Annotated in this window: 54 protein-coding genes and 1 tRNA gene; 28 read left to right on the top strand and 27 right to left on the bottom strand. The window is 43.1% G+C overall.

Annotation, left to right across the window (positions count from 1 at the left end):
- Positions 1–267 precede the first annotated feature (267 nt).
- A complete protein-coding gene (locus tag AAE02nite_RS21835; protein ID WP_146903193.1) occupies positions 268–726 on the top strand; it encodes a DUF1569 domain-containing protein in 459 nt (152 codons plus the stop codon).
- A gap of 20 nt (positions 727–746) precedes the next feature.
- Entirely contained in the window at positions 747–1,280 is a 534-nt protein-coding gene (locus tag AAE02nite_RS21830) for a DUF7149 domain-containing protein (protein ID WP_146903190.1), read from the top strand.
- Positions 1,281–1,418: 138 nt separating this feature from the next.
- Here AAE02nite_RS21830 and AAE02nite_RS21825 read toward each other — a convergent pair whose 3' ends face one another.
- The 3 genes from AAE02nite_RS21825 to AAE02nite_RS21815 form a co-directional block, all read right to left on the bottom strand.
- The gene (locus AAE02nite_RS21825) at positions 1,419–2,129 is read right to left on the bottom strand and encodes a pseudouridine synthase (protein WP_146903187.1); all 711 of its coding nucleotides are present in this window, start codon (positions 2,127–2,129) and stop codon (positions 1,419–1,421) included.
- A 255-nt stretch (positions 2,130–2,384) separates the two neighbouring features.
- On the bottom strand, positions 2,385–2,669 hold the full coding sequence (locus tag AAE02nite_RS21820) for a hypothetical protein (RefSeq protein WP_146903184.1): 285 nt from the start codon (positions 2,667–2,669) through the stop codon (positions 2,385–2,387).
- Between the two features lie 485 nt (positions 2,670–3,154).
- Positions 3,155–3,240, bottom strand: a tRNA-Leu gene (locus AAE02nite_RS21815).
- A gap of 222 nt (positions 3,241–3,462) precedes the next feature.
- On the opposite strand from AAE02nite_RS21815, the gene AAE02nite_RS21810 reads away from it, so the two are divergent.
- The gene (locus AAE02nite_RS21810; protein WP_146903180.1) at positions 3,463–4,044 is read left to right on the top strand and encodes an RNA polymerase sigma factor; all 582 of its coding nucleotides are present in this window, start codon (positions 3,463–3,465) and stop codon (positions 4,042–4,044) included.
- A gap of 60 nt (positions 4,045–4,104) precedes the next feature.
- A complete protein-coding gene (locus tag AAE02nite_RS21805) occupies positions 4,105–5,238 on the top strand; it encodes a S1 family peptidase (protein ID WP_146903177.1) in 1,134 nt (377 codons plus the stop codon).
- Between the two features lie 222 nt (positions 5,239–5,460).
- On the opposite strand, the gene AAE02nite_RS21800 is transcribed toward AAE02nite_RS21805, so the two are convergent.
- Complete coding sequence (locus AAE02nite_RS21800) at positions 5,461–6,627, bottom strand: hypothetical protein (protein WP_146903174.1); 1,167 nt, start codon at positions 6,625–6,627, stop codon at positions 5,461–5,463.
- Positions 6,628–6,972: 345 nt separating this feature from the next.
- On the opposite strand from AAE02nite_RS21800, the gene AAE02nite_RS21795 reads away from it, so the two are divergent.
- From AAE02nite_RS21795 to AAE02nite_RS21785, 3 genes are all read left to right on the top strand, one after another.
- A complete protein-coding gene (locus AAE02nite_RS21795) occupies positions 6,973–7,587 on the top strand; it encodes a hypothetical protein (protein WP_146903171.1) in 615 nt (204 codons plus the stop codon).
- A 14-nt stretch (positions 7,588–7,601) separates the two neighbouring features.
- Complete coding sequence (locus AAE02nite_RS21790; RefSeq protein ID WP_146903168.1) at positions 7,602–8,783, top strand: serine hydrolase domain-containing protein; 1,182 nt, start codon at positions 7,602–7,604, stop codon at positions 8,781–8,783.
- Between the two features lie 380 nt (positions 8,784–9,163).
- Entirely contained in the window at positions 9,164–9,709 is a 546-nt protein-coding gene (locus tag AAE02nite_RS21785) for a DUF4468 domain-containing protein (RefSeq protein ID WP_146903164.1), read from the top strand.
- Between the two features lie 142 nt (positions 9,710–9,851).
- Here AAE02nite_RS21785 and AAE02nite_RS21780 read toward each other — a convergent pair whose 3' ends face one another.
- The gene (locus tag AAE02nite_RS21780; protein ID WP_146903160.1) at positions 9,852–10,061 is read right to left on the bottom strand and encodes a DUF551 domain-containing protein; all 210 of its coding nucleotides are present in this window, start codon (positions 10,059–10,061) and stop codon (positions 9,852–9,854) included.
- 601 nt (positions 10,062–10,662) lie between these two features.
- Between AAE02nite_RS21780 and AAE02nite_RS21775 the strand changes: the two genes are divergently transcribed.
- Complete coding sequence (locus AAE02nite_RS21775) at positions 10,663–11,013, top strand: hypothetical protein (RefSeq protein ID WP_146903157.1); 351 nt, start codon at positions 10,663–10,665, stop codon at positions 11,011–11,013.
- Between the two features lie 99 nt (positions 11,014–11,112).
- Here the strand turns inward: AAE02nite_RS21775 and hrpB are convergent, their stop codons facing one another.
- A complete protein-coding gene (gene hrpB, locus AAE02nite_RS21770) occupies positions 11,113–13,647 on the bottom strand; it encodes an ATP-dependent helicase HrpB (RefSeq protein ID WP_146903154.1) in 2,535 nt (844 codons plus the stop codon).
- A gap of 402 nt (positions 13,648–14,049) precedes the next feature.
- On the opposite strand from hrpB, the gene AAE02nite_RS21765 reads away from it, so the two are divergent.
- Positions 14,050–14,319, top strand: coding sequence for a hypothetical protein (locus tag AAE02nite_RS21765; RefSeq protein ID WP_146903151.1), 270 nt, complete (start codon positions 14,050–14,052; stop codon positions 14,317–14,319).
- A gap of 96 nt (positions 14,320–14,415) precedes the next feature.
- Here the strand turns inward: AAE02nite_RS21765 and AAE02nite_RS21760 are convergent, their stop codons facing one another.
- The 4 genes from AAE02nite_RS21760 to ispG all read right to left on the bottom strand — a co-directional run bounded on the left by AAE02nite_RS21760 (position 14,416) and on the right by ispG (position 17,647).
- Positions 14,416–14,766 (bottom strand): MmcQ/YjbR family DNA-binding protein, encoded by a 351-nt coding sequence (locus AAE02nite_RS21760; RefSeq protein ID WP_146903148.1) that lies wholly within the window; start codon positions 14,764–14,766, stop codon positions 14,416–14,418.
- Complete coding sequence (locus AAE02nite_RS26420; protein ID WP_170252664.1) at positions 14,766–14,933, bottom strand: DUF6728 family protein; 168 nt, start codon at positions 14,931–14,933, stop codon at positions 14,766–14,768. Before AAE02nite_RS26420 ends, AAE02nite_RS21760 begins: the two co-directional genes overlap by 1 nt.
- A 193-nt stretch (positions 14,934–15,126) precedes the next feature.
- Entirely contained in the window at positions 15,127–15,594 is a 468-nt protein-coding gene (locus tag AAE02nite_RS21755; protein WP_146903145.1) for a hypothetical protein, read from the bottom strand.
- A 70-nt stretch (positions 15,595–15,664) separates the two neighbouring features.
- The gene (gene ispG / locus AAE02nite_RS21750) at positions 15,665–17,647 is read right to left on the bottom strand and encodes a (E)-4-hydroxy-3-methylbut-2-enyl-diphosphate synthase (protein ID WP_146903142.1); all 1,983 of its coding nucleotides are present in this window, start codon (positions 17,645–17,647) and stop codon (positions 15,665–15,667) included.
- A gap of 459 nt (positions 17,648–18,106) precedes the next feature.
- On the opposite strand from ispG, the gene AAE02nite_RS21745 reads away from it, so the two are divergent.
- A complete protein-coding gene (locus AAE02nite_RS21745) occupies positions 18,107–18,583 on the top strand; it encodes a hypothetical protein (protein ID WP_146903139.1) in 477 nt (158 codons plus the stop codon).
- A 90-nt stretch (positions 18,584–18,673) separates the two neighbouring features.
- On the opposite strand, the gene AAE02nite_RS21740 is transcribed toward AAE02nite_RS21745, so the two are convergent.
- On the bottom strand, positions 18,674–20,863 hold the full coding sequence (locus tag AAE02nite_RS21740; protein ID WP_146903136.1) for a glutamine synthetase III family protein: 2,190 nt from the start codon (positions 20,861–20,863) through the stop codon (positions 18,674–18,676).
- 250 nt (positions 20,864–21,113) lie between these two features.
- Between AAE02nite_RS21740 and AAE02nite_RS21735 the strand changes: the two genes are divergently transcribed.
- The 6 genes from AAE02nite_RS21735 (at position 21,114) to AAE02nite_RS21710 (ending at position 27,808) form a co-directional block, all read left to right on the top strand.
- Complete coding sequence (locus tag AAE02nite_RS21735; protein ID WP_146903133.1) at positions 21,114–22,952, top strand: LTA synthase family protein; 1,839 nt, start codon at positions 21,114–21,116, stop codon at positions 22,950–22,952.
- Positions 22,953–23,144: 192 nt separating this feature from the next.
- Positions 23,145–24,467, top strand: coding sequence for a tRNA (N(6)-L-threonylcarbamoyladenosine(37)-C(2))-methylthiotransferase MtaB (mtaB, locus tag AAE02nite_RS21730; RefSeq protein ID WP_146903130.1), 1,323 nt, complete (start codon positions 23,145–23,147; stop codon positions 24,465–24,467).
- A 770-nt stretch (positions 24,468–25,237) separates the two neighbouring features.
- Positions 25,238–25,666, top strand: a complete 429-nt coding sequence (locus AAE02nite_RS21725) for a hypothetical protein (RefSeq protein ID WP_146903128.1) — start codon at positions 25,238–25,240, stop codon at positions 25,664–25,666.
- Positions 25,667–26,287: 621 nt separating this feature from the next.
- On the top strand, positions 26,288–26,695 hold the full coding sequence (locus AAE02nite_RS21720; protein ID WP_146903125.1) for a hypothetical protein: 408 nt from the start codon (positions 26,288–26,290) through the stop codon (positions 26,693–26,695).
- Positions 26,696–26,939: 244 nt separating this feature from the next.
- A complete protein-coding gene (locus AAE02nite_RS21715) occupies positions 26,940–27,179 on the top strand; it encodes a hypothetical protein (RefSeq protein WP_146903121.1) in 240 nt (79 codons plus the stop codon).
- Between the two features lie 200 nt (positions 27,180–27,379).
- Complete coding sequence (locus AAE02nite_RS21710) at positions 27,380–27,808, top strand: hypothetical protein (protein WP_146903118.1); 429 nt, start codon at positions 27,380–27,382, stop codon at positions 27,806–27,808.
- Positions 27,809–28,338: 530 nt separating this feature from the next.
- Here the strand turns inward: AAE02nite_RS21710 and AAE02nite_RS21705 are convergent.
- From AAE02nite_RS21705 to AAE02nite_RS21690, 4 genes are all read right to left on the bottom strand, one after another.
- On the bottom strand, positions 28,339–29,109 hold the full coding sequence (locus AAE02nite_RS21705) for a TerC family protein (protein ID WP_146903115.1): 771 nt from the start codon (positions 29,107–29,109) through the stop codon (positions 28,339–28,341).
- Between the two features lie 394 nt (positions 29,110–29,503).
- The gene (locus AAE02nite_RS21700; protein ID WP_146903112.1) at positions 29,504–29,962 is read right to left on the bottom strand and encodes a heme-binding domain-containing protein; all 459 of its coding nucleotides are present in this window, start codon (positions 29,960–29,962) and stop codon (positions 29,504–29,506) included.
- Positions 29,963–30,060: 98 nt separating this feature from the next.
- Complete coding sequence (locus AAE02nite_RS21695; protein WP_146903110.1) at positions 30,061–30,732, bottom strand: YceI family protein; 672 nt, start codon at positions 30,730–30,732, stop codon at positions 30,061–30,063.
- Between the two features lie 278 nt (positions 30,733–31,010).
- Positions 31,011–34,091: a TonB-dependent receptor gene (locus AAE02nite_RS21690; protein ID WP_146903107.1), complete on the bottom strand. Its 3,081-nt coding sequence runs from the start codon at positions 34,089–34,091 to the stop codon at positions 31,011–31,013.
- Between the two features lie 351 nt (positions 34,092–34,442).
- Between AAE02nite_RS21690 and AAE02nite_RS21685 the strand changes: the two genes are divergently transcribed.
- Positions 34,443–35,486 carry a sensor histidine kinase gene (locus AAE02nite_RS21685; protein ID WP_146903104.1) on the top strand — a complete coding sequence of 348 codons (1,044 nt, stop codon included), beginning with the start codon at positions 34,443–34,445 and terminating at the stop codon, positions 35,484–35,486.
- On the top strand, positions 35,483–36,220 hold the full coding sequence (locus tag AAE02nite_RS21680) for a LytR/AlgR family response regulator transcription factor (RefSeq protein WP_146903101.1): 738 nt from the start codon (positions 35,483–35,485) through the stop codon (positions 36,218–36,220). The genes AAE02nite_RS21685 and AAE02nite_RS21680 overlap by 4 nt, the downstream gene beginning before the upstream one ends.
- A 97-nt stretch (positions 36,221–36,317) precedes the next feature.
- Here AAE02nite_RS21680 and AAE02nite_RS21675 read toward each other — a convergent pair whose 3' ends face one another.
- The 6 genes from AAE02nite_RS21675 to AAE02nite_RS21655 all read right to left on the bottom strand — a co-directional run bounded on the left by AAE02nite_RS21675 (position 36,318) and on the right by AAE02nite_RS21655 (position 40,986).
- Positions 36,318–36,512 (bottom strand): hypothetical protein, encoded by a 195-nt coding sequence (locus AAE02nite_RS21675; protein WP_146903098.1) that lies wholly within the window; start codon positions 36,510–36,512, stop codon positions 36,318–36,320.
- 455 nt (positions 36,513–36,967) lie between these two features.
- Positions 36,968–37,183 (bottom strand): exodeoxyribonuclease VII small subunit, encoded by a 216-nt coding sequence (xseB, locus tag AAE02nite_RS21670; protein ID WP_146903095.1) that lies wholly within the window; start codon positions 37,181–37,183, stop codon positions 36,968–36,970.
- On the bottom strand, positions 37,167–38,537 hold the full coding sequence (gene xseA, locus AAE02nite_RS21665; protein WP_146903092.1) for an exodeoxyribonuclease VII large subunit: 1,371 nt from the start codon (positions 38,535–38,537) through the stop codon (positions 37,167–37,169). The genes xseB and xseA overlap by 17 nt, the downstream gene beginning before the upstream one ends.
- 117 nt (positions 38,538–38,654) lie before the next feature.
- The gene (locus AAE02nite_RS26415) at positions 38,655–38,807 is read right to left on the bottom strand and encodes a hypothetical protein (RefSeq protein WP_170252663.1); all 153 of its coding nucleotides are present in this window, start codon (positions 38,805–38,807) and stop codon (positions 38,655–38,657) included.
- Positions 38,808–38,838: 31 nt separating this feature from the next.
- On the bottom strand, positions 38,839–39,207 hold the full coding sequence (locus tag AAE02nite_RS21660; RefSeq protein ID WP_146903089.1) for a hypothetical protein: 369 nt from the start codon (positions 39,205–39,207) through the stop codon (positions 38,839–38,841).
- Between the two features lie 93 nt (positions 39,208–39,300).
- The gene (locus tag AAE02nite_RS21655) at positions 39,301–40,986 is read right to left on the bottom strand and encodes a L,D-transpeptidase family protein (RefSeq protein WP_146903086.1); all 1,686 of its coding nucleotides are present in this window, start codon (positions 40,984–40,986) and stop codon (positions 39,301–39,303) included.
- Between the two features lie 228 nt (positions 40,987–41,214).
- Here AAE02nite_RS21655 and AAE02nite_RS21650 point away from each other — a divergent pair, with 228 nt between their 5' ends.
- A complete protein-coding gene (locus tag AAE02nite_RS21650; protein ID WP_146903083.1) occupies positions 41,215–43,002 on the top strand; it encodes a M1 family metallopeptidase in 1,788 nt (595 codons plus the stop codon).
- A 62-nt stretch (positions 43,003–43,064) separates the two neighbouring features.
- Here AAE02nite_RS21650 and AAE02nite_RS21645 read toward each other — a convergent pair whose 3' ends face one another.
- The gene (locus tag AAE02nite_RS21645) at positions 43,065–43,562 is read right to left on the bottom strand and encodes a YciE/YciF ferroxidase family protein (RefSeq protein WP_146903080.1); all 498 of its coding nucleotides are present in this window, start codon (positions 43,560–43,562) and stop codon (positions 43,065–43,067) included.
- 227 nt (positions 43,563–43,789) lie between these two features.
- Here AAE02nite_RS21645 and AAE02nite_RS21640 point away from each other — a divergent pair, with 227 nt between their 5' ends.
- Entirely contained in the window at positions 43,790–44,680 is an 891-nt protein-coding gene (locus AAE02nite_RS21640; protein WP_146903077.1) for a cyanophycinase, read from the top strand.
- Between the two features lie 490 nt (positions 44,681–45,170).
- Here AAE02nite_RS21640 and AAE02nite_RS21635 read toward each other — a convergent pair whose 3' ends face one another.
- Positions 45,171–46,097: an isoaspartyl peptidase/L-asparaginase family protein gene (locus AAE02nite_RS21635; protein WP_146903074.1), complete on the bottom strand. Its 927-nt coding sequence runs from the start codon at positions 46,095–46,097 to the stop codon at positions 45,171–45,173.
- A 175-nt stretch (positions 46,098–46,272) separates the two neighbouring features.
- Between AAE02nite_RS21635 and AAE02nite_RS21630 the strand changes: the two genes are divergently transcribed.
- The 3 genes from AAE02nite_RS21630 to AAE02nite_RS21620 all read left to right on the top strand — a co-directional run bounded on the left by AAE02nite_RS21630 (position 46,273) and on the right by AAE02nite_RS21620 (position 48,368).
- Positions 46,273–46,665 carry a DUF3127 domain-containing protein gene (locus AAE02nite_RS21630; protein ID WP_146903071.1) on the top strand — a complete coding sequence of 131 codons (393 nt, stop codon included), beginning with the start codon at positions 46,273–46,275 and terminating at the stop codon, positions 46,663–46,665.
- Positions 46,666–46,870: 205 nt separating this feature from the next.
- Positions 46,871–47,740 (top strand): SDR family oxidoreductase, encoded by an 870-nt coding sequence (locus AAE02nite_RS21625; protein WP_146903067.1) that lies wholly within the window; start codon positions 46,871–46,873, stop codon positions 47,738–47,740.
- Positions 47,724–48,368: an AlbA family DNA-binding domain-containing protein gene (locus tag AAE02nite_RS21620; protein WP_246151216.1), complete on the top strand. Its 645-nt coding sequence runs from the start codon at positions 47,724–47,726 to the stop codon at positions 48,366–48,368. The genes AAE02nite_RS21625 and AAE02nite_RS21620 overlap by 17 nt, the downstream gene beginning before the upstream one ends.
- Before the next feature lie 11 nt (positions 48,369–48,379).
- On the opposite strand, the gene AAE02nite_RS21615 is transcribed toward AAE02nite_RS21620, so the two are convergent.
- On the bottom strand, positions 48,380–48,901 hold the full coding sequence (locus tag AAE02nite_RS21615) for a toxin-antitoxin system YwqK family antitoxin (protein ID WP_146903064.1): 522 nt from the start codon (positions 48,899–48,901) through the stop codon (positions 48,380–48,382).
- A 594-nt stretch (positions 48,902–49,495) separates the two neighbouring features.
- Here AAE02nite_RS21615 and AAE02nite_RS21610 point away from each other — a divergent pair.
- Positions 49,496–50,875, top strand: coding sequence for a PhoH family protein (locus AAE02nite_RS21610; protein ID WP_146903061.1), 1,380 nt, complete (start codon positions 49,496–49,498; stop codon positions 50,873–50,875).
- Positions 50,876–50,925: 50 nt separating this feature from the next.
- Here the strand turns inward: AAE02nite_RS21610 and AAE02nite_RS21605 are convergent, their stop codons facing one another.
- Positions 50,926–51,456, bottom strand: a complete 531-nt coding sequence (locus AAE02nite_RS21605; RefSeq protein ID WP_146903058.1) for a DinB family protein — start codon at positions 51,454–51,456, stop codon at positions 50,926–50,928.
- A 95-nt stretch (positions 51,457–51,551) separates the two neighbouring features.
- Here AAE02nite_RS21605 and AAE02nite_RS21600 point away from each other — a divergent pair, with 95 nt between their 5' ends.
- Positions 51,552–51,986: a DUF1232 domain-containing protein gene (locus AAE02nite_RS21600; RefSeq protein ID WP_146903055.1), complete on the top strand. Its 435-nt coding sequence runs from the start codon at positions 51,552–51,554 to the stop codon at positions 51,984–51,986.
- A 562-nt stretch (positions 51,987–52,548) separates the two neighbouring features.
- On the opposite strand, the gene AAE02nite_RS21595 is transcribed toward AAE02nite_RS21600, so the two are convergent.
- Positions 52,549–53,001, bottom strand: coding sequence for a peroxiredoxin (locus AAE02nite_RS21595; RefSeq protein WP_146903052.1), 453 nt, complete (start codon positions 52,999–53,001; stop codon positions 52,549–52,551).
- Positions 53,002–53,274: 273 nt separating this feature from the next.
- Between AAE02nite_RS21595 and AAE02nite_RS21590 the strand changes: the two genes are divergently transcribed.
- The 3 genes from AAE02nite_RS21590 to AAE02nite_RS21580 are packed head-to-tail and all read left to right on the top strand — an operon-like array spanning position 53,275 to position 56,800.
- Positions 53,275–53,967, top strand: a complete 693-nt coding sequence (locus AAE02nite_RS21590) for a glycosyltransferase family 2 protein (RefSeq protein WP_146903049.1) — start codon at positions 53,275–53,277, stop codon at positions 53,965–53,967.
- A gap of 13 nt (positions 53,968–53,980) precedes the next feature.
- Positions 53,981–55,453 (top strand): cellulose synthase family protein, encoded by a 1,473-nt coding sequence (locus AAE02nite_RS21585; protein WP_146903046.1) that lies wholly within the window; start codon positions 53,981–53,983, stop codon positions 55,451–55,453.
- A gap of 6 nt (positions 55,454–55,459) precedes the next feature.
- Positions 55,460–56,800, top strand: coding sequence for an MptA/MptB family glycosyltransferase (locus AAE02nite_RS21580; RefSeq protein WP_146903043.1), 1,341 nt, complete (start codon positions 55,460–55,462; stop codon positions 56,798–56,800).
- 81 nt (positions 56,801–56,881) lie between these two features.
- On the opposite strand, the gene AAE02nite_RS21575 is transcribed toward AAE02nite_RS21580, so the two are convergent.
- Positions 56,882–57,574, bottom strand: coding sequence for a DUF2461 domain-containing protein (locus tag AAE02nite_RS21575; RefSeq protein ID WP_146903040.1), 693 nt, complete (start codon positions 57,572–57,574; stop codon positions 56,882–56,884).
- Positions 57,575–57,671 lie beyond the last annotated feature (97 nt).

The raw sequence follows: 57,671 nt of genomic DNA, 5'->3' as shown, positions 1-57,671 counted from the left end.
GCAAATTGAAGGTGCTTGTCTTGCAATATTTCATCTTTTAAGCAGCGATACTTTAAATTTGATTTGCGTCTAAAAAACCCGCAGTAGGCAAAAAGGTTTAGCTTCGGTAGAAAATTTAAGTACCAACAGTAAAATTATGCGCTGATGTCCTTTAATAATTTGCAATAAGAACAATTCCTAATGTCGGTACCCATAAAAAATTTGCCAATATTTATTTTAAGTCTTAATTTATCCAACCGAAAGTTTAAAAGCCTTTACCTGTAAAAGATGGCACTCCCTAATATTTTCACCACCGAAGTAACCGAGAATATAATCAACCGGCTTAATGCACTGACCCCGGAAACCCGGCCCCAGTGGGGTAAAATGAGCGTCTCGCAAATGCTGGCCCACTGCAATGTACCTTACGAAATGGTATTTACGGATAAACACAAGATGCCGAATTTCCTGCTGCAATGGGTACTTCGCTTGTTTATCAAAGAAACGGTTACCGGCGAAAAGCCTTACAAACGCAATCTGCAAACCGCCCCGGCTTTTGTTATTAAAGACGAGAAAAATTTTGCGGCAGAAAAAGAACGCCTGATTAATTACATCCGGCAAACCCAGCAATTAGGCGAAGGGCACTTTGATGGCAAAAAATCGCATTCGTTTGGCACTTTAAACAAAACCGAGTGGAATAACATGTTTTACAAACACCTGGATCATCATTTAACCCAGTTTGGCGTGTAATCCAAATATTCCTATAACGCATGATTCCTGCCCAGATAACTTCCATTAAACAGAATCTGAATAAAGCTTACGGGCTTTTTAAACCCAAACTTGCGGCCATAGAAAGGTTTAAAACAAATTTGCTTTCCTTAGTAGTTCAGCAAAGCCCAGAAGAAAGTGAAGAGCAGTTAACAGCATATCTTGCGAATATTCTGCAGGGCACTTTCTTGGAATATGCGAACGAAGAAACCCAAAATAGCAGCCCGGTTTGCTATGCTACCATTAGCGGCCTGCGCGAAGGCTTCGAAGATCCATTTTTAACAGATGTGACAACCCCATTTAACCCAGATAACAAAACTTTGCCTGCCAGTGCGCTGCCTTCCGGCAAAACAATTTTACCCCCCTATTTAAAAGAGGCGCTGCACCTGACAAAATTAAGTGTAAGCACAATATTAAGGGCCAAAACAACCGAATCCCCGGCGGAGACAACTATCCTGGAAAACAGAATAAACGAACTGGTTTACCAGCTTTACGAACTTACGCCGGAAGAAATTAAGCTGGTGGAGGCGAGTTAAAAATGAGGAAAGTCTCAAATAATACTAGGCTTCCCTTGAGCTTTGATACCTTTTTTTTGAAGGGTATTAAAACCCGTTTACCAGGAAAATAAATCAGTAAACCGGGGCAGCGGGCAAACAATTACCTTTATTATACACCTAACTAAGCATTAAACCTAGATCCCAGCCAAACTGCCGGCAAAGGCGTTGCATGTTTTCTGGTGCCGGTGCTTTTAAAGAAATAATTTCACCCGTAAACGGATGCTCGAAAGTGAGCGCCGCAGCGTGTAAAAGCAGACTTGGGCTGTTTAACTGCTCCAGAAACATGAGGTTGTGTCGCCAGTCGCCGTGCTTTTTATCGCCAATAATATAATGACGCAAGTGCGCAAAATGCTTGCGAATCTGGTGCATGCGTCCGGTTTCAGGCTTAATCTTAACTAAGCTATAACGGGCTGTCTGGTAACGTCCTACCGGGATGGGCAGTTCTACCGTAGCCAGCCGGGTGTAGTGGGTAACTGCGTCCTGTGCTGGTTTGTGCTGGTGGTCTTTATCCGGACGAATAGGGCTGTCGATGGTACCGGCTTCCGGCGCGTAGCCCCGCACAATGGCAAAATAAGTTTTATCTGGCTGGCGTTCTGTAAAAGCTTGTACCAGTGGTGCCGCCGCTTCGGGCGTTTTGGCGAAGAGCAATACGCCCGAAGTACCCCGGTCGAGGCGATGCAGGGGGTGCAAACGGTAACCGAGCTGGTCGCGCAACAACTGCAGGGCAAATTCTTTTTTTTCTTCGGCTATGCGCGTTCGGTGTACCAGCAACCCATTAGGCTTGTTAATGGCCACATACTGCGCATCGTCATAAATAATCTCCAGCACAATTAACTGCTTAATTCGGCTGCTAATTACCGAAAATTATACCAGAATTATCGAAGTAAAATTCTTTACTCACCGGAGAACAGCCACCTTAAGACTTAACCAGCCGCCATTTATTAAACCGTTACGCAAACAACAATTATTAACCGACCATTATTTATTAGGCAAGCAGGCAAACCGGTACGTAACAGCGCATTGCCAGGCAAAACGAATTTGTAAATCTTAAAATCTTATCCATTACCCGGTAACGGCAATTTATTACCCAACAGACCTGATACCGGGGTTAAAAAATTTATTTTCAAAACCAATGCCGGCTTTTTCCAGGGTGGCTTTCAGGCTGGCTTTAAACGAAGGGCTTTCAACGGGTGCTTTTACCGGCATTACCACTGCCATATCGTTCTGGTAAGATACCTTTAACTCAAAACCAGGTTTATTTCTTTCGCAATAGCGCAGGAAAGCCCCTACTCCCTGTACAGATAATTCAATGGTATATCCCTGGTTTAAGAAATTCAATCCCGCTGATGCTGTAGAAGGTCTTTTCATATTAGTTGGTTTTTGTTTACGGTTGTAAATTAATAAATATTTCTTTACCCCAACACTTCTTGCGTTATTTTTTATATTTTTTTAATTACTTCAGCTACCACAAAGCATATAAGCATCTTTTTATTGAACTTAAACAATATTAAATTTATTTAATATAAGTATTTCATCTGAAGCTAAATCTGGATAAATTTAAATATCTAGAAAATAAGGACAACCATTTTTGCTGCATTATTCAAAAGCCGGTAACTACCCCGGTTGGTTTATTAAATTCGAATACGAAAAAAACAATTTAACCCAATACAAATAAACCTGACAAGCGTTAGATAAAAGAAAAGCAAAACAATTAGGCCGGAGCAAAAGGGTATTGCTGGTTATGTTTATAATAATAGGACTAAGCTTAGCGGAAAGGTACCCTGAAAATTGGCGGGTAAGTGGTAAATAAAAAAGCCTGCTTACCCTTTCAAAAGATTAGGTAAGCAGGCTTCTGGTGCGCGCGGGGAGATTCGAACTCCCACACCCGTAAGGCACCACCCCCTCAAGATGGCGTGTCTACCAGTTTCACCACGTGCGCAGTAGAGCTTGTAAAAGCAATGCCCAAAGGTAATAAGCATTTGGTAAGTGTGCAAGCGGACCGTTGGCTACATTCCTACTTTTTCGTTTTGATTTTGAATTATCTTATCCCAAATTTGATTTTATAATTTTACCAAATGACGCTACTTCCTGATTATTTAAGAAAATATTTAATTTAAATGGGTTACAAAATACAGGCTGGGGTATTAAAAGAGGAGCTTAAATGCCGAATGTAGTTTATTTTTCAGAAGAGGCTTTACTGGCGGGAATTCGAAGAGATGACGGTACGGCAGTGGCTTATCTTTACAAACAACATTACCCCATGGTTTTGCATTTTGTGCTTAGTAATAATGGCACCGAAGACGAAGCCAAGGATATTTATCAGGAAGCGATTATTCTTTTTATTGAAAAAATAAGAGATGAATCGCTGGAACTGAATTGCCTGATTAAAACGTATTTATATTCGGTTTGCCGGCGGCTTTGGCTGAAAAGGCTGGCTCTGAAAAGCAGGTTTGGCGGTGCTGTGTCGGAGTCGGATTCTTTTGTGGATGTGGCCGACGACATAGATGACCTGGTAGAAAGGGAAGCTACCTTTACCAAAATGGCTGAGGCTTTAACGCTGGTAGGCGAGCCGTGTAAAACGTTACTGGAAGATTTTTATATACAGGATTTATCGATGCAGGCCATAACCGAAAAATTTGGTTATACCAACGCCGATAACACTAAAAACCAAAAATATAAATGCCTGCTGCGTCTGAAAAAACTGTTCTTTAACTTGTATAAAACAGAAGTAGAACGCGAGTAAAAAAAAGATAAATAAATTTAAACGGATTAATTCTTCTGGTTAAGAATATCCACCCCAGATATGAAAGAGTTAGAAGCCTTTAAGCAAATAGAAAATTATTTTAACGACCAACTAAGCCCGGAGGAACTAACCCTATTTAAGGAGCGCTTAAAAACCGACCCGGATTTTGCAGAATATTACCGCCAGTACCAGCAAATAGACGGCACGCTACGTTTTTACTCCCGGCGTAAAGCTTTAAAGGAAGAGATCCACACCATTCACCGGCAAATGGAAGCAGTGCCGGAAGAAGCATTATTAACCGAAAGAAAAGTAATTACTCCTTTTGGCGATAAACAAAAACGGAAAATATTCTGGAACCAGCACTATGCAACCATCGCGGTGGCAGCCTCGGTAGCTATTTTAACCGTTTTCGGCACGCTGATGAGTATTGATGTGTGGCGCTCGATGGGCAAACAGCAAAACGCCCGATACACCGCACTTCGCCGCGAAGTAGAGAAAATAAAAAACAGCCAGCGGGCAATTGCCAAAGATATTTCGGGGGTTAGCAATCCAAGAGCAGCCCGGCCGGTGCCGGCTAACTTCAGTGGAACTGGTTTTGCCATTAGTTCGGATGGTTATCTGGTAACAAGTTACCACGTGGTAAAAGATGCCGATTCGGTTTTTATTGAAAACCGGGCCGGGCAGCGCTACCGGGTTAAAAATATTTACCGCGATCAGGCCCATGATTTAGCTATTCTGAAAATCGACGACGCAGGCTTCTCTTCTTTCGGTTCTTTGCCTTATGCATTTAAATCGGAGTTAAGCGATTTAGGCGAACGGGTTTATACGTTAGGCTTTCCGCGGGAAGATATGGTTTTCGGGGAAGGTTCGGTTAGTTCCCGCACCGGTTTCGAGGGCGATACCACTTCTTACCAGATTTCCATTCCGCTTAATCCGGGCAACAGCGGCGGCCCCTTACTCGATAGCCAAGGCAACCTGATTGGGGTCATCAGCGGTCAGCAGCTAGACCAGCAGGGCGCTTCTTTTGCCGTTAAGTCTGACTACCTGAAACAACTAGTAGAGCAGTTATCCCAGGATTCATTGGAAGCGCCAATTAAATTATCCAGAAGAAATTACCTGGCCGGCGCCAGCCGCCCGGAGCAACTGAAAAAGATAAAGGACTACGTATTTATAGTGAAGGTGTATAATAATTAAGCACTTTAAAACAAAAGTAAGCAGACAAGACTAACTAATAAGCATTTAAATGAAAAAAGCGCTTCAGGATTACTTCTGGAGCGCTTTTTTTGCTTTTTTTCCTTAACTAATCTCCGGAACATTTCATTTTAAAATCAATTACATTCATGGCCGAAGCCTTCGCCGGAAAGCTTCTTTTTGTGTATAGGCTGTGGTTTTAATTATTTCTGCCGGCTTCCTTTATTATTGAATAATCTTGGCCCGTTTAAATTCTTTCGTTTCGTCGAATAATTTGCGGTAGGTGATATGGGTTTTATAAATCTTGGCGCCAATCTGCTCTACCACTCGTATCATTTTCGGATTAAAGTCACCAATCCAGTTCATAATATAATCCTCGTAAGGTATTTTGCCATTATGAAAAAAGCCCCTGGCCGATGCTAATACCATGGCAGCCTCTACCCCTTTGCGCTGGTGGTCCGGCGCAATGCCAAAAACAATACCCACGGCTCTGGTAATCGAACCGCGCCATTTATAATATAAAAACTTCAACTTGCCAATTAAATCGAGTTTGCCGTTTACATGCTTAAACAACTGGTTTAATTCCGGAATGGAAATAAAAAACCCCACGGGTTCTTCTTTATAATAAGCAAACCACACTATTTTTTCATCCATAATGGGTTTAAGCTTTTTCATGATTACCAAAGCCTGAGCCGGCGACATTTCTTTTACCCCCTGGTGTTTAGCCCAGGCCTGGTTATACACTACCCGGAAATCTTCAGTATATTTTTGAATATTTTTCTTTTCCATGTGCCGGAAAGTATAATCCGGGTTAGCCAGAATGGCTTCGGCCCTTTCGGTAAACTTCTCCGCAATATCCCCTTTAACTAGCCGGTGATAAGTATACTGATTAAAATAAACCTGAAAGCCGTAATTTTCGAAGAGTTGCCGGTAATAAGGAAAATTGTAGTTGGTGGCGTAGGAAGGCGGTGAAAACTCCTCTACCAGTAAACCCCACCAGCGGTCGCGGTCGCCGAAATTAATGGGCCCATCCATTGCCTCCATGCCGCGCGCCTGCAGCCAGTTTTTACAGGCATCGAACAGCGTGTTAGCGGCCTTCTGGTTATTAATACAATCAAAAAAACCCATGCCACCGGTGGGTTGTTCATTTTTCTGGGCGGTTTGTTCATTCACAAAAGCCGCTACCCGACCAATGGTTTGGTTTTGATTATCTTTTAGCAACCACCGGATACACGCCCCTTTGCGCAGTAATTTATTTTTTTTCGGATCAAAAACACTCTCGATATCGCTGTCTAAAGGCCGGATATAATTAGGATCGGTGCGATACAAACGAACGGGAAACTCTATAAACTCCCGGGCAGTAGTAGCGCTGTTAACTTCGATTAATTGCATGAAAAAGCTTAAGTAATCTTTATATGGCCTGAAAATTAATTAAAATATGTTTAAGCCGGAATTTCTTTGGGTGAGAATGTATAATTTAAAATTAGTCAGGTTATTCAGACCAATATAAAATCATTTTTTAGTGGCTATGACCATTATAATTGTACTGGCTGCTGGGTAACTTCTAAACTACTTTTTTAATCCTTTATATAAAATAAAATAGTTACAATCCTGGGCTTATACTTAGCAGAAAAAAAATGCAAACATAATTTAAATTATAAATAATATAATTATATTACAAAGCGTAGTAATTGTAGTACCTGCTGAAGAGAATTAGATAAAACAAACCCAAATTTTATGAGGAAGTTAAAGATTGCGGCATTGGCTTGGCTGGTGCTATTGGCGGCTCCGGTCTTAAAGGCCCAGCAAGCGCGACCTTTATCAGTGGCGATACTGGCGAATGCTACAGCATTGCCAACCCGAACCGGCGAAATATTCCGGTCGGTTCATCCGGGAATAGCAGTTGGCACATCTTTCCGGTACAACCAAAGTCCGGTAAACCAGCTTTCGCAAACAATAAAATTAGGTTATGTTTTCCACCAGTTTGTGCAGCATTCGGTGCAGCTTTACTCAGAATTAGAATACAAAAGATTTATCGGGCGCCGGATAAGCCTGGCGGGGGCGGCGGGAGCTGGTTATGTACATATTTTTTCTGCAACTCAGGTCTTTAAGCGCGACGAAGATGGCCATTATAAAGAAAAACCGGATTGGGGCCGCCCACAAGTGATGGGCACCTTTGCTTTGGGGGCTGGCTACTTACTAAATCAGAACAGCGAAAGACCTGTTGAAATATTTACCCGCTACCAGTTTTGGGTAGAAGCTCCCTTTGTGCGGCAATACGTACCCGTTTTACCTAACACGGCTTTACACCTGGGCCTGAACTACCCCCTATTTGAAAGAAAAAATAATTAAAAAAGCTTCCTTTTATGGTTAAGTACATATTAAAAGCTTCTGCTTTTCTGTCGCTCTCATTATTACTAAGTTGCCAGGAGCCTGTTATAGAACCCACCGCAGTTTGCACGATTGCTCCTACCACGGCTAATCATCCGAAGGCAACCGTTTACCAAAGTGTTATAGATAAATATATTCAGGCGGGTTTGCCGGGGATAGCCGTGCTGGTGCGCGATAAAAATGGAACCTGGGCCGGAAGTGGCGGTCAGGCCGATATAAAAGAAAATACGCCCATGCGACCCTGTCATATTTCTAAGACGGCCAGTTTAACGAAAATCTTTATTGCAGCGCTCACCTTAAAATTAGTAGAAGAAGGAAAATTAAGGCTGGAAGAAAAATTAACCGAAAGACTGCCCGCCAAGATAACTTCTAATATTCAGAATGCCGAAACGGCCACTTTGGGTAGTTTGCTTAATCATACCAGTGGCATTTTCGATTTTAGCAACAACGATAATTTCTACCTGGCTTTACTAAACCACCCTACCAAAAAGTGGAAGCCCGAAGAATTGCTGAAATTTGCTTACGGCCAGGACGCCAAATTTCCAACCGGCACCTCCTCGGGGTATTCCAACACCAATACCGTACTGGCCACCATGGTTATAGAGGCTGCCACGGGCAAAAGCCACGCGGCTTTACTTCGCGAAAAAATTCTTACGCCACTGGGGCTTTCCGATTCTTATTATTACTGGCAGGAAGCACTCCCGGCCAATGGCGTGGCCCAGGGATATTTTGATTTATATAACAACAATACTTTGGTAAATGTAAGCAGTTATAATACGGGCACCGGCAATGGGCTGAACGGGTTATACTGCAATGTATTTGATTTACAAAAATTCATTGACGCTTTGCTCCGGCACAAAACCTTACTCAGTCAAAGTTCTATCAATACCATGCTTACTTTCGATGATTTAATAGAAAACCGGAAATACCTGGGTCTGGGCTTGTTCAAAGATTATATTGATGGCAATTTCAAAGAAAATGAATTTGGTTACGGGCACCGGGGCCGCGACCTGGGCTACAGCGCCGATATGTTCTATTTTCCGAACCAGGACGTTACAGTTACTTTGCTTGTAAATTATGGCACTAACGCCGAAAGTAATTTGCAGGATACTTTCCTGGACTTCCGATACGAAATAGCCGACAAAGCAATTCATTAGTCTAAAGAATAAATAAATATACTTTTGCCCGGCTTTTAACCGGCAAATTCCTAAAAAAATGCTATGCTTTATTCTGGCTGGTGAGCTTAACCGGCCGGCTACTATATTATTGTTTTTACGGCAGCAAAAACAATATATTTTAATACAAACGTTTTGATATAAGTAAAGGATGGCTAAACTGAAACTCTTACTAGATTTAAGGATTCAGCTTTTTCTATGCAGCGTTATATGTTTGCTAGGTGACACCGCTATAGTTACAAATGTAAAGGAGGTAAACTATTCATCTAAAAAAGATTATTCTACTTTGTCATCAAAATATTTATGTAAAATTTTTATATATTAATTTTTATATATTATATTTGAATGCTTAATCTTAATTTATGAAAAAACTATTATTTCTGCTATTTTTACTGCCTTATGGGTTATACGCCCAGGAATTACCAAGCCTGCCGACCGACGCTACCACCGGAAAATTTTTCGTAACCGAGACGGTAGAAGTACCGGGTTTGTCTCAGAAAGATCTGCACGATAAAGCGCAGGAATACCTCACTAAGTCTTACAAAGCTCCTGCCTCAACTATTCAGGAGGATGCCGCAGAAAAGATTGTGTTTCAGGGTTTCAAGAAGCTAACCATCAAAGATGAGAAAATAAACACCACCTATCCGCTGCATTTTGTGCTAACCGTAACTTTTAACGATGGCTCTTACCAGTACAAAGTCACCGATTTTTCGCCGGATAAAATTAACTACTATACGCCACAATCGTTAAAGCACCCAGACCAGCTTAAGTTTAAAAATAAGAAGGAAAAGCAAGCCTATACCACCGTTTATATTACTTACCTCGAAGGGATGAAAGGAATTGGAAAAGACTTACAAACCGGTATTAAGAGGAGTTTATTAGCCAAAACGCCTGTTAAAAGAAGATAGACAGCTATAAGGGCTATTAATAACTAAAAGAGACCGGACTTGCATCCGGTCTCTTTTTTATTTCCCAAAATAAAATTACGTATTCTAAAGTTTTAAGCTTAAGAGAACCCTACAGGGCTCTTCTGTTTCGCCTCCTGAACTTTTACTCCTGATAAGGCTCCGGAAATGGTTGCCAGGCGCGTACCATCGAGAAACTATACGTCTGGGAGTTGGGTGCATCATTCAATAAAATGCGATTATCTGCGACAAACCAGCAAGGAACAACTGAAGTCTTCCCGTTCATTTCAACGGTAGCCAGAATCCGTTGGTGTTCCTGTGGTATTTTATCTTCTTTTTTTATCCAGCCTAACATAAATAAAAACCTTAAGTAATAAATTGTTTCTCAGGTAAATACTTATTTAAGCATAAAAAGTTTCGGCAAATACTTAGATTCAAGTATAAATACGTAAGCTTCTTTTCTACAAGCCTATTCCAATAAGATAGATATTGCAGAACCTCCTCTTTCAATTTGCAGATTTACGAGCAGGCTACTCAGATGCTGTAAATAACTGGCAATTTTCTTAAGAAAATAATTCAGAGCTTCTCTGTAAATCCAGCTTTCTTTTAAATTGATTTGACGCTTAAAACCAAAAATAAAATACTGGGTGAATAATTTCTCCTTAAACCTAATTAGTAGTTAAAATTTCTTAAGGCGGAGAACACAAAGCTCTTATTCCCTTAAAAAATTTCTATAAATCTGCCTTTCAACCTGTTCTGCTTATAAGCCTGGCTAAATTCTATATAAATAAATTTAATATTTAAATAATACAAAATTTATCAATACTTAAATATTAGTTTTTAATAATGTTTTTATTGTATTTTTATAACATTTTTAGCACTTTTATGGTTTTCACGAAAAATGGTTTTATCTTCGAACTCGTAAATGATTTAAGGGTAAAGTAGAAAAAAGTAATATGATAGAAGTTAATACTTTGAGCTTTAGACTAAGGTTGGAGAGAAAAGCAGCCAAATCAGAAGATTGTTTGGGCAACTACTTTTATGTGTTATTTTGTGAAAGTCCTTTTGATGTGAGTAAAACTTTCTCCGAGGAGTTCTTGGCGGATTTTAATTCTGTACCATTTTACAGTTTGTGCGATGCAGCACGTTTTGCCGAAGAAATGGCCAGCTTTTGGGAAAAACAAATATTAATTAATCCAAAATTAGATATAACCCGTCTGGAAGAGCTTACTGATGTATGGCGGTATCTGTCGCAGAAAATACAACCGAAAGTTAAAGAGTTTGAAGCAGTAGCATTAGAGTGCTAAAATTAGTCTGAGAACGATTAACCGCCCGGGCAGCAATTAGTTGTTACCCCGGCTGAATATTCTTAACCTTATTTGTAAAAAAGGCCGCGGTAAATAATTTTACTGCGGCCTTTTTTTAGTACCCCGTGTTGGTAGGGCCGAAAGCGGATCCTCGGGCCAATGGTGTTTCGGGTATCTGCCCCGTAAATCTTTCCTTACCTCAAAATAGCCGGTATTCCAGAAACTCCGCAAATCCCGGGTAACCTGTACGGGCCGGGATGCCGGCGAAAGCAGATGCATTAACACAGAGACTTTGCCATTCGCAATGCGGGGGGTATCGAGCATGCCGAATATTTCCTGTAACCGTACCGCCAGCACCGGAGTATCCTTTACGGTATAATCCACAGCTATCCGCGAACCACTGGGCACCGACAGATGCGTGGGCGCCAGCCGGTCCATTTCCTGTTGTTTTTCCCAACTCAGTCCGGCTAGTAACAGCTGATTAAAATTTAGCCGCGCTACTTGCTCCAGCGAACGTAAGCCTAGCAGGTGCGGTTTAAGCCATTGATCTAAAGTAGCCGTTAAGGCTTCATCTGAAGCATCCGGCCAGTTATTTGGCTCCAGGTTATGCAGAAAAAGAAGCCGGTTTCGGGTTGTCTGGGCTTCGTCGGACCAAGGTAAACGGTTTACTCCTCTTTCTTTTATGGCTTGGATGAGTACTTCGGCCAATAAATCCGGATCAGGATTTTGCAGCGGGGCTTCTTCGAGGATTAAGGCGCCCAAAGTTTTTAGCTGGCGGGCGGTTATCCTTTCGGTGGCCGTATCCCATTTAACTTCCGGTTGCAGTTTTATTTGCCCGACAAAATACCGGAGAATTTCGGTTTTGGAAATAGCAGCGGCCAGCATAACGCGGGCTTGCGCGCTGTTGTCCAGATGAGCTACCGCATAAAATTCAGCTTCACCAAAAATTTCGGTTGCCAAAGTTGCCCGTTGACCGGTAACCAGCCGTACTCGCCCCGAAGATTCTTTCTGCGCCAGCCGGTCTGGGTAAGCCAGCCCGGTGAGCAAACCGGCCACATCAGTATTTAGAGGCCCATCGGGTTCGCGCAGTCGCTGGCGTAAACTCCGGGCTTGTTCGCGTACCCGTCGCAATCCATTGGTATCGGTTACAAAGCCGGGCGTTGGCGGGTGTTGCCCTGCTAATATTTCCAGGCGCAACGGCAAATCCGGTAATAACTGGTCTCGGGACATGCCATTATTTTTAAGAATATCCCGCTCGGCGAGTAAAGCGGCCAGGGCGCAGGCAGTAGTCCCGAAGCCTAGTTCGTGCCCCCGTCTTACCAAATGGCCCAGCCGCGGTGGTAACCCAAGTGCCGCTAATTCTTTACCGTGTTTCGTAGGGTTGCCGTTTAACCCAATAGCTTCGAGGCGCAATAGCAAATCTCGGGCTAACGCTATGGCCGGCGGCGGCGGTACATCCAGCCATTTTAAGGTAGCCGGATCTTTTATTCCCCAGATAGCCAGTTCTAACATCAATGCGCTCAAATCGGCTTCGCAAATTTCCGGCGCTTGCCGGGGCGGCAATTGCAACTGGTCTGCCGAAGTCCATAAACGATAACAAACGCCCGGTCCGAGACGCCCGGCCCGGCCCCGGCGCTGATCGGCAGCGGCCTGGGAAACCGGTAAAGTCAACAGGGTGGTAAGTCCGGAACGCGGCACAAATTTGGGTACACGGGAGTATCCACCGTCTATTACAATTTTAACGCCTTCAATGGTTAAACTGGTTTCGGCAATACTGGTGGCCAGCACTATCTTGCGCCGGCCTACCAAAGCCGGCCGGATAGCCGCTTGCTGCTGTGCCAGCGAAAGCTCGCCGTGGAGTAAATGTAAATCTATGTTTAAGGGTAATTTCCCTTCCAGCAAATCGCTTATGGCCCGCATTTCGCCTAGTCCCGGCAGAAAGACCAATACATCCCCTTCGACGTACTGAGCCAGCGCCTGGCGGACCACTTTTGGTACCAGATTCTTCAAACGTTCAGCCGGCCGGTTTCCGGCGGCAGCTACATCAGCCGCCGTAGCATAAAAAGTATCTACCGGGTACATGCGTCCTTCGCTCCGGATTACGGGCGCTGCCAGCCAATTGCCAACAGCAGTTGCGTCGAGGGTGGCACTCATTACCAGTAACCGCAAGTCGGGCCGCAATACTGCCTGGGCATCCAGTGCCAGGGCTAAACCTAAATCGGCCTGTAAACTGCGTTCGTGAAATTCATCAAATATAATGGCGGCAATACCTTCCAAGGCCGGATCATCCTGCAATAATCGGGTCAGGATTCCTTCTGTAACTACTTCGATGCGGGTTTTGGCCGATATGGCTCGTTCCAGCCGCACCCGGTACCCGACGGTTTGGCCAACTTCCTCCCCAATTAATTCCGCCATTCGCCCGGCTGCCGCCCGGGCTGCCAACCGGCGCGGTTCCAGCACTATTATTTTGCCATCACTCGCCCAAGTTGTATTTAAAAGCGCCAATGGCACCAGGGTAGTTTTACCGGCTCCGGGCGGCGCCTCCAATACAACCTTAGCATTATTTTCTAAAGCAGATAAAAGGCGCGGCAACGCTTCTTTAACGGGTAATTCCGGTAAATCAAAATTAAACATAGCGGTACAGTTGGCCCGCAAAGTTCCGAAACAATTACGTACCAAAGCAAAATAAATAATTATTGAATATTAAAAAGCAGAGTTGCAGGTAGTAAGCAGAAACTACTGTTATAAAATTTCAGTGGGCAAGAATAGTATTTACTAACTTTATATTACTACAGCTTATCCGCTGTAAGCAAGCTAAGAAACAGCTAATTTGCTAAATCTTAATAATTATCAGAGGAAGCGATTACGTTTGCTTTATCTTTCATTTTTATTAAATGGCCGCACAGGAATTAAATACACCATTGTTTTAAATACTTTATAGCTTATTCATTTACTTAAAATATTCATATTAAATATTTTTAAGAAACAATAATAGTTTAAATTAGCGAAAGAATAATTCTACTATTTTGTGGTTAAATGTTACTCCTGATTGAGGCTGCCTTTATATTTTTGCTGGGCTTAATTTACGTAATGCGTGAAATGAAACGGAAGATTAAAAATTACCGGACAGGTGATATTATTTGGGTACGTGAAAATTTGTTTAAGAAGCAAAAAGCAATCCTATGTAATTGGAATGATTACACCTTTAACTACATACCCGAAGACAGCTTTGAACTAAAAGTTAAGAATTGGTTTTTCCTGATTCGGAATGAGTCTTATCAGCAAAGGAAAGAAAAGGAAGTTTAAAACAGCGATGCACAAACCCGAACAAGCAATGTGAGTTCTTGTTTCTACACTCTATTTTTATCTGTATTTTCAGAAACAGCAAAAGAAATTTTATGCTTACAAGCCCAGGTGGCTTTTTATATTTTTAGGTAAACTGGCTGCTACCAAGGAATACGAATGATCGATTAATTCCCGCAACAACCGGTCGTTAATAGTACCGGCAAGCATTACAGTATTCCAATGCTTTTTATTCATGTGGTAACCGGGTTTAATGGCATCATATCGCTCACGCAATTCCACAGCTTTTTCGGGGTCGCATTTTAGGTTAATACTGGCAAAGGTATTAATATCGGTTAGTGCGAAGATTTTACCGCCTACTTTAAATACCAGCGTATCAATACCAAAAGGGGTTTCCTCCGTAACGCCGGGCTTTACCAAACAATACTCCCGAAACTCCTCTATATTCATTAAAAAACGTGACGGAATATAATAATAAACAAAGCTACCAGAAACATCAGCATAGATAATTTATTTATAAAATGCATGCTGCGTAGGTTAAAGTTTGCTTTTCTGTTGGGGTCTTTTTTCCGGAAGAAATAAGTAGCTACTTCCGAAAAATTAAATAAGCCTTTCATGCCTGAATATTTAAAGATAATACCATACTAACCGATAGAAAATCAACGGCAATGATAACGAATGCCGGCTTTATTAAAACAAGTAATACAGGAAAGAAGTTTGGTAAATTAAACGCTTATTTTCGAAAACTCAAATTTAAACTCAGGCAGAAGTAAAAAGCAGACACTTACTGGTATAATTCAACGCGAAAATCTAATCCGCTTTCCATTGCCAGGATCTCCCATCCCAGAACAGCCAGGGTACCCGTTGCTCTTTCTCCTGCAGAAATAATATAAGAACGTCTCCGGCGGTTTGCACCCCCGACCCGGCCGGCAAAATGGTTTCGGTTTTCCAGGTGCGTAACCAGGCCCAGTCATCGCCCCCGTAACTGCCAACCTGCCCGGCGCCAAATAAACTGGGTTGGGTATGGCCGTTGCGCAAAATAGCCAGACCGGTTTTACCGGATTTTTTCTCTTTTATCAAAATGGCTATATCGGAAATTCCATCTTTATCAAAATCGGCCTGCAAGTAAAACGGGTTAATCCTGAAATTAAATTCGTATTGCTCTTTAAACGTTGTATCCCCTATAACCGGCCAGGTCCACTTGGGTAATTCCTCTAATTTAATCTTGGGCAGTTCAGCAGGCGTATTTACTGGCGAGCAGGAGAAAAATAGCAGCAATCCTAAAAGCTTAAATAAAGATTTAAGAATTGCTACCGGCGCCGCCATCTGTTCAGGTAATATATTTTAGCTATAAGTTAATCTCCTGCTCTAACACCATGGGCTCTACCCACTTTCCATCTTCCCGTATTAGTTCGATCAGCTCGTCTACGGCAGCATCTTCCGGAACTGCTTTTTTGATAACGTTTTGGCCACGGTACAGCGCAATTTTGCCTTTGCCCACGCCCACATACCCGTAATCCGCATCGGCCATTTCGCCGGGGCCATTTACAATGCAGCCCATAATACCAATTTTCACGCCTTTCAGGTGGTCGGTGCGTTTGCGAATCATGGCAGTGGTTTCCTGTAAATCGAACAAAGTACGGCCGCAACTGGGGCAACTGATATATTCGGTTTTGCTCATGCGCGTACGGGCGGCCTGCAATATGCCGAAGCTCAATTTATTCAGGTGATCAATCTGGCGCAGCCATTCGGGTTTACTGCGCTCGGGTAATAATTCGGTGCTTAGTACTACGCCATCGCCCAAACCATCCAGCAGCAAACCACCCACATCGGTAGAAGCATACAACTGCGTTATTTCCAGTCCCAGCTCCGGATACTGGCGGTTGATAATTACCGGATTGGTTACGCCGTTATTCATCAGCCGGAAGAAACCTTTCCGCAGTTCGGCCATGGCGTGCTTATTATTGGTGTAAAGAATAATTACAGCCGTTTTATCGGCTTTTAACTGGGCAATGGTTTCGTCTTTTAAAGAATTTATTTCTTGAAATACAAAGTTTATCTCGGGGTGGCGTTGATTTGGAGCAGCATACTCGGCTTGGGTTAAAACCGGATAATGCTCCGGGCGCTGGCCACCGGCTAACCAGGCAGCATAATCCACAATTTCTTTCAGGCCGTTAGGCAACATAAAAGTTATCGGTTGGCTGCCGGTATAAATATAATCCGCGCCTAAATCGTTCATGTTAAACTTATCCAGCAGCATCGAGTATAAATGGCCTACGCTTTTAAGGTCGGCGTATTGCACATCGGTTAAGCGGCTAAGGTCGGCGATTACCCGCGGCACGTTCTGGCCACCCAGGTTGCCTACCTCTGTGGTTTCGCGGCGGTGGTACTGAAACGGATTAATAGGAACGTTGCAGATTGGTTTAATAAAATCGTGGCTGGCCCGGTCGGTGTAGCGGTCGATGAGCATCCGGGCTACCGGGGCTTCAAACTCCGGCGCTTCGGTCAACGATACCCGCACCGTATCACCTATGCCGTCTTCGAGCAGGGTGCCAATACCCACCGCCGATTTTATACGGCCGTCTTCGCCTTCACCGGCCTCCGTCACGCCCAAATGAAACGGGTAAGGCTGCAAGCCTTCTTCTTCCAGTTTTTGCGCCAGTAGCCGGTAAGCCTGCACCATTACCTGCGTATTGCTGGCCTTCATCGAAAGCACAATATCGTAGTAATTCAGGTCTTCACAGATCCGCAGGAACTCCAGCGCACTTTCAACCATGCCGAGCGGTGTATCGCCGTAGCGGCTTAATATTCTATCGGATAAAGAACCGTGATTGGTGCCGATGCGCATCGCCGTTCCGTATTCTTTACAGATTTTTACCAGCGGTACAAACCGTTCCCGAATCCGGTCCAGTTCGGCCTGGTAAGTGGCATCGGTGTATTCTATTACTTCAAACTTTTTTTTATCGGCGTAATTACCGGGGTTAATCCGAACTTTTTCTACAATCCGGGCCGCTAGTTCAGCGGCATTGGGCGTAAAATGGATATCGGCGATTAAAGGTACATGGTAGCCCCGGCGGCGCAATTCGGCTTTAATATGCCGCAGGTTTTCGGCTTCTTTTACGCTTGGAGCGGTAATACGCACATATTCGCAACCAGCCTCTACCATTCTGATGGTCTGCTCTACCGAACCCAACGTATCCATAGTATCAACGGTAGTCATCGATTGCACCCTAATTGGGTTCTTACCCCCCAGGGCAATATCCCCGATGGCTACTTCGCGGGTTTCGCGGCGCACGTAGGCAGTCAGGCTCGGACAATAATTTACATTCATATAAATATCAGGCGTGTACTCTTCTTAACTAAAAAAAGGCCAGGTTTGTTCGGTTGGCGTACCGCAAAAATAAGCCCAATTTATTTATTTAAGGTTATTCTATTATTGTTTTAAACAGATGCAATTTCAGCGGCTGCTTTCTATTGCAGGTTTGAAAACAACTATTCTGGTGCTTCATCCAGATATATTTACTTAGGCCCACATTACCGTGGCGGCGTGATTCATCTGCAATTACAGGTTAAAAGACATCGCAGGCTCTACTCGCAAAACTATGGGCAGATATTCTATGCTGAAAAACTAGGCTTTATAAAGCTTAAAAGGTGTGTCTCTTTTGCTTTCTGCATAAAATCATCCTTTTACGCCTTATTAAGGTATACTAAGAATATTTTGTCCCGTTAATCTGAATAACTTCATCTGGTTTAATCACTCTGGAAAGGTTTTTGCTTATTTATTTAAAAGATGGGAAATTTTACGCAGATGCTTAATAAATATTTTAATAACGGTTTCCGGGAGCGTATTCAGGACCAGGCCGAAAAGTTTGGCGTGAAAGGAAAGCAGGCCTTTGATATTATTTCTCTGGCTTCCGGTACCGTGAAGGAGATTTTACAAGCCGAATTGAAAAACGGCAATTATAACGGGGTTGTTACTTTTCTGAAGAGCGCCCCCGTGCAGGCAGGCACCAACTTGGTTGCAGATAAAATTATACAAAGGCTGGTTGGTCGCTTAATCTTACGCTTTGGTTTACCCGGCGGTGTGGCTTTAAATGTGGCTACTTTATTAGTGCCTTTTATTATAAAAAGGTTAAGCAAAAAAGCTTTAAAAAGCGGAAAAGTGCAGGATTTATTAAACTCGGTAGGCGTTACGAGTCAACTGGAAAAATTAAATATTCTGAAAAATCAGGTTAAAGATAAATTTTCACCGGGCCAGGCGGCCTGATAAAGACGTTGTAATTTTAATGTTTAGGTTTAAGTTTATAAAAAAGGCTCCGGAATCGGAGCCTTCTTTATTTCAATTTATTTCGGTTTACTAGTGCGTAAACAGCATTTCGCGGTATTTAACCAATGGCCAATCATCGTCGTCCACCATTAACTCCAGTTTATCAACGCTGTACCGGATGGTATCGAAATAAGGTCTTACTTCATCGCAGTACATAATGGCGCGCGTACGGGTATCTTCTATTTTGTTCGCTACTTTCCGTTTCTCTACCATCTCGTCAACATTCTTTTTAATAATAGAAACGTGCCGTGAAATAGCTTTAACAGTATCTAAAGTAGTATTGTAGAATTCCTCTTCCAGGCCAATTTCGCGCAAACCTTTAATGTTGGTAATAAGTTTATTCTGGTAAGCAACGGCAGTCGGAATAATATGATTCAACGCCAAATCGCCGAGCACACGTCCTTCAATCTGGATTTTCTTCATGTATTCTTCCAGCAATATTTCGTGGCGGGCGTGCAACTCCACTTTAGAATAAATGCCTAACCGGCTAAATAGATCTTCGGCTTCTTTCGTAATTAAGAAATCGAGGGCCTGTGGCGTAGTTTTTACGTTTGATAAACCACGGCGGGCGGCCTCTTCTTCCCATTCTTTCGAATAACCGTTTCCTTCGAACCGGATGGGTTTGGAAGCTTTGAGGTATTGCCGGATTACATCAATAATAGCAACTTCTTTCTTTTTGCCTTTTTCAATCAAGGCATCCACATCATTCTTAAACTGAACTAATTGGTCGGCTACAATTGAGTTTAAAACAATCATGGCCGAAGAACTGTTAGCCGAAGAACCAACCGCCCGGAACTCAAATTTATTTCCAGTAAAAGCAAAAGGCGAAGTACGGTTACGATCAGTGTTATCCAGTAAAATTTCAGGTATTTTATCAATACCTAATTTCAGGTACATGTTATCGCCTTTGTCGATGTTGACAGCAGAATTATTTTCTAATTCTTCGCATACCTGGGTTAATTGCGAACCAATAAAGGCCGAAATAATGGCCGGAGGGGCTTCGTTGGCGCCTAAACGGTGGTCGTTGCTGGCTGAAGCTATACTGGCCCGTAATAAATCGGCATGTTTATAAACGGCCATTAAAGTAGTAGCAAAGAAAGCCAGGAATTGAAGATTTTCTTTCGGACGTTTGCCAGGACCAAGCAGGTTAACTCCGGTATCAGTAGACATTGCCCAGTTGTTGTGCTTACCACTACCGTTTACGCCGGCAAATGGTTTTTCGTGCAGCAACACTTTAAAATTGTGGCGCTCGGCTACTTTACTCATCAAATCCATCAACAACTGGTTGTGGTCTACGGCTAAGTTAGCATCTTCAAAAGTAGGCGCGCATTCGTATTGGTTAGGAGCTACCTCGTTGTGGCGGGTACGTAGCGGAATACCTAATTTGTGAGATTCCTGCTCAAAATCAACCATAAAGTTGTGTACACGGGTCGGAATAGAACCAAAATAATGGTCTTCGAGTTGCTGGCCTTTGGCTGGAGAATGACCAAATAAAGTACGGCCGGTCATTACTAAGTCCGGGCGGGCCGAGTATAAGGCTTTGTCGATGAGGAAATATTCCTGCTCAATACCCAAGGTAACACTTACTTTGGTAACATCGCGATCGAAATACTGGCAAACATCCACAGCAGCAGCTTCCAGGGCAACCAAGGTTTTTAATAAAGGCGCTTTATAATCCAGGGCTTCGCCGGTATAAGCTACAAATATAGTAGGTATACACAGGGTTTTGGCACCGGCAATTTCTATAATAAAGGCAGGCGAAGTCGGGTCCCAGGCCGTATAACCACGGGCTTCAAAAGTATTGCGGATACCGCCGTTCGGAAACGAAGAAGCATCCGGCTCTTGCTGAACCAGGGCTGATCCTTTGAAGTTTTCAATGGCCTGACCATCGCTGTTCAAATCAAAAAAACTGTCATGCTTTTCGGCGGTAGCGCCGGTTAGCGGTTGAAACCAGTGGGTGTAGTGCGTAGCGCCTTTCGATAAGGCCCAGGTTTTCATAGCGGCTGCAACGGCATCGGCTACATTGCGCTCTACTTTGGTACCATGTTTTATAGCGGATGATAATTTCTTAAAATACTCGCTCGACATGGTAGTTCGCATGGCTTCGAGGCCAAATACGTTTTTACCGTAATAATCAGAAATTTTAGGTGCAGGAGCTACCACTTCGATTGGCTGACGGCTTGCAGCTACTTCAAGGGCTCTAAAACGAAGTACTGTCATAGATTTTTAATACAGTTTTTTATTGAGTTTGCCAAAGGTAATAATAGTTCTGTTTTTCCGAACATATACCCTCATTTTTTTTACCAATTCTGTAAAAATTTATCAAATTTACAAATAACACCTTCCGGAAAACAGGGTAATTGCTAAAATTTTACCAATTTACCTGAAACGATGGGTATTTTTAACTACACCACTCACGCTTACTTAAAGACATATAGTTATTGCAACGTGCTTAAAGTATATTTGCGCCATGAATAACAAGTGGCTTTTGCATTTAAGGTACTTTTTAACCTGGGTAATATTTTTTATAGGGGCCAAAGCAATTTTCTTGCTGTATCATTTCTCCAGAACAAATAAATTAGCCTTTACCGAAATCCTCCAAATATTTTTGTACGGCTTAAGAATGGATGCTTCTTTTGCTGCCTACCTGAGCGTTATTCCTTTTTTTCTTTTTTTATTGAAAGCGATTTTCCCGTCGCTACCCATTTTTAACTTTTTAAAATATTACACCTGGCTTTTTATTGGAGTGCTGGCTTTACTAACAGCCATAGACCTCGAACTGTATAATGCCTGGGGCTTCCGGCTGGATGCTACGCCCCTGCAGTACCTTGCTACCCCCAACGAAATGGCGGCTTCGGCGGGTAATGCGCCCGTGCTGTTGCTGGTGCTTATATTTTTAGGGTTAGCATTGTTTGGCTTTTATATATTCCGGCGACTGGTACCCCATTTTACTTTTGGCAGCAGAAGGCAATTACTCTTTATCGTGCTTTCGGTTTGGTTTCTTGCTTTCCTGATTGTACCCATCCGGGGCGGCTTACAGCATATTCCCATTAACCAGAGCGATGTATATTTTTCAGATAATATTTTCGCGAACCATGCCGCCGTAAACCTGCCCTGGAATTTGATGTACTCGCTGAGCAAAAGAAATTACGAAAACAAAAATCCTTACGAATATTTCCCGGACTCATCGGCCCAAAATCTGGTATCGGAGTTATATAAAACGCCGGCAGGCGCCCAGGTGCCGATGGTGCTGAAAAACCCGCGGCCCAATGTATTGTTTATTATCCTGGAAAGTTACACAGTAAAGGTGGTAGGCTGTTTGGGCGCGAAACCCGGCGCTACGCCAAACTTAGACAAATTAGCCCGGGAAGGAATATTGTTCGACAGCATTTACGCGAGCGGCGACCGGAGCGAAAAAGGTTTAGTAGCCCTGCTCAGCAGTTACCCGGTGCAAACGACTACCTCTATCGTAAAAACGCCCCGCAAAACCGAGCACTTACCCCACCTGAACCAGGAGTTAGAGGCGCAGGGGTACCGCAGCCGGTTTTATTACGGCGGCGAACTGGCTTTTGCCAATATTAAATCGTACCTGCTAAACGCCGGCTACGACCATCTGATCAGCAAATTCGATTTCGAGGCAAAAGATTATAACTCTAAATGGGGGGTGCACGACCATATACTGCTGCAGCGGGTACTCCGGGATTTACACGACGAAAAACAACCATTTTTTACCACTGTCTTCACCCTGAGCAGCCACGAGCCCTACGATATTCCCATTCCAAATAAATTTGCCGGAACCGACGAAACAACGCGTTTCCGCAATTCGGTATATTACACCGATTATGCCCTGGGGCAGTTTATAACAGCGGCCAAAAAAGAAACCTGGTGGCAGAATACCTTGGTGGTGCTGGCTGCCGATCACGGCCACCGTTTTCCGGGCGATGACCCCAACGATGCTCCCAGCAAATTCCGGATTCCATTTATATTAACGGGTGGCGCGCTCGCTGTTCAGCAGCAAGTTATCTCCAAAGTTGGCTCCCAAACCGATATAGTACCTACTGTTTTGGCCCAAATGAATTTACCGGTTAATCATTATCAATGGAGTAAAAACCTGCTGAACCCCCATGCCCGTGATTTTGCTTTTTATGTTTTCAACGATGGTTTTGGGTATATCACTCCAGCCGGTGCTGTAACTTTTGATAACGTAGCCAGAAAGATAATCCGGAAAGACGAAACAGTGCCCCCGGCGCAACTAGATTATGGCAAGGCTTACATGCAGGTTTCCTTCGGCGACTTTCTGGCTAAGTAAAGCCGGAAAAAAATACCTGCTGCCGCTGGCCTTAAACCAAACCAGCTCTGGTTTTGCATTTGGTAACTTTAGATAAAATTTATGGCCGGTACTATAATCAACTGAAAATCTTAAACCTATATACCCGGTTGTTTAAATTGGCGGGCCTGTATTTTACCAGCTTTAAGCAAAATTTTGTAACTTTGCGGCCTTATGAAAAAAGTGGCCTTTTATACGTTGGGTTGTAAGCTCAATTTCTCGGAAACCTCTACTATTTCCCGGCTATTCCAGGAACGGGGTTACCAGAAAGTAGCTTTTGAGGATACGCCGGATATTTATGTAATAAACACCTGTTCGGTTACAGATAATGCCGATAAAAAATGCCGCAAAGTGGTAAAAGAAGCTTTAAAGCATTCGCCGGACGCTTTTATTACCGTTGTGGGTTGCTATGCCCAATTAAAACCGCAGGAAATAGCCGACATACCGGGTGTGCACGCCGTGCTGGGCGCTGCCGAAAAATTCCGGCTGGTAGACATGCTGGACGGCTTTGTAAAACCGGAGAAAGCGCAGGTTTACGCCAGTGCTATTAGTGAGGCCAATACTTTTCATACGGCTTATTCTTTCGGCGACCGGACCCGCACGTTTTTAAAAGTGCAGGACGGCTGCGATTATTCGTGCACCTTTTGCACCATACCCCTGGCCCGCGGCAAAAGCCGCAGTAATTCTGTAGCCGAAGTTGTTAAAGCCGCCACCGAAATAGCCCAAACCGAGGTAAAAGAAGTGGTACTGACCGGGGTAAACCTGGGAGATTTTGGCATCCAGGCCGGATTGGGGCGACAGGAAAACTTTTATGAGCTCATTCAAGAGTTAGATACAATTACCGGCATTAACCGGTACCGCATTTCTTCTATCGAGCCTAATTTACTTACCGACGATATTATCCGGTTTGTTGCTGGTTCGCAGAAGTTTATGCCGCATTTTCATATTCCGCTGCAGTCGGGCTCCGATAAAATATTAAAATTAATGCGCCGCCGGTACTTGCGCGAGGTATACGCCAGCCGGGTACAAACCATTAAAAGCCTCATGCCGCATTGCTGTATTGGCGTAGATGTAATTGTGGGCTTTCCCGGCGAAACCGAAGAAGATTTCTTAGACACTTATAATTTTCTGAACGAATTAAACATCAGTTACCTGCACGTATTTCCTTATTCCGAGCGGGATAATACCCGGGCCATATCCTTGCCGGGTGCAGTGCCACAAAAAGAACGTAACCGCCGGGCCGATATGCTGCGGATACTTTCAGAAAAAAAGAAAAGACTGTTTTACGAGCAACATATCGGCTCCGAAACTACCGTACTTTTTGAGGCAGATATTCAGAATGGTTTAATGGAAGGCTTTACCGAAAATTATATACGGGTAGTGGCTAAATACGATCCATTGTTGGTTAACGAAACTAAATTTGTCCGGTTAACCCATATAAATGAGCAAGGGTTGATGGAAGCAGAAGAAGCTTACGCCGAAGTTTTGCAGCACTAAGAGTAGTGTACTATTTATAATAGAAGCTAATTTAATACCTCGCGCTAATCTCCTTCTCCAGATGAAGTAGTTGTACTTCTAACTTTTTCCCGTTCTTCTTCAGGAGACAGGCGCAGTAATAGTTATAAAAAAATGTCAGGCCGTTCTGTCTTGTAATTGGGCCTTTACCTTCAATTGGTATTTCTTTCCAAAGATAGAACTGGTATTAGCGCCATCACCTGTAATCCTTACTTCATCTGGAATCAGGTCCAAACGTCTGCTCAGAAGATGCTTGTAAACAACTAATAGCATCTACTTACGTGGTTTGGTTTAAGAACCAACCATAATAAATGCAAACAATAATTTTTTTTCTCTTTCTTTACTGGTGCTTTCTATTGATAAATGGGCAAATGCTGCCTCTAAACGCCTTTTTCATTCCGGTTCCTCAAAAATATTAATGGTCGTTTTAATAATTATACAAGATTTTTTGGTGGGCTATTTTTCACAATTAGGTATAATACTTATTATTGCCTGCTGACGCTCTCATTGTATTGCCTCATAATTAAAAAACGAGGATAACTGAGGAGAAAATTATCGCAAGCTATACTGACCTTACAGAGGAGAGCAGGCCTTTTATCTTTAATGTTTAATTATTCCTTAAAAAAGACAAAACCAATGTTAAATATTCAGAAAATTTAATATATTTGTTTTAGTAAAAAAGGAAATTTCTTTTAGCAAACATCCATTTTTTAGAAGTATATTTTAGAAGTACATTTTAAATTTCCTATTTCATGATACCCTTAGAACTAACTTGTCAGAATGAATTTGTTAGGGTAGAAACTAACTTTGATTATAATTACGTTAAAATTACCTGGCTGCAGCCCCCCAGCAGCGAAATATATAAAAGAGAAAGTTTAGCCTTTACGCATTTTGCTATAAAAAATAACCTGAACAATATTTTAATTGATGTCAGGGAAAGATCCTCTTTAAAAACAATTGATCAGGATTGGCTGGTGTACGAGTTATTTCCGTTATTCAAAAACAGGAGCATCAGGTTTGCTTATTTAATAAGCATCGACGATTTTAATATTATGGACACCTATAAAATTCACGATTATATTTTAACTAACCCGGAGTACAATAAACATGTAGCCGGCATGATTTTCCTGGATGAAGCTGAAGCACAAAACTGGTTACTGGAAATAGGCTTGTATCTCTGATTATTTACGACTACTCCAAAAGGTTAAAGCTTCTCCAGAAGAACAAAAGCCTGTAATTTTTCTTCCTTACTATTTTTGTAAAACGTCTGATAATTATACCTCCGCATCCAGTCTTGTTCATGTATGCTGCTATTCCGGAGCAAGCCTTTCCCCTTGCATTCTTACACTTATTGGAAATAATCTTACTGGGCGAACAGTTAGCCAGAAACTTCTAACTGTATAAATACATATAGTTATGATACTATTTATACCGAATCAGAATCAGATGTAAGGTCTCTAAACCCGCCAAATTGGAATTTTGCAAATCCGGCATAAACCTTTCGATTTATTCTTGACATTTTAATACTTTATCTTAATATTTACCCAAATTATTATTACTATTAATGTAAACAGAAGAAAACTAGTTTTTATACTTTGTAGTTTAAAAATGCGTTTTAGAGTTAATATTTAGGCTATTTTAAATAAAACAATTAAAAACGAAAGCAGATAAATATTTTTCAGATAAATATATATGGTTTAAATACTATTTTTATTAACTTGGGTTTAAACTGTCCTTATTATCTAAAGGCAAATTTGTTGCTACAATCTATCCTTACTTAAAACCAACTAAATTTAATTTAAATGTTAATAGGTAAAAAAATTGAAGAGGCCGTCAGGCAGTCGGGTATAAAACCGCAGGACATAGCTATGTATGCCGGAGTAAGCTATGCCAGGCTTTTAAGCTTTTACAAACTAGATTCTATAGAATTAAAATATCTCCGAAAAATAGCCCAACGGCTAAACCTGCCCCTTTCTTATTTTTTATCTGAGTTAGATCCGGCTCCCCAGATGGAAAACGGCAATCAATACTCCACTACCGACCTGCACCTGGTAAAAGAAAATATTCAGACACTGCACCGTCAGCTGGAACTTTGCCATAATGAAATGGATCGCTTAAAAAGGGAATTATCTAAAACGATTGAAAAAATTTCTTTTGTTATTCAGGAAAATAAAATAAATTCCTTCCTCTTTTTCCTGGCAATGTGGTAAATTAGTTTCTGCTATTTTCTTCTAAGAATATACTAATTTGGCTTAATACCAGAAAACATAAAATTAACCCAAATATAAGGCTTTTAAGTACACAAATTTAAAACAGGTATTTCCTATCGGTAACATAACAATCCGAGAAGTTTTTTTAGAAAATGAATAATTTATTTCTATTTGCCTAAGCACAAAAGGCGGGCAAATTTTAATTTCGGAAGTGGTTTAAAGTTAAACTTAAAAAGTCGGGAAGATGATAGACCAGTATCAATTTAAAACTTTGCCTTTTTATAACCAAGCCAGCTACATCTGGGCCGAAGGAACCTATTTAGCCACCCGTCAGGAAGATGGACATAAAATAAATTTATACCAGCTAAAAGACTTTTTTGCCGAAATTTGGTACCACCAATCACAGGAGCATATTTTTAAAATCAGGACCTTTACGAGCAAAAAATGCCTAGAGGCTTACCTCGATTTGATGGTACTGGATTAATTAAATACCGACTTAACAGGACTAATACTCAGACGAATCTATTTTTAGAAAGCCTCTCTAATAAATAAAGTATTCTTGGTCTGGTTGATAATTAATTGAATTTTAAATTTCTAGTATTTAATTTAACAAAGCACTAAATGTTAGATATGACAATATTAAGTGTGAAAAAAATAAATTTGTCCTGCCAGACCATTTTATAGATGATACCGGTAACATTAATTCACGAAACAGCATTTGTTAAAATTGAGGCTAATCCGGAATTAAGGTATGTTCAGATAACTTGGTTACAACAACCCTCCAGTACGCTTTTTCAGAAAGAGACCAGAAACTTAGTACAGTACGCCCTAACTAACAATTTTAATAAATCTTTATTTGACGTAAGAAAAAGAGATTTTCTGGATATAGCCGATCAAAACTGGCTGGTAAGGGATATTTTCCCGTTGTTTAAAGGCAGAATAATTCAATTGGCTTACCTGGTTAATTCGGCCGGTTTAGAAATTATGGATACCTTCCGGATTCATGATTGTGTTATCAATAATCCGGAGCTGAAGCGGAGCGTACAAATAGAAATTTTCCTGGACATAGAAGATGCGCTGCAATGGTTACTAAAAGAAGCGCCGGTAGCGTAAACCAGGTTAAAATTCAATTCCAATCGAACCTATACAAACTGTAATTATACAGTTGCTGGAAACCATTACGGCGGGTTTAATCCGGCAACTTGCAGGCAGAAGAAGATGCTAGAGCAGCGTTACAGGACCGGGTAGGAAATATTTTAAGTAAATATTTATTTTAGCAAGTCTTAACACTCTCTATGGATCTATGGATTTTCGGGCAACCAGATAGCAATCTCAAGAAGCAATATTTTCTGTCACCTACCCAACTTTAAAATCCCGTACCATTAGCTTAAAATCCTGCCTATTTATTGCGTACAAATTTTTATAAATCTAAAAGCATAAGCCTTCCATAAAAAATAAAGCATCTCTTAAGTCCTGGCAGCTGGGGGTGTTATCACTTCCCCTTCGCTGGCGAAAGCACACAGCATAGGTAGTTTTATAAACGGCCCAATCAATTTAAATAAAAACCAGGAAGTGCATTAAAGCAAATGCATCTTCCTGGTTCTTAAAGGTTATAGTATTCTTCTTTTAAGAGTAAACAATATTTAAGTACGTTGAGCGTGCCGCGGATAATTGAACAGCAACGAGGTAATAATGGGTACCACGAAAATTAAAACGGTAATTAAAGATGTCATCCAATCGGCGGTATGGCCACTTAAAAATTTACTTATTTCATCGCCGGGGCGAAAATGCTCGTACACCGAAAGCACTAATTTCAGGCCCAGCACGGCAATAACTAAAAAGGCAGCGGGCTCCAGAAACGGATATTTACCCATTAGCTTTACAAACCATTGGGCTACAAAGCGCATGGCCAAAATACCAATAAATACTCCAGTCCAGATTAAGATCAAATTTTCGGTAAATGCTACTACCGCAAAAACGTTATCAATAGAAAAAGCTAAATCCATTAACTCTACCAAGGCTACCGTGGCCCAGAACTGATTCATCCAGCCAAGGGTGGCTTTATAAAACCAGTGTTCTTTTTTATTCAGTAAATCGTCACTTTTATCGGGTGTGCTTTTGGTCCGGAAATAATTAAAAACCAGGAAGAGCAGGTAAAGCCCCCCTAATGGCTTTAACCACCAAATCTGAATAAGAAAAGCCGCAAACAGCAGGCAAAGTCCCCGGAAAAAATAAGCGCCAATAATACCGTATCGCAGGGCTTTTTGCCTTTGTTCCTTGGGCAAGTCCATTACCATGGTAGCCAAAACTGCCGCATTATCTACCGATAATAAACTTTCGATAATAATCAGGTTGCCAATAATGGCCAGGGAAGACAGCGGATTATTTATTATTTCTAAAAATTGCTCGTACATAAATACTGTAGGCGTTTTTTGCTTAGGGTTGAAACATTCTTAAGTGCTTTTTCCTTAAGGTATGGCATACCTGGAAAAATTGCCTTCAAGTATAAGCATAAAGTATTTATTAGCTGATTTTTAATTTTAGAAGATTTTTTTTATACACCCTGTTGCAGTAGTGAGAAGAAAGCTCTAGGCTGTTTTAAACACTGTATAAACCTGTTTAAGGGCAATTTTACAAATAAAATAAAAATGCTAAGCGGCAATAATAACTTAGCAATTAAAATTTATGATTATGCGATGGTAAATAAGCTTTTTAATAAAACGAGAACACCCTCGCTTCTATCATAAGGTAAGTGCTATTTAAAAAATTATTATCTACCCTAACGCATAGCACTAGTAACTGAAGGACTTATTCTACAATATTTAGTTTCTGCCGCTCTTTATTTACCCAGGTTACCAACTGCGTTACTTGCTGTTGGTTCATTTTAGCGTCGGTATGTAACCAGAGGTAAGCAGGAAGGGGCATGTGCCCTTGCTGTACTTCTTCGACTATTTCTTCCAGTTTATGATCCAGTTTCATCTTATCGTAACCGGTTAAATCAGAAAAATTTATTTCGGCTTTGCCTTCCTCTATATGATGGTTTAGCCACCATCCCACCGGGTTAACCTGGGCATACCACGGATAATTGGTTTGGTTGGAGTGACAATCGTAACAGGAAGCTTTTAAGATATGCTGAATATTCACCGGCACTTCCACATAGTGCGTGATATCTTGGTTTGTAGCAACTGGGCCTTCATTTTTTTCTGATTGGATAAATTGAATGGCAATGAAAAGAACGAGCAGCGTTAAGAATATTTTCTTTTTCATCGGTAGCAGGGTTCGGTTAATTAAAAAAATATTCCTGCCCGGCAACCCAGACAGGAATATTTTAGCTTAAACATATTTTTCAGAATAGGAAGATGTGCTTAAAGTTTGGCAGTGCTCGATTTGCCGGCTACCAGTTTAACATCCATGGTAAAGGTATCTTCTATAATTTTATCGGCAGCGGTTCCAATAATGCCCGAGCGGAACTTAATATCGTATTTCAGGCGGTCTATGGTAACTTTGGCGGTAGCTTCAGCGCCATTGCTGTTTACTTTAACATTAGCGGGAAAAGAGACAGGATTGGTAATACCCTTTATCGTTAAATTACCGGTAATATCATAATTGGCAACACCGCCTTTTGGTTTGCCTACCGGGGTAGCTTTTGTAATGGTAAAAGTGGAGGTCGGGTGCTTTTCAACCGAAAAGAAATCATCTGACTTTAAATGGCCGGTTAGTTTCTGATTCATTCCTTCATTGGTGATGTCCTCATCCTTAATAGAAGTCATATCCATTGTGAAACTACCACCGGTTAATTTACTGCCGTCTACGGTAAGGGTTCCTTTGGTTAACTTTACCGAGCCATTATGGGCGCCGCCTACTTTTTTAGCGTTCCAGCTAAGCGAACTGGCAGCCGGATCAACGGCTAAGGTAGTAGCTTTTACCGTTGCTTTGGCAACAGTTTTTTTAACTGGATTGCCGGTAGCAGTTACATCGGCCTGGTTGAATAATAAAGCCAGCGAAAGGGCTCCTGCAGCAATAAATGTAGTCTTCATAAGGGATTGGTTTTTAGGTGAAAGTGTTTTAAAAACATTGACAAGTGAAATTCTATTTGGTTTAATTAGGATGAAAACAGTTTAGGAAAAAGAATTAAGATTATATGCCTTAAGGTTTTGGCTAAATTGTTCGGTTTATATAAAATGGTTATTCTCCTACCCTTTGCCGCATTTAGCCAAGATAAAATCCAATATAAAATTTATCGCTGATAAAAAAAACACCTGGCCGGTTTCATTTAAAAACATAAGCCAGGTGTTTCAGGTAGGTCAAATCATTTTTATTTAACCCGGTTCAGTACGGCTTCTACCGGTTGTCCCTGGAAGGTAGCCTGTATATTCAGTTGGTCGCCTTGTATGCGGCCGCGATACGGAATTTTATTAGGACCGAAAGACAAGTTAAAGTTTATCTCATTGCCAGTAATTTTACCATCGGTAATCGGGCTTTCGCCTCTGGGTGTTACAATTGTTCCGGTCAGGTTTTCGCCGTCGGCGGCTAATTTTAAAGTAAGGTCAAACTGACCCATACGTCCTTGCCAGGTGCCGGTAGCGTTAGCTGGTCCGGCAGTAGCCGCCCCTGTGGTAGCAGCGCTATCGGGGGAAACAGCAGGTACTTGATTTGTAGCAGTACCGGGCTGCGGAACACCAGTTGCACTAGCAGGCCGGTTAAATTGACCGGGAGCACCGGCTGGGAACTGACCGGTTGCGCCGGCTGGTCTTTGCATCTGGCCTTGGCCCTGACCCTGAACGGGAGCACCGCCGCCACCGGCTGGTGCGCCACCTCCGGCTGCCGGTGTAGCAGCACCAGCATCCTGTCCGCCATTATCGCCACCACCTTTCATATCGTCGTTATTAACCGATTTCTTTCTGCGGCGGTTAGGTTCCGCGGTAATTTTACCTAAACGGTAGCTAAAGGTCGCCCGGAAACTCAGGTTATGCATCACGTTAGTGCTTTTCTGACTCAGCAGCGGTGATTCCAGTTCGTTCACCATTCTGATAGAAGTGCCAAAGAAGTTTTCGGCACCAAAGCCAATCGTTCCTTTTTTATCGTTAAAGCTTTTGCGCAGGTTTAAGCTATAAATACCAAAACCGCCTTGTGTCCCTTGCAACTGCACCTGACGGGCCCGGTAAAAACCAAAACCCTGCAAACCCCAGCCGTTACTCAGGTTATAATTTCCCATACCGCGGATGTTAAATACCCACCCCTGGTTAGAAGCCCGGTAATTCGGGTCGCTCACATTGTTATCCAAAACCGAATAATAAGAGTCGGTTCCGGCATTTAAGCTCAATTTATCGGAAATATTGATGTTACCGAAAATACTGATACCATAAGCATCTTCCTGCCCGATGTTTTGGAAGGTCGTCCGGATAGCACCTGGCTGAACATTGTAATCTAACGGATTAGCTACAGTATCGCGGATGCTTTGGATGGCGTTATTCGTGTTGCGGTAATAAGTTGAGAAATTAAGCGAAGTCCGGTCGATATATGTACTGTAAGCCAGTTCGAAGTTATTCGTGAATTCCGGATCCAGGTACTGGTTACCAATGGTAACAGCCAATGGATTAGGCGCCTGCGGATTTGGGTTCAGGAATTGCAGCGAAGGCCTTTGAATGCGGCGGTTATAAGACAATTTAACCGTATTGCCGGCTTTTAACCTTTTAGACAGGTTGATGCTGGGCACCAACACCCCATAAGAGGGGATTTTAACTTCACTGTTAGAACCGGTCTTAAAGTCGGCGGTAATGGTGGTATACTCGTAACGCGCACCGGTTTTAAAGCTGAATTGCGAGGGCGTGGTTAAGGTGTATGAAAAATAACCACCGGTTACATTCTGGTTGTAATTAAAAATATTGCTTAATACCGCATTCGGGTTTTTAACAAATGGTCCGTTTACGCCCACCGCATTAAAGGTTTCGTAATCAGAGGTTACCTGGCGCACAATTTGTTTACCGCCCAATTCTACCATTTGGTTTTTGCCAATCGGGTTTTGGTAATCTATCTGAATGGTACTTTCCTGGTTAAAGCTTTCATTAATATTTTTTAACCGCCGATCTATAGTAGCAAAGTCGCTGTTAAAAATATCGTTTAAAAAATTGTTAGTCCGGTTGTTGCGGCTGTACTGGGTTAAAATACTAAACTCCTGCTGTGGTTTGGCAAAAGTGTGGGTATAGTTAACATTTACGTCTACCGTACCGGAATTATCCGTTACTTCCACATCTCTTAAACTTTTAAAGCTTTCATCGTTCTGGATGCGTAAACCAGTTAAATTATCCTGAAAATTACGCCCATTCCGGATACCGTACTGAACAGAAGTAGATAAAAAGTTATTTTTGTTTATATCATAATCCCATCCAAAAGAATAGCGGCCAAACATACCCCGGTTGCGGGTATCGGCTTCCTGAATGTTGGTGGTTACGGCATTGCCATTTACATCTTTCGTAATCTGGGTATTTTCGAAGCTACCGGTAGTGTTGTACATGGCGCGGCCGAAACCACCTAACGAGAAGCCCATTTTACCTTTGCGGTAACTGCCGTTCAGGCCTAGGTTAGAGCCCCGTAAACCGGCACCCGCATCAATATTCAGGTTACCGCCCTGCAGGGTGTTTTTCTTCAGTACAATATTAATAATACCCGCTGAACCTTCAGCATCGTATTTAGCCGAAGGCGAAGTAATCACTTCTACGGACTTTATTAAATCGGCCGGAATTTGCTTTAAAGCATCGGCCACACTGCCGGCGGTGATGGTAGAAGGCCGGTTGTTGATTAATACCTTTAAATTAGAACTACCGCGCATCGAAACATTGCCGTCTAAATCAACCGACAGCATGGGCACTTTGCGCAGTACATCGGTGGCATCACCGCCCCGGTTACTCATATCATTTTCGGCGTTGTAAACCGTGCGGTCAACTTTTTCCTCAATCATGGCCCGCTGGCCCTGCACCTGCACTTCTTTTAAAGCGGTGGCGCTCACATTAATTTTAACGCTGCCCAGGTTTACGTCGTCGTTGCGGTCAGATATCTTCACACCATCAATATTCCGGGTTTCGTAACCAATAAAGGAAATCACCACGCGGTAGTTACCAGGCCCAATTTTTGGAATGGTGAATTTACCTTTTTCATCGGCCAAAGCGCCGTCCAGCGGTTTGCCGGTATTAGGGTCGGCTAAAGTAATGGTGGCAAATCCAACGGGCTGCTGACTGCTGGCATCTACTACTGTGCCCATAATCCGGCTATTGCCTTTGGGAGCAGCCGTACCGGGCAAAGTTACATTGCCACCACCGCCGGCAGGCGCCTGCGCCAGGGATATCTGCGCACTTAATGCCAAAGCAAGCAAGGGTAAAAAGGTAATTTTGTTTTTCATAATTTTTATAAAACAGATAATTTTTAAAGGACGCAAAAGTAAAAATCACTAGGTAATAACAATCCGGAACCGTTCTGGTTTATTTATCTTTTTCGCTCAATGGCCGAAAAATATTCAGCGTTTTAACATTTTCGTTTCAAAAGAACTAAATCAGCAGGTAATAAATTTAAATAATAGACCAGTGGGCAAAATAACTCGACCAACGGGCCGATTCATAGACAATTGACAGCAGCAGAAGTTTAATTCGGATTGGTCGATAAAAAAGCCGGACAGGTCTAATAAATAATTGTCAGCCGGTTTGCCAGAAAGAGATTAACTACCTTTAGTTAATTTTAAAGTAGTTTAAATTTTATGCTAATTCAATTTAACCGGTATCGGGTTTGGCTTTTGCACCTTTCTTTCTGGTGGGTTTACCTTTCTTTTTTCCTTTACCAGGTAAGCCAGTTCCGGCAAGGGCGCGATTACGATTGGGGCCAGGCATTGGTGCATGGCGGGTCTCAGTTAGCTTTTACCATGCTTATTGCTTACCTCAATTATTTTATTTTTTTACCCCGCTGGCTGGCCCATAAAAACTTTAGCCGTTACCTTTTAGAATTTTTAATTCCGTTTATCTTTTTAATTACGGTGCGGGTGCATGTGCAGCGCTACCTGGTCGATGGCTATACCTACCGGGAAGGATTTTTTTACTCGCCTTTTTTTACGGTACAGGTAGCGGCGGTAACTTTGTTTATCGTCATTTTTGTGGGCATGCTCCGGTTTGCCAAAGATTGGTTTGAGCTGGACGCCAAAAAGAAAGAAGTAGAAAATGAGAAGCTTACGGCCGAACTTAATTTTCTGAAAGCCCAGATTAATCCCCACTTTTTGTTTAACACCCTGAATAACCTGTATTACCTGGCTTATACCCAATCGCCGAACACCACCGAAGTAATCGAAAAATTATCGCAAATGATGCGCTACATGATTTATGATTCGAACCACGAAAAGGTACCCTTGAGCAAGGAAATAGCCTACATGGAAAACTACATTAGCCTGGAACGGCTCCGCCTGAATGACGAAATACCCATTAACTTTAAGATTGAAGGCAACCCGCAGGAAGTATTGGTGGTGCCCCTGATATTTATTACCTTTCTGGAAAACGCGTTTAAGCACGGCGTAAGCAACAATAATCCGAATGCCTGGATTAATATTTTTATTCAGATAAACTGCCGCCAATGTGTTTACCGGGTCGAAAACAGTAAATTATCCAATACCCAACTGGTAACCGGCAATAAATCGGGCATAGGTTTACAAAACCTGAAACGCCGGCTCGAATTAAGTTACCCGAACCAGTATAAACTACAGATAAACGACCAGCCCGACCGCTACGAAGTAGCCTTAAATTTAACCTTAGCGTGAACCTGAACTGTTTAATTGTGGAAGATGAGCCACTGGCCCGTAACCTGCTGGTAGATTACGTCCGCAAAGTACCTTATCTTCATTTGGCAGATGCGCTGTCCAGTCCGTTGGCGGCGCTGGAAGTCTTGCGCCAAAACGAAATTGATATATTATTTCTGGATATTCAGATGCCCGAGATTACCGGCATTACCCTACTTAAAATATTACAGAAAAAGCCCTTGGTAATATTAACGACGGCTTACTCCGAGTATGCCCTGGAAAGTTACGAACTCGATGTGGTAGATTATTTACTTAAACCCATCACCTTTGATCGGTTTTTGCGCGCCGTAGATAAAGCCAGCCAACGCCTTGCGCCAGCTCCGCAATCCTCTCAAACGGTGGAGCATAACCGCACAACCGATCTGCCGGCGTCATTTGTTTTTATAAAGGATGGCACTAAACTGGTAAAGGTGCGGTGGAACGATATTTTATACGTGGAAGGCCTGAAAGATTACGTGACTATTCATACCCGGCAAGGAAGAATTGTAACGCTACAGCGGCTAAAAACTTTAGAAAATCAGCTCCCCGTCGATAAATTTATTCGTATTCATCTTTCCTATATTGTTTCTTTGGAAGGAATAGATGCAGTTTACAAAGACAAAGTGCAGGTTGGCCAGGTTTATTTGCCCATCAGCGATACTTATCGCAAACCTTTTAAAGAATTTATCGACCGCAATCACATTCAGCCAGAGTAGCTTAAACAAGCGAACCAACTTTTATCGGTTTTTAGGGGCATAAAAAAACGCCTGGATTTATTTTCCAGGCGCTGTTTTATTGATTTATTTTTATCGACTACTGATGCTTTACCGAATTTAATAATTCGTTTCTCTTATCCAGAATATCCTGAAAAGTCTGAAAATTAATTTGGGAGAATGAAGTTTCTTCGTCATAAGTTCTGCCGCAAACGTTGCTTTTGCATTCCGCAGCCTTTACTTCTTTAGCCTCATTCTTTACACTGCTTTCTTTCATCCAAGTATTTGTTTTCATAACCCTGTCTGTACTAACTATTAAATTAATTTAAGTTGTTGCAATTAATTTCAACCAGATAGTTTTATACTTAGTTGATGGTTAAAAGTTACGAAAAAGTATCTGTATTATCTAAAAAGCACAAAAAAATATATCGTTTTTTATACTATAAAGGGCAAATTCAGTATTTACCGGAGATTATTGCGTTAAATAGTACAAAAACTAAGTATTAATGCCATCGTCAAAAATTAAATTATTTATTAGGTAGACTATATATTTGGCTAATTTAATTTTATTCAACTACTTACATTAAGGTAATGTTCTACCTTCTATACATAACTGTAGAAGACATAAGTTACCCTACACAACACTTTAAATTAGCAGCATTATGTTGGGCTAAATCAACGTTTTTTTACTGCCGGAAGCAGAGTAGCTGGGGCAGTAAAAGCGGGTACATACTGCTTTTGGTTACTGGGCTATATTTCCGATGGATTATCGAGCTTGGAAATAATCTTTTTTACCTCGGTATTGGTATGCGTGAGTTTAGATTGACAATACTGGATCAAATCAGATGCCCTTTTAACTTTATCAGCCAAATCGTCAATCGGAATATTTTCGTTTTCCAATTCGTTTACCAGGTCCGTTAACTCGTCGAGCGCCTGCTGGTAAGTAAGATTAAGTTCCTGGCTCATCTGGGCTTGTTTTTTTCTTTACCTGGCTTTCTATTTCTCCGGCGTAAAAACGGGTTTTAATTTCATCGCCAATATTCAACGCATTTAAGTCGGTAATGGCTTTACCCTGCCGGTAAACAATGGCATAGCCGCGCTTTAAAATATTACGGGGGTCCAGGTGGTTTACCGACTGGCTATAGCGTCGCAGTTTGTGGCTTTCTTCTTTTAAACGGTTATCGGCATTGCAGCTTAAGTTAAATTTATGCTTCAGTAAATTTATTTTTTCGTGCTGCAGCCGCTTTTCGGTCAATAATATAGTGGCGTTTATCTGGGCGTTTAAAAACCGGTGCTCCTGGTTAAGCTTATCTTTGACCTGGCTGCTGATGGTGGTGCGGCATTCGTTTAAAATAAGCTCCTGTACAATTAAAATTTCGTTGGTTTTAAGCACCAGTTGTTTTTGCAGTTGCAGTAGCTTTTCGTTAAAACTTTGGTTATGGGCTACAATACTGGCGGCGGCTTTGGTTGGCGTCTTGGTTTTCAGCTTGGCCATTAAGTCGCAAACCGATTCGTTTTTTTCGTGCCCGATGCCGGTTATAACAGGCAAGTGAAAGCGCGCCACCGCCCGCGAAAGCAAGTAAGAATCGTAGGCCTGAAAGTCGAGCTGGCTGCCGCCGCCCCGTACCAACACCACCGCATCGTAAGTAATACCCGATTCGTAAATTCGTACCAGTTGCCGGTAAATTTCCCTATGGGCTTCTAAACCCTGTACCGGCGCCAGATACTCGTCAACGGTAAAAGTAAAGTTATACTGGTTGGTATAAAGCTCATGCAAAAAATCGGCGTACCCATCGGCCTGGGCCGAAGATATTAAAGCTATCCGCTGAATAACCGGCGGAAATTTTAAGTTTTTATTGTGGGTAATGAACTCGCCGTTTTGTTCGCGGATATGGTCCGGATTATCGGTTAAGAGTTTTTGAATAACCGCCTGGCGCGACAAGGCTAAACGCCCAATCGTGTAATTAGGATCAATATCTTCAACTTCGAGCGATAACCCGTACTGTACATGGTAATTTACTTTTACTCGCAATAATAGCTGAATATTATCTTTAAAGGGCTGGCCGGTAATTTCCTCAAAACCCTGAATGCATTTGTAGCTGTTGCCCCAGATACGGGCTTTCATCGAAGCTACTACTTTATCGGTTTGGGTGCATTTTTCAATCAGCGTCAGGTAACACTGGTTTTTGGCCGGGTACAACGAAATACCGGTTGTTTCGGCAATTACCCCAAACCGCTGCTCTCGAAAAGCACCTTCCAGCGTAAACCCGATTAGTTGGTTCAGTTCGGATAAGCGGATAGGATTAGGAGCGGCAATCATGTAATGCTAAAACGAAATTTATAAGATTCTCTTTTGGACAGCAGCTTGCTATTTTTTAAGAAAGTAAAATTACACAAAAAAGGCAGCCGACCGGCTGCCTTTTTAATATTTAGAGGACTAGTTGGAGTCCTGAGCGCGTTCCGCGTATTCTTCCCGGTTGGCTCTTTTATGAGCCGCATCTTTGTCCGGATCAGTTTCCGGAACAGAACCACAAGCCTGCACGAGCAAAGAACTGCCCAACAACAGCATCATTATTACTTTTCTCTTCATAAAAACAATTAAATAAATATATAAAATTTCATTATTCCTTTATTTCTCTGTTTTCAGTGGTCCGGCTTTTCGACTCGTTGGTTTCGCCCCTGGTAACCGATGAACCTACTTGCTGCTGGGTTTTTTCGGTAGCCCGGGCGGCTTCGGTTTCGTTTACTCTGCCCGGCGCGTGCATCGAGTCAGCGGTAGCCGTATTGTTCATGGTGCCACCACTACTACTTGCATCCGCTCCCCGCTGGTTATCATCAACTTGCCCGGCACCGGCCTGGTTATCATCCTCCAGCCCGCTTTCGTTAGCGCCGTAACCTTCCTTGGGAGCCTGGGCATTCTGGCCGGCTCCGCCGCAAGCAGACCCTAAAAACGCGAGCGAAATTAATAGAATATATGCCATTTTTTTCATAGTCTTGGTTATTTAAATTTTGTGCTTGTGAAATATTTAACTTTAAATTTATAAATGTCAGCTAATTCTAGTTTATAAATACCTGTTTTACAATCAATTAAAATATTCCTTTTCCAGAATTTTATCGTGCCCGTAAATATCGTCCCGGAAATGAACGCCGCCTTTATCGTCTACCCAACTGGTAAAGTATACGATATATACCGGCACTTTTTCTTTTAAATTCACATATTTTTCTTCTCCGGCGTGCATGGCTTCTAATATCAGGGGTTCTGTCCAGCTTGGCTGATCGCTGAGTAAGAATCTGGCCAGTTCTACCGGTTTTTCTACCCTTATACACCCGTGGCTAAAGCCGCGTTGGTTTTGGCTGAATAAAGTTTCGGAAGCGGTATGGTGCAGGTAAACTTCGTGTTCGTTCGGGAAAATAAATTTTACGTCACCCAAGGGGTTTTCGGGCCCGGGCCGCTGCCGAATCCGGTATTTAAAGTTTTTCTCATCTACCGAAAACCAATCCACGGAATACGGCGAAATAGGTTGGGCGTTCTTCCCTAATCCGTTCAGCAATTCCATGTCCATGCGCTCCAGCCAACCCGGGTCGGCCTGTAATTTGGGCAGGAACTCTTCGAATATTATACTATTAGGCACATTCCAGTAAGGCGAAAAAACAATATATTCAATTTTATCGCTGAATACCGGCGTCGAATTCATGGCTTTACCCACAATTACTTTCATGTCTAACACGGTTTTACCATTTTCGCGGGCATACAGCATAAATTCAGGCACGTTCACAAAAATATGCTTCTCTTCAAATTTTTTCGGTTTGGGTACCCAGCGCCAGCGTTCCATGTTTATAATAATCTGGTCAATTCGGTCATCAATGCTGATGTTCATGGCTTTTAAAGTGGCTTGCCCTAAAGATCCGTCCGGGTTTAAACCATGCCGCATCTGAAAATCCATAATAGCATTTTTTACTTCGTCGGTAAACCGGTTCGAGTCAGGTCCGGGCACCACCCAACGGTCCTGGGGCAGCAGGCGTTTCCGTAATAGGGTAACTACTTGGGCCGTATCGCCGGGCTTTAACCGCGAAACAGCCGGTATAGCGGGCCAGCCGCCTCTTTTCTGGATCTCGCGGTATTGTTGCAGGGCGGTGCGCAGTCGGTTGTAATCTTCGTGCAAAGGCTCAAACTGGTAGTACGGGTAGCGGCTGTCGCGCTCCCGCAAAATGGTTTCCAGCGCCTTGTTGAGCTTAATTTTGTTTTTCCGAACGCTCCAATCTATCTGATCCAGTTCTTTTGGATTAACGGTACCGCGGTAAAAATCCGAAGCATAATGCATGTAAGAGGCCGTTAAAGCCACGTCAATCTCCTGCTTTAATTTATACTGCAACGAGTCGTTACCCTTGGCCGCTTCGAAAGATTTAAACAGTTGGTTAAAATCTTTTACTTTGTAATCTTCGGGGTTTAAGCCTTCGCGATAAGCCCGGTTTACTACCGTAATAAAAGTATTTGCCTGCGGAACCAGTTTATCTTTTTTAAACCAGCCTAACCGGAAATTCCGATCCCGGTAAAACTTCATCACAATGTCACGTTGCTTTTTAAATTCGGGTTCCTGGCGCACATAGGTTTCCACAAAGGCGCTGTCGGTATGCGCCGCTTTTTGTTCCTGTGCTCTCTCGGCGGTAGTACCGCCTTTGTTCCCTTTATTTTTACCGCAACTAAAAGCTACAGCCAAAATGAGTAAAAACAATAAGTAAAAAAAGGTATTATCTTTTGAGTTATGCATAAGTGATGAAAAAATAAAAACAAACCGAAACTGTACATTTTAAAGATTAGCGACTTTATATGTACTTTCTCCGATACTTCTACTATTACTGTTTTATTCCCGAAAATGTTATTATAGAAATAATCCTACCCCAACGGGTGCTTTCCGGATTTCGGCCGTAAAAAGCACTTTACAAGTTAGATTACAGTATATTACTCCTGCCGTTTTTTATTTTTAAATTTACCCTCTATGAACCATACAACTTCTGAGAAACAAGCGCCGGACCCGCATTCTTTTGCCCAACCCGGCCAAGCCGTTGTGACGCACCTGCATTTAAATATTCGGGTAGATTTTGATTTGAAGAAAATAACCGGGCAAGCCACTTACTCGATTAAGGCTACGCCGGAAGCCTCCGCAATAATATTTGATACGGACGGGCTCCAAATAAAAGAAGTAAAACTTGATGAAGATACCCCCGGCACCTTTACCCTTGGCGAAACTAAACCCTACCTGGGATGCCCTTTAAAGATAATCTTGCAGCCCGGCACCAAAACAGTTACCATCTGGTACGAAACCACCCCACAGGCGGCAGCCCTGCAATGGCTGACACCGGCCCAAACCGGCGGCAAAAAATATCCTTTTTTATTTACCCAATCGCAGGCGATTCTGGCGCGAACCTGGCTTCCCTGCCAGGATAGCCCTGGCATCCGGTTTACCTACGAAGCGCAGGTACAGGTGCCAACCCAGTTTCTGGCATTGATGAGCGCTGAAAATCCCCGGCAAAAAAATACCACCGGCATTTATAATTTTCGGCAAACCCGGCCTATCCCCTCTTACCTGATGGCACTGGCCGTAGGAAATCTGGTTTTTAAAGAACTGGATGATCGGACCGGTGTGTACGCCGAACCGGAGCAGTTAGAAGCTGCTTACCAGGAATTTGCCGAATTGCCAGCTATGGTTACGGCCGCCGAGAATTTATACGGGCAGTATTTATGGGACCAGTACGATTTGTTGTTGCTGCCGCCCAGTTTCCCGTTTGGCGGCATGGAAAACCCAATGCTGACTTTTGTTACGCCCACCATTATTGCCGGCGATAAATCTCTAACCAGCCTGGTAGCCCACGAGCTGGCTCATTCGTGGTCGGGCAACCTGGTAACCAATGCCACCTGGAACGATTTCTGGCTGAACGAAGGCTTTACCGTTTATTTTGAGCGGCGCATTATGGAGGCGTTGTACGGAAAAGATTACGCCGATATGTTAAAAGTACTCGGGTACGCGGATTTACAGCAAACCCTGCAGGAACTCGGGCCCGAATCGCCGGATACCTGCTTAAAGCTAAACCTGACTGACCGCGACCCCGACGAAGGACTAACCGAAATAGCTTACGAAAACGGCAATTATTTTTTGCTGGCCCTGGAAGAAAAGTTTGGCCGACCGGCCTTCGATCAATTTATCCGGGAATATTTTACCAAAAATGCTTTTCGGGCCATGGACACCGAAAACTTTCTGACCTTTCTGCAACAGCATTTATTTAACTTACCCAGTAATTCGGCCATAGTTGTAGCGCCCGAAGCCTGGATTTACCGGCCTGGTTTACCCGAAAATAAACCCTACCTCACTTCGCTCCTGTTCGAAAAGGTAAAAGAGCAAGCCGCAAGGTGGCAACAAAATCCATCGGCCTCGGTTATAAAAACAGAATCCTGGTCTACGCACGAGTGGCTTTATTTTCTGCATTTAATAGAACCAACCTTAAACCCAACGCAAATCCAGGAATTAGATAGGGCTTTCGATTTAACCAATTCGGGCAACGCTGAAATATTAGCGGTTTGGTTAGGTTTTGCCGTGCAGCAAGCGTATGCGCCCGCCTACCCGGCCCTGGAAAAATTCTTAACTACCGTTGGCCGGCGTAAATTCCTGGTTCCGCTTTACAAAAGTATCAAGGCTAAAGATGCAAACAGGGCTTCTAATATATACCGGAACGCCCGTCCCAATTACCATGCGGTAGCAACGAGTACCTTAGATAAACTAATCGGCTAACAAACAAAAAGCCCTGGCGCTTAATAGCAGCGTCAGGGCTTTTGTTTATAAAACCTAAATGCTTATTTGTGGTTTTCGGCTTTAATGTTAATGGATGTTTCGGCGATGTAAGACAACTTTTCGTCGGTTTTCTTTTCTTCGCTTAAAGTTTCCTGCAATAAATTCAGGGCTTCGGTATGGCCTAAGAATTTAGCATAAGTACAGGCGGTGCCGTAACCAGCAATTTCGTAGTGTTCTACGCGCTGCGCGCTGGCAATAATACCGGCATCCATTACCGCTTTATCGGCATCGTAAGTCAAAAATTCTTCGGCTTCTTTCAGCAAACCTTCCATGGCTTTGCACTTTTCGGCCTCCGGCTTAATGCCCAACGACTGGAAAACCCGCTCCAGACGTTTTACCTGGTTTTGGGTTTCTTCCATGTGCTTCGTAAAGGCCTCCTGCAATTCTTTGGCGGTAATTTTAGCCTGCATTTTAGGCATGGCTTTCAGTAATTGTTGTTCAGCGCCATATAAATCTTTCAGCTGATGCACCAAAAGATCATTCAATGTTTTTAATTCCATAGTTTTTTACTTTAATATTTTACTGACTTCTGGGTTTCTATACGCCCCTCTTTTTAATAGGTTAAAAACCTGGTTGTTTAATTTAAGTAAACCCAATAATTAAATCGGCTGTAGTTGGGAAATTAAGCCTTGGTTTAAAGAGATTTATAAATGGTTTTATTTTAATTTTACAGCGACTAATATTTTCAACTGCCTGACTAAAGGCTTACCATTTTCTGAATTTATACGTGACTATACCGAAAGGAAAACTGATTGCCATTGGCGGAAACGAGGATAAAGGAACTTACCCCAACCCGAATTCGAAGAAAAAATATCACCTCGATTTTTTTGAACTCGGTATTTTAAAAAGAATTGTAACTGAACTGCGCGATAAAAACCCGCGCATCGAAGTAATTACCTCGGCTTCTATGATTCCGGAGGAAGTAGGCGATCGGTATGTAGGCGCTTTTGGTATTCTGGGCTGTAATAATATTGGGTTAATGCACATCCGGACGCCCGAGGACGCTCGCCTGCCCGAATACCTCGAACGGTTGCGGCTCGCCGATGGCATTTTATTTACCGGCGGCGACCAATCTCGGCTGGTTAATTTTTTTGGCCAGAGCGAATTTCTGAAAATTTGCCTGGAACGTTATCAGTTGGAAGAAGACTTTGTGATTGCGGGTACCAGCGCCGGCGCCATGGCCATGTCCGAAATTATGATTAAGGGCGGCAGCAGCCCCGAGGCATTGATGAAAGGGGCTGTAAAATTACGCGAAGGCCTGGGTCTGATCCGGAATGTAATTATTGATTCTCATTTTGTGAAGCGGGGCCGGTTCGGCCGGTTGATTGAGGCCGTCGCCACGCACCCCAAAGCAATTGGCATTGGCTTGGGCGAAGATACCGGTGTATTAATCACCAACGGCAACCAAATCGAAACCATTGGCTCCAACCTGGTAATTATAATCGACGGGCACCACATCAACCACAATAACACCTTGGAAGTACCCAAAGGCTCGGCTTTATCCATCGAGAACCTGATTATGCACGTATTGGCCAAGGGCAACCTCTACGATATTGCCGAACGCACTTTTTACCGCGATAAAGCAACGCACTTAAAGCGGGAAGATATCGCTTACTAATTGCTGTTACGGGAGAACCTCACCCTAAATCCCTCTCCTGAAAAAGGAGAGAGACTTTAATTACTCTTAGAGCTGTTGTGCTCCAATAAATTAAAGATTCGATATTATGAATTATAAATGCGGGTTTGTTACCGCTCCACGTACAAAGTAATTCTGAATATTTAATAGGAACAGTGCTAGTGCAAGAATGCTGGTTAAATGTTTACTGAGAAAGTAAAAGAGAATTGAATATTTAATCTTTATAATACATTATACTACAATCTTTCACCAGCAGCTAAAAGCGTTTCCATTAAACAAAGCATTACCGGAGCTCCCCTTCGCCTCAAGGAGAAGGGGTTGGGGGATGAGGTCCCTCCTAAGACTTCAATTATTAACGCAAAACTGTCCTTCCACCTGCTAGTTGGTGGTGCAAACATGCTAAATTGACCATATTAAAGCAAGACTTTATCTGCTGCGGAAATCCAATTGCTATTACCTCTAGAATATCCTTCTAATCTTTGTAAATACGGCTGTAAATGGACTCGTTGTTTAACCGGGAGGCCCGGTACATCCCTTCGGAATTAAAGCTCAGGATAATATTGGCCGCCTGGTCTACGGCAATTAAACCTCCTTCCCCGCCCTGCTTTACCAGTTTATCTTTTACCACGTAATCACAAGCCTGCTGCAAGTTAACCCCCTTGTATTCCATCAGGCACGCCACATCGTAAGCCACTACGGCCCGCATAAAATATTCGCCGTGGCCGGTACACGATACTGCGCAGGTGTGGTTGGCGGCGTAAGTACCCGCACCAATAATGGGGCTGTCGCCGATGCGGTTGTATTTTTTATTCGTCATGCCGCCGGTAGAAGTAGCGGCGGCCAGATTACCCGATACATCTACCGCTACGGCGCCTACGGTACCAAATTTGCGATCCTCCGTATGATCCAGGGTTACGGTATCGGTGCGCTGTGCTTCCAGCCACTGCTGGTAACGGTACTCGTCGTAAAAATAGCTATCCGGTTCAAAAATGAGTCCTCTTTCGCGGCCAAATTCTTCAGCCCCGGCTCCGCTTAAAAGCACATGCTCCGATTGCATCCGTACCTCATCGGCCAGCAAAATCGGGTTCCGTACCTGCCGCACACCCGCCACGGCCCCGGCCGTTAAAGTCTGGCCGCACATAACCGCGGCATCCATTTCGTGGTGGCCTTCATGCGTAAACACCGATCCTTTGCCGGCATTAAATATAGGCTCATCTTCCAGGTATTGCACGGTTTTAATTACCGCTTCCAAGGCCGTTCTGCCGGAGGCTAAAATGTGGTGACCTACCTTTACGGCACTTTCGAGGGCGTTCAGGTAATGTCTTTCTTTCTCCGGCGACATGGCCGAACGCAAGATGGTACCGGCCCCGCCGTGAACCGCAATGGCTATTTTTTGCATGGAATTTTTCTTCAAATTTGTGCTTCCGACCTAAAATTTATAAAGCTACAACTACGTTATTACCACATTTAGCGGTTCAGAAACCAGACAAAATTATACCTTTAAAAGGAATTATTGTGCCCTGAAATACGTATCTTTGTAAATAACATTCAGCTAAAATTTAAATTAAAATACTATGTCTTTTGATGTTCAAGGTAGATTGCACGAAATATTCGACGAGACCCAGGTAAGCGATAAATTCCGGAAAAGAGAGTTTGTCCTGGAGATTCCAGACGGTTCTTATACCCAATATATTAAGTTTCAGCTTACCCAGGATAAGTGCAACGTGCTGGATCAATACAAGATAGGCGACGAAGTAAAAGTAACTTTTAACCTTTCGGGCAAGCCATTTACCAAAAACGGTACCACCATGTACTTTACCAACCTGAGTGCCTGGCGCGTTGAAAGTGCTAACGGCGCCGCTCCGGCCAACACGGGAAATGCCAATAACAATTACAAGGCAGCTTCGCCGCAACCTGCGGCCAGTTCATTCCTTTCCGACGAAGCAGATAACGATCTTCCCTTCTAATCCGAATATTTATACTTGTCTTATTAAAGCGGGCCCCAAGCCCGCTTTTTTTGTGCCTATTGGTTAATAAAGCCATTACTACTTATTGGTTGCTGCCGCAATAATCCGGAAAATAAAACTTTATAATTTATATACTGGTATATTCTTTGCGCACCGCTTACCGCTCATATTTGGGTAAAGCCGATAGCATTACCAACCAAACCCTATGAAAAACAAAACAGTTATAATAACCGGCGGCAGCAGCGGCATTGGCAAAGTAGCAGCAACAGAATTAGCCCGGCAAGGCGCCCAGGTAATTATCGTTAGTCGCGATGCCGCCCGTGGTAAAGCTGCTTTGGCCGAAATAAAGCAGGAATCTAAAAACGAGCAGGTGTTTTTTATTCCCTGCGATTTATCCCGGATGGCCAATTTAAAAATATTAGCTCTGGAAATACAAAGCCGCTTTAACCATATAGATGTATTAATAAACAATGCCGGCATTTTACCGGGCAAATTTACCCTGACTCCCGAAGGTTACGAACTGTGCTGGGCCACTAATTATTTATCCGGCTTTTTGTTAACAAATTTATTATGGCAGCAATTATTAAACGCCGAAGCAGCCCGGGTCATCAACGTATCGTCGGAAGCGCACCGCCTGGGGCAACTGGATTTTAACCAGCCGCATACCGTTAAAAATTATTCTTCTTTTACGGCTTACTGCGATTCTAAACTGGCCAATATTTTGTTTACGTATGAGTTGGCGCACCGCCTGGAATTAACCAGTATAACGGCCAACTGTCTGCACCCCGGCGTAATTGCGAGTAATTTCGGCACCACTTCTTTTGGCTTGCTTAAGTGGTTATTTAAGTTGGGCCGGCCTTTTATGCAAAGTGCTGTTAAAGGCGCCGAAACCATAATTTACTTAGCCACTTCGCCTGAAGTAGCCGGGGTTTCGGGTAAATATTTTAAAAACAAAAAAGCCCGGAAATCAAGTAAAGAAACTTATAATACGGCTTTGGCCAAGCGGCTCTGGCGCTATAGTGCCGCTCAAACTGGTTTTGCGGCCGACGATGACGACGATGATGAAGAAGTTTGAGCTGAGTGAGTTAGAAGAATTAATTGCGCACGGCGAAGGTGACCGGCTGGAATTTAAAAAAACCATTACGCACCTGAATAAAATTGCCCGCACCTTAGCCGCTTTTGCAAATACCCGGGGCGGCATAATACTGGTGGGTGTGCTGGACAACGGCAAAATTTGCGGCATCGATCCGGAAGAAGAAAAGCACAGTTTGCAAAAAGCCGCCGATTTTTACTGCGACCCGCCAGTACGGTTATTTTTTAAAGAAATTGAACACGACAATGAATTAACGGTTTTAAAAATCATTGTGCCGGAAAGCCGGCAGAAACCCCACCTGGCCAAATCAAACGAAAACGACTGGCGGGGTTACGTACGGGTAAAAGACGAATCGGTGCAAACGAGTAAAATGGTGCTGCACTCACTTAAAACCGAAGATGCAGTTAAACCCTCTTACGAGCCCATCACCAAACAGGAAACTATTTTGCTGCTGCAGTTTCAGAGACAACCCCGCATTACTTTAAAGCAGTTTATGCACCTGGCCAATATTTCGCAGCAACGGGCCTCGCGCATTTTAGTAACCCTGGTATTGCATGGTATTATCCGGTTGCACGACCAGGAAAAAGAACCGTACTATACCCTTAGCTAGCTTAACCCAGTTTAACGGCCCCTGAATTCTACCGTTTGCGAGGGTAATTTCTCCGGTACTATTTCAACACGTCCGTCGGGGTATAAATATTGAATGGGCTGGCCATTGTTGTAGGTGACGGTTTTCTCGAAAGAACCTTCCGTATCAAAATAGACCCAATCGCCAAACCAGTAATAATGGGTTTTATCGTTTTGAATTTCTACCCGGGCCAATCCTTTATTTGATACCTGACCGTTTTCGTGGTAAAAGGTTACATCTACCAGGCGCCTGTCGCCCTCCCAGGTATATTTCTCTTCCATCCGCAGTTTACCGCTCGGGTAAAAATACTTCCATTCATTTACCTGTTTGCCGTGGTCGAAGCGGCCGTAGCAAATAAGCCGGCGACCGTGTGAGCGGTCCAGGTATTTCCATTTGCCATGGTGCATGGCATTCCGGTCGTAGCGGTTAATAATAATACCTTTCAGAAACTGCGCCTGAACCGGGGCTTTGGCAAAAAAAAGCATCAACAGCGCAAACCCTAAAATTTTTTTCATGCTTTCAATATTATTTTAATTAATAAAACAAATTTGCTAAAACGCACCCAAAACAAGGCTAATAAATATATGTTCTAAAATAAAACAGGAAGTCTCGGTCGCTAACAACGAGACTTCCTGCCAGAAATTCTACTTATCCGGACTTAGTCGTAAGATTTTTTCTTTTCCTGCTTTTCTGCTTTTTTTTCTTTGGCAGTTTTCAGGGGTTTCTTTTTTGTTTCCTTGCGGGCGTCTTGTGCTTTGGCCATAATAATTAAAAGTTTTATTTAATAATTTAACATATAACGTAGAAGACAAATTTAATCACAATTGTACGGCAACTCCTCTGTAATAATCAGCATTTCGGGCAAAAAATTTAATTATAAACCACTTAGGCTCCCGGCTGATTTTGCGCAAGCCTTTAAATATACATTTTGTTCATTATCAAGGCAATAAAAAACGGCTTAATTATTCCGAAAAATATTTATGCTGCCCCCATCCAAAATCTAACTATTAAACCTTATACTAGCCCAAGGTTTTACGTATACTAAAACCAATTTAGGTTTAAGGTTAATAAACCAAATTTAAATTTTTCTTACCTGTTTAAGTTTATATATGAGTGAAACCAAAAGCACCCGGGCTGCTGCCCCCAGGAAGAGTAAATCTGATAACGCTAAAAATAAGAAAATATTTGTTTTAGATACCTCGGTTATTTTGTACGATCACAGCGCCATCGAGCATTTTCAGGAGCACGATGTAGCCATCCCAATTACCGTACTGGAGGAGCTCGATACTTTTAAGAAGGGTAATGAAATTAAAAACTTCGAAGCCCGGGAATTTATTCGGTTCATCGATAAGTTGTCGCACGAAATGATGCTGCAGAACTGGCTGCCCATTAACGGTTCCGATAAAGGCAATTTTAAGGTGCTGATGATTCAGGCCCCCCAGGTAGATGCCGAGAAGATATTCGGGGAGAAAAAAGCCGATCATAAAATTTTGAATTCGGCTCTACAACTGCAGCACGAATATCCCAACCGGAAGGTAATTCTGGTAACAAAAGATATTAACCTGCGTCTGAAGGCCCGCGCCTTAAATCTGAACGCAGAAGATTACGAAACCGGCAAGGTTCAAAACGTTAATAATTTATACACCGGCAACGATGTACTCACCGATGTAGCACCGGAGGCCATAGACCAATTGTACGACCACGGATTCTGCGAAAGCAGCGCGGTATTGCCCGAGCCTCCGACAGATAACCATTATTTTGTACTCAAAAGCTACAAAAATTCGATACTGGCTTACTACAACCCAGCGCAGAAAAAAATAGAACGGGTAGATAAATTAATGGCTTACGGTATTAAGCCCCGCAGCGCCGAACAAACTTTTGCCCTCCACGCCATTCTGAACCCCAATATTCGGCTGGTTACCATTCAGGGTATGGCGGGTACTGGTAAAACCTTGCTTACTTTGGCCGGGGCGTTGGAGCAACGCCGCGAATACAAACAGATTTACATGGCCCGGCCCATTGTGCCGCTTAGTAACAAAGACATTGGCTACTTGCCCGGCGATATTAAATCGAAGCTGAACCCTTACATGGAGCCCCTCTGGGATAACCTGAAATTTATTCAGAACCAGTTTCCGGAGAATACGAAGGAAAATCAGAAAATAAAAGAACTGGTAGAGCAGGAAAAGCTCATGATTACACCGCTGGCTTACATCCGGGGCCGCAGTTTATCTAATATTTTCTTCATTGTAGACGAAGCCCAAAACCTAACCCCGCACGAAATAAAAACCATTATTTCGAGAGCCGGCGAAAATACTAAGATTGTGTTTACTGGCGATATTTACCAGATAGACACCCCTTACCTGGACACCCAAAGTAACGGCTTGTCTTACCTGATTGATAAAGCCAAAGATCATCCACTATACGCCCACATTACGTTGCTCAAGGGCGAGCGGTCGGAACTGGCCAACCTGGCGAACGAACTGTTGTAAGCCTAAGTTTCAACGCAGCATCCTTAAAGCCGGCCCCCAAGCCGGCTTTTTTATGCCGTCCATAAATGGTTCAGGTAACGGTCTTTTAAAATATTTAGGTGGTGCAAGGTATGGCCCGCGGTAATCAGAATAAGGGCTTTGGCAGTTACCGATTTGTTATTGGCAAGGCCAATCTGGTCCAGCATTTCCTGGTTTAGGCTGCTAAACAGGGCCAGGTGCGATTGCCGGGCCAGCTCGAACTCCGAAATTAAATCGTTCAGCGAACGACGGTTAAAGTCGCCATACTGCACGTAAGTATTTTCATCAAAGCCGGGCAAAGATTGCGTTTCGTGGCGGCTGATGCATAAACACCGGTAAGCAAAAATCCGGTCCGAATCAGTTAAATGGCCCAGCACTTCTTTAATGCTCCATTTGCCGGGCGCATATCCTTTTTCGGCATTTTCTTCGGTTACCTGGTGCAAAAGGGCTCTTAATTGCTGGGGTTGCTGCGCCAGCACTTCAAAAACATCGGTATCGGGTAACTGCGCAACATAGTTTTCGAAGTAAGCGGGGTATGTTCCGGTTTGGTTTTTGGTTAGCATAACTCTCGGATAAGATAATGAAAATTAATTTAGCGAAATATTACCTTAATAAAAACCTGATCGTATAGGGGCATACAAAATTAAAGAAAAATATTATGGCAAGCCTGGCAGAACAAGGTCTGAAGATTTCTCAAAACGCAATATTTGCTTATTTCCTGCGCAAAGCGACGAGTTTATTTGGCAAAAAAGCCAAAGTAATATTACTCCTGCGCGATTCCTATACCAAATTAATTGATGTAAAAAGCGATAAATCGGGATTTGCTCAAATCCGGGATATTATGTTTTCTTTTATCCGGCTGGTGCGGAGTTATTTCCGGGGTGATTACCGGAATGTATCAAAAAAATCAATTATCGTGGGTATTGCCACCTTGCTGTATTTTATGTTCCCGATAGATATAATTCCGGATTTTATTCCAATTTTAGGGTACGCCGATGATATTAGTTTAATGGCTTGGTTTATCAAATCTTTTCAGGAAGAATTAACCAAGTACCGGGAGTGGGAACAAACCCAAGGCATTATGCCTACTTAAATTAGCTGTTTTTTTATTTGGCAAAACAAACCTGAACAGATTACCTGCCTCAAACATACTAAACTGATTAAATCCGCACGTAGGAATAGGCATTAAAAGCTGGCTGGCAGTTTACCCCAATTAATTAAGTATTACCCCAGCTATTCCATGAATGGCCTGATGTTCCATTTGTCTATCTTTTGATAGATTACATCTTTCAATGGATAGGCGCTAACTGGTAGTAAAAGTATAAGAAGCCGCTGGGCCGGCGGGCTCCGTTTGGCCACTCGGGCTACTCATCTTTCCTTTCCTCCTGCGTCGGAATCCCTCGTCCCTCGGCACCGGAAACCCAGAAGAACATCTTCCAAAAGGCCCTCATCGCCAAACTGCTGTATATGCGCTTAGCTGATGCCTTGCCAGATTCAATTACAATATAAACAAAGCCTCTTCCAACAAAGCTATTCCATAATGCTCCGGTTCGGCCGAACTCCTTCCCTGGTTTAGGGAAGGTGCCCGGAGGGCAGAAGGGTAATCAGGTATTAGCTGAATAAAAGAAGCCAAAGAAATACCGCCGGTAAAACCTTTAATTCAATGTTTTGAGAATTTCCAGGGTACCGGATACGTGTTCCAGGGGTTTTAACTGCGAGTTAAAGCTATACCGGATTATTCCTTTTTTATCAATCAGGTACGTAACTCGGCCTGGCACAATGCCAAAGGTACGGGGCACCCGGTATAGTTTCCGAACCTCGCCTTTTGCATCGCTAAGCAAGGTAAAAGGTAACTGGTGCTTGGCCGAAAATTGCTGGTGCGATTGTACATCATCTGAACTGATGCCTACCACTTCGGCATTATTTTCCCGGAAAACATCGTACTGGTCGCGGAACGAACAAGCCTGCGCGGTGCAGCCCCGGGTATCGTCTTTCGGGTAAAAATAGATAACCACATTATTTTTTTTTAGTACTTCGCTTAACCGGAATACTTCGCCGGCAGCAGTTTGCAAACTAAAATCAGGGGCTTGGTCGCCAACTTTTAACATAATCTAATTTTTATCTTTATTTAACTATTCCGGCGCTTTATTGTTTAACCTGCGGTAAATAATCAGGGTAACCGTTACCAGCTTCTAAAACTACCACTAATTTAATTTATTGCGAAAGCTGCTTTTACTTACCTTAAAAATCTGGCGAATAAATAAAGTACCCGATCAATTCAATCAGTTCGGCACTGTTTATTAATTTGAATTCCAGCGGCCGGAGATCAGATGAAATACCTTAAACTAAATTGCGCATCTTTGCCAGATAATTATTAGTACATGCCACGCATTAATGTCATTATACCTGCTTATAACGAAGAAAAATCAATCCAGAAAGTTATCCGGGATATTCCGGCTACAGGGATAGATGATATAATTGTGGTGGATAATAATTCAGCGGACAACACTTTTGCAGCGGCAGCGGCAGCCGGGGCCACTGTTTTAAAAGAGCCTCGCCAAGGCTATGGCCAGGCTTGCCTGACCGGCATTGCCTATGCGCTGAATAAACCAGCCAGCCACCAGCCCGACGTAATTGTTTTTCTGGATGGGGATTATTCCGACCATCCCGAAGAATTGCCCCAGTTGGTAAAGCCCATTCTGGAAAATAAAGCCGACTTGGTTATTGGCTCCCGTGCGCTGGGCAACCGGCAACAAGGTGCCATGACTCCGCAGCAAATATTCGGCAACTGGCTAGCCACTACTTTACTAAAATATTTATACGGCGCGCATTTTACCGATTTAGGACCTTTTCGGGCTATCCGGACCGATAAACTAGTACAACTAGGAATGGCAGACCGGAATTATGGCTGGACGGTGGAAATGCAGGTAAAAGCGGCTAAACAAAAACTCCGGTGCGTGGAAGTGCCGGTAACTTACCGCAAACGGATTGGCTTTTCTAAAATATCGGGTACCGTAAAGGGCACCTTTATGGCAGGTTATAAAATTATCCTGACTATTTTCAGATATTTGTAGTTTAGTACCTGCCATGAAGAGTCTGGAAATATTAATTCTTGCCGTTTACAGTTTATGCCTGACTTTTATATTTTTATATAGTCTGGTGCAACTGCAACTGGCGTGGCTATACTTCCGGGCAAAAAACAACAAGGTTATTACGCCTGCTCCTACTCTGCTTACCAATTGGCCGGCGGTAACGGTACAACTACCTTTATACAACGAAATTTATGTAGCCGAGCGGCTACTGGATGCCATTATGGCGCTGGATTATCCGCCGGAAAAATTACAGGTACAGGTATTGGACGACTCTACTGACGGTACCACTGCCTTGGTAGCAAATAAAGTAGACGCTTACCAGGCGCTTGGCCGGAATATTACCCACGTGCGCCGGCCCGACCGGGTGGGCTACAAGGCCGGCGCTTTGCAATACGGTATAGCCACGGCCACCGGTGAGTTTATCGCTATCTTTGACGCCGACTTTTTACCCAAACCCGATTTCCTGCGAAAAACCATACCAGCCTTTGATGCGCCTAATATTGGCGTGGTACAAACCCGCTGGGGTCACCTGAACCAGGATTACTCTTTACTTACCCAGTTGCAGGCATTTGGCTTAAATGCGCATTTTACCGTAGAGCAAACGGGCCGTTCGGTAGGCGGGCATTTCATTAATTTTAATGGTACGGCCGGTGTCTGGCGAAAAACCTGCATCCTGGATGCCGGTGGCTGGCAACCCGATACGTTGACCGAAGACCTGGATTTGAGTTACCGGGCCCAGCTTAAAAACTGGCGGTTGCGCTACCTGGAGAACGTGGAAGCCCCCGCTGAACTGCCGGCCGCCATGAACGCCATTAAATCGCAGCAATTCCGGTGGACCAAAGGCGCCGCTGAAACCGCCCGCAAGCACCTGCAAAGCATCTTACACGCAAATTTATCATTTGGCACAAAAGTAAACGCGCTGTTTCATTTGCTCAACAGCAGCGTTTTTGTGGCTTTACTGGTGGCGGCTATTTTAAGTGTGCCGGCAATATTTTTCATTCGGGATATTTCGGTTTATAATCCGCTGTTTTCCATCCGGGGACTTTACGTTATCAGCTTGGTGGCTTTAATCTTGTTTTACTGGCTTTCTTTCCGGCAACTCGATTCGGACCGGCCAAAGGGCTTATTCTCTTTTATACCTAAATTATTTCTGTTCCTGGTTTTTTCTATGGGCTTGTCGCTGCACAACAGCATTGCTGTGGTAGAAGGCTTTCTCGGGAAAAAAACGCCTTTTATCCGTACGCCTAAATTTAACATCCGTTCGGCGCAGGATCGCTGGCAGCACAGCTTGTATGCCGTTAAGAATGTATCGGTGCTGTCTTTTCTGGAAGGTTTGCTGTGCCTGTACTTTCTGTTTGGGGTTTACCTCGATTTCCGGTTGCAGAGCTACGGCACCTTGCCTTTCCACGTTATGCTCAGCCTGGGATTTGGATTAGTTTTTTATTATTCAATTAAACACAGCCAATAAGCAGCCATGCCACCAAAGAGCAAATGGTTACTGACTTTGGTTATAAGTTCGTCGGTGTTGGCGTATGTGGGGTTAGCTTATTTTACGCCCCGCACCCATTTTGGGCAATTATCAGGCTTGTTGATGATTGTTTTTGCGGGTTATTATCTTCTGATAAGCAAGCCTTTACGGGTAAAAACCATATTGTACCTGGCAATTGCCTTCCGGCTGATTTTCTTATTCTCTTACCCTCGCCTGTCCGATGATTATTTTAGGTTTATCTGGGATGGCACCCTGCTGAACCACGGCGAAAATCCTTACCTGCACCTGCCCGCCTACTATCTCCTCCCCGAGAACAGTAACTTAATTCCGGCACTTACCCAGGATTTTTACCAGCGCTTAAATTCGCCGCAATATTACTCGGTTTACCCGCCGGTTTGCCAGGCAATATTTGGGCTAGCTAATTATGTAGGTGGCAGCAGCTTCTGGTTAAACTGTTTTATACTGCGGCTATTTATTTTATTAGCCGAATTGGGTTCTCTTTTTTGCTTATCGCGGATTTTACGTTTGCTGCATTTGCCGCAGCGGCAAATGAGGTGGTATGCGCTTAACCCGCTAATTATCATCGAACTCACCGGTAACCTGCACCCGGAAGCCTGGCTAATATTTTTTCTGTTATTTAGTTTTTACCTGCTTTTACGCGATAAGAAATTTTTCTCGGCTGTTTTGTTCGGGTTAGCAGTGGGGGTAAAATTATGGCCCTTGCTTTTTCTGCCCTTGGTGTGGCGCCGATTGGGGTTTAAAGCTTTTCTGGGTTATGGCACCGTGGTCGGGCTGGTTGTAGTAGCCTTGTTTTTTCCTTTTCTTTCTCCCGAACTGATTTCTAATATTCTGAACAGTATAAACCTGTATTTTCAGAAATTCGAATTTAATGCCAGCCTGTATTATCTTTTCCGCTTGGTGGGCTTTCGCTTATACGGCTATAACGATATTGCCCGCATTGGGCCTTTACTCTCTTTAATTACCGTAGCCGGAATATTATACCTGGCTCTGGGCAAAAAAATAAAATCCGGCCATGCGGCCAGGCAATGGTGGGAACTGCTTTTAATTTCTTTCACCTTGTACCTGGTGCTTGCTACCGTGGTGCATCCCTGGTATATAACCACCCTGGTAGCCTTGGCTACGTGTTCCCGGTGGCGGTATCCCTTGGTTTGGTCGGCAGTCGCTTTTCTATCTTACGCTACCTACCGCACCAGCGCTTATTCCGAAAACCTTTGGCTCACCGCCTTGGAATATATTATCCTGTTCGGCTTTATTCTTTATGAATACCAATTCCGGTTAGCAAAGCCTCAAGTAGAAACTAACTGAAATTTACCATTTCGGCCAAAATAACCCAGCTTTAATTCTTCAGATACTACCTTGAACATTATTCCTATAAATCTTAAGGCATCAACTCTTTTCCGGAGCAGATATTTCCAGCAAAGGCCGCATTAAAAATTCTTTAAAGGGCAGGGCCTGCTCCATGGCTTGCAGTACTACCTCCAGAGCATTACTGCTGGTTAAAAGGGCATCAGGTAAGGGGTGTGACACCATCCAGCTTTTATGGCGCAGGAAGGGCAAAGCCGGGTTATCTTTCTCGTAGCCTTTCGGGTTAGTTTTTAACTTTTCACCTTCTACCCCCTTAAAGTATTTTTTAAACGCCGTCGTTTCCAATAACTCCCGGAACTCCGCCAGGTTGTAATCTATTTCCTGGCGCACGGCTTTCAGGAACTCGGCGGGCGGCATCCACAGCCCACAGGAAATAAATGACCCGTTTTGCGGACTCAGGTGCAGGTAATAACCCGGTAATATGGATTTGCGGCCGCCTTCGGCCAGGTAAGCGCCGTAATGATCTTTATACGGATCTTTGTTTTTAGAAAACCGTACGTCGCGGTAAATCCGGAAAACCAAATCTTTGGCCTGCTGCCCCAGCGCCAAAGGCTCAAAGGCAGCCGCCCCGGCCAGCATACCTTCTAAAAATTGCATAAAATCAACCCGGCTGGCCTCATACCGGGTTTTATTTTCGGCAAACCACTCGCGCGTGTTATTTCTTTTTAAATCCGCAATAAATTGCAGCGTGGCTTTATCTATATTGTTCTTCATCGGAATTTTAAGTCTTTTTCGGCCTAAATGTTTGGGGCTGGCTGATAATAGTTATAGAATATTGAATAACCCGAACCAGCTAGTGCTTCACCAAACT

It is taken from the genome of Adhaeribacter aerolatus (genome assembly GCF_007991635.1).
Lineage (GTDB): Bacteria > Bacteroidota > Bacteroidia > Cytophagales > Hymenobacteraceae > Adhaeribacter > Adhaeribacter aerolatus.
The sequence above is the reverse complement of the archived record's forward strand: the minus strand, read 5'-3'. Positions and strand labels throughout refer to the sequence as shown.

Coding starts and splice junctions, on each gene's coding strand:
- AAE02nite_RS21835 (WP_146903193.1), top strand. CDS start 268: ATGGCACTCCCTAATATTTTCACCACCGAAGTAACCGAGAATATAATC.
- AAE02nite_RS21830 (WP_146903190.1), top strand. CDS start 747: ATGATTCCTGCCCAGATAACTTCCATTAAACAGAATCTGAATAAAGCT.
- AAE02nite_RS21820 (WP_146903184.1), bottom strand. CDS start 2,669: ATGAAAAGACCTTCTACAGCATCAGCGGGATTGAATTTCTTAAACCAG.
- AAE02nite_RS21810 (WP_146903180.1), top strand. CDS start 3,463: ATGCCGAATGTAGTTTATTTTTCAGAAGAGGCTTTACTGGCGGGAATT.
- AAE02nite_RS21805 (WP_146903177.1), top strand. CDS start 4,105: ATGAAAGAGTTAGAAGCCTTTAAGCAAATAGAAAATTATTTTAACGAC.
- AAE02nite_RS21800 (WP_146903174.1), bottom strand. CDS start 6,627: ATGCAATTAATCGAAGTTAACAGCGCTACTACTGCCCGGGAGTTTATA.
- AAE02nite_RS21795 (WP_146903171.1), top strand. CDS start 6,973: ATGAGGAAGTTAAAGATTGCGGCATTGGCTTGGCTGGTGCTATTGGCG.
- AAE02nite_RS21790 (WP_146903168.1), top strand. CDS start 7,602: ATGGTTAAGTACATATTAAAAGCTTCTGCTTTTCTGTCGCTCTCATTA.
- AAE02nite_RS21785 (WP_146903164.1), top strand. CDS start 9,164: ATGAAAAAACTATTATTTCTGCTATTTTTACTGCCTTATGGGTTATAC.
- AAE02nite_RS21780 (WP_146903160.1), bottom strand. CDS start 10,061: ATGTTAGGCTGGATAAAAAAAGAAGATAAAATACCACAGGAACACCAA.
- AAE02nite_RS21775 (WP_146903157.1), top strand. CDS start 10,663: ATGATAGAAGTTAATACTTTGAGCTTTAGACTAAGGTTGGAGAGAAAA.
- hrpB (WP_146903154.1), bottom strand. CDS start 13,647: ATGTTTAATTTTGATTTACCGGAATTACCCGTTAAAGAAGCGTTGCCG.
- AAE02nite_RS21765 (WP_146903151.1), top strand. CDS start 14,050: ATGTTACTCCTGATTGAGGCTGCCTTTATATTTTTGCTGGGCTTAATT.
- AAE02nite_RS21760 (WP_146903148.1), bottom strand. CDS start 14,766: ATGAATATAGAGGAGTTTCGGGAGTATTGTTTGGTAAAGCCCGGCGTT.
- AAE02nite_RS26420 (WP_170252664.1), bottom strand. CDS start 14,933: ATGAAAGGCTTATTTAATTTTTCGGAAGTAGCTACTTATTTCTTCCGG.
- ispG (WP_146903142.1), bottom strand. CDS start 17,647: ATGAATGTAAATTATTGTCCGAGCCTGACTGCCTACGTGCGCCGCGAA.
- AAE02nite_RS21745 (WP_146903139.1), top strand. CDS start 18,107: ATGGGAAATTTTACGCAGATGCTTAATAAATATTTTAATAACGGTTTC.
- AAE02nite_RS21740 (WP_146903136.1), bottom strand. CDS start 20,863: ATGACAGTACTTCGTTTTAGAGCCCTTGAAGTAGCTGCAAGCCGTCAG.
- AAE02nite_RS21735 (WP_146903133.1), top strand. CDS start 21,114: ATGAATAACAAGTGGCTTTTGCATTTAAGGTACTTTTTAACCTGGGTA.
- mtaB (WP_146903130.1), top strand. CDS start 23,145: ATGAAAAAAGTGGCCTTTTATACGTTGGGTTGTAAGCTCAATTTCTCG.
- AAE02nite_RS21725 (WP_146903128.1), top strand. CDS start 25,238: ATGATACCCTTAGAACTAACTTGTCAGAATGAATTTGTTAGGGTAGAA.
- AAE02nite_RS21720 (WP_146903125.1), top strand. CDS start 26,288: ATGTTAATAGGTAAAAAAATTGAAGAGGCCGTCAGGCAGTCGGGTATA.
- AAE02nite_RS21715 (WP_146903121.1), top strand. CDS start 26,940: ATGATAGACCAGTATCAATTTAAAACTTTGCCTTTTTATAACCAAGCC.
- AAE02nite_RS21710 (WP_146903118.1), top strand. CDS start 27,380: ATGATACCGGTAACATTAATTCACGAAACAGCATTTGTTAAAATTGAG.
- AAE02nite_RS21705 (WP_146903115.1), bottom strand. CDS start 29,109: ATGTACGAGCAATTTTTAGAAATAATAAATAATCCGCTGTCTTCCCTG.
- AAE02nite_RS21700 (WP_146903112.1), bottom strand. CDS start 29,962: ATGAAAAAGAAAATATTCTTAACGCTGCTCGTTCTTTTCATTGCCATT.
- AAE02nite_RS21695 (WP_146903110.1), bottom strand. CDS start 30,732: ATGAAGACTACATTTATTGCTGCAGGAGCCCTTTCGCTGGCTTTATTA.
- AAE02nite_RS21690 (WP_146903107.1), bottom strand. CDS start 34,091: ATGAAAAACAAAATTACCTTTTTACCCTTGCTTGCTTTGGCATTAAGT.
- AAE02nite_RS21685 (WP_146903104.1), top strand. CDS start 34,443: ATGCTAATTCAATTTAACCGGTATCGGGTTTGGCTTTTGCACCTTTCT.
- AAE02nite_RS21675 (WP_146903098.1), bottom strand. CDS start 36,512: ATGAAAACAAATACTTGGATGAAAGAAAGCAGTGTAAAGAATGAGGCT.
- xseB (WP_146903095.1), bottom strand. CDS start 37,183: ATGAGCCAGGAACTTAATCTTACTTACCAGCAGGCGCTCGACGAGTTA.
- xseA (WP_146903092.1), bottom strand. CDS start 38,537: ATGATTGCCGCTCCTAATCCTATCCGCTTATCCGAACTGAACCAACTA.
- AAE02nite_RS26415 (WP_170252663.1), bottom strand. CDS start 38,807: ATGAAGAGAAAAGTAATAATGATGCTGTTGTTGGGCAGTTCTTTGCTC.
- AAE02nite_RS21660 (WP_146903089.1), bottom strand. CDS start 39,207: ATGAAAAAAATGGCATATATTCTATTAATTTCGCTCGCGTTTTTAGGG.
- AAE02nite_RS21655 (WP_146903086.1), bottom strand. CDS start 40,986: ATGCATAACTCAAAAGATAATACCTTTTTTTACTTATTGTTTTTACTC.
- AAE02nite_RS21650 (WP_146903083.1), top strand. CDS start 41,215: ATGAACCATACAACTTCTGAGAAACAAGCGCCGGACCCGCATTCTTTT.
- AAE02nite_RS21645 (WP_146903080.1), bottom strand. CDS start 43,562: ATGGAATTAAAAACATTGAATGATCTTTTGGTGCATCAGCTGAAAGAT.
- AAE02nite_RS21635 (WP_146903074.1), bottom strand. CDS start 46,097: ATGCAAAAAATAGCCATTGCGGTTCACGGCGGGGCCGGTACCATCTTG.
- AAE02nite_RS21630 (WP_146903071.1), top strand. CDS start 46,273: ATGTCTTTTGATGTTCAAGGTAGATTGCACGAAATATTCGACGAGACC.
- AAE02nite_RS21625 (WP_146903067.1), top strand. CDS start 46,871: ATGAAAAACAAAACAGTTATAATAACCGGCGGCAGCAGCGGCATTGGC.
- AAE02nite_RS21620 (WP_246151216.1), top strand. CDS start 47,724: ATGATGAAGAAGTTTGAGCTGAGTGAGTTAGAAGAATTAATTGCGCAC.
- AAE02nite_RS21615 (WP_146903064.1), bottom strand. CDS start 48,901: ATGAAAAAAATTTTAGGGTTTGCGCTGTTGATGCTTTTTTTTGCCAAA.
- AAE02nite_RS21610 (WP_146903061.1), top strand. CDS start 49,496: ATGAGTGAAACCAAAAGCACCCGGGCTGCTGCCCCCAGGAAGAGTAAA.
- AAE02nite_RS21605 (WP_146903058.1), bottom strand. CDS start 51,456: ATGCTAACCAAAAACCAAACCGGAACATACCCCGCTTACTTCGAAAAC.
- AAE02nite_RS21600 (WP_146903055.1), top strand. CDS start 51,552: ATGGCAAGCCTGGCAGAACAAGGTCTGAAGATTTCTCAAAACGCAATA.
- AAE02nite_RS21595 (WP_146903052.1), bottom strand. CDS start 53,001: ATGTTAAAAGTTGGCGACCAAGCCCCTGATTTTAGTTTGCAAACTGCT.
- AAE02nite_RS21590 (WP_146903049.1), top strand. CDS start 53,275: ATGCCACGCATTAATGTCATTATACCTGCTTATAACGAAGAAAAATCA.
- AAE02nite_RS21585 (WP_146903046.1), top strand. CDS start 53,981: ATGAAGAGTCTGGAAATATTAATTCTTGCCGTTTACAGTTTATGCCTG.
- AAE02nite_RS21580 (WP_146903043.1), top strand. CDS start 55,460: ATGCCACCAAAGAGCAAATGGTTACTGACTTTGGTTATAAGTTCGTCG.
- AAE02nite_RS21575 (WP_146903040.1), bottom strand. CDS start 57,574: ATGAAGAACAATATAGATAAAGCCACGCTGCAATTTATTGCGGATTTA.